The 55,485-nt window shown below is 60.1% G+C and carries 60 protein-coding genes and 1 pseudogene (2 of these 61 only partly in view); 22 read left to right on the top strand and 39 right to left on the bottom strand.

Annotation, left to right across the window (positions count from 1 at the left end):
* Window positions 1–167: the start of a serine hydrolase gene (locus FFI94_RS29655; protein ID WP_138870986.1), read on the bottom strand. 826 nt of this gene lie to the left of the window's left edge; 167 of the gene's 993 nt are visible here — the first part of the coding sequence; it begins with the start codon at window positions 165–167; its stop codon lies off the left edge, out of view.
* A 187-nt stretch (window positions 168–354) separates the two neighbouring features.
* Between FFI94_RS29655 and FFI94_RS29660 the strand changes: the two genes are divergently transcribed.
* Entirely contained in the window at window positions 355–1,071 is a 717-nt protein-coding gene (locus FFI94_RS29660) for a response regulator transcription factor (RefSeq protein WP_138873491.1), read from the top strand.
* The gene (locus FFI94_RS29665; RefSeq protein ID WP_185993346.1) at window positions 1,072–2,571 is read left to right on the top strand and encodes an ATP-binding protein; all 1,500 of its coding nucleotides are present in this window, start codon (window positions 1,072–1,074) and stop codon (window positions 2,569–2,571) included.
* Between the two features lie 43 nt (window positions 2,572–2,614).
* Here the strand turns inward: FFI94_RS29665 and FFI94_RS29670 are convergent, their stop codons facing one another.
* From FFI94_RS29670 to FFI94_RS29690, 5 genes are read right to left on the bottom strand one after another with little or no spacing between them, the layout of a single operon-like run.
* Window positions 2,615–3,574 (bottom strand): Ldh family oxidoreductase, encoded by a 960-nt coding sequence (locus FFI94_RS29670; protein WP_138870987.1) that lies wholly within the window; start codon window positions 3,572–3,574, stop codon window positions 2,615–2,617.
* A 41-nt stretch (window positions 3,575–3,615) separates the two neighbouring features.
* Complete coding sequence (locus tag FFI94_RS29675; protein ID WP_138870988.1) at window positions 3,616–5,295, bottom strand: thiamine pyrophosphate-dependent enzyme; 1,680 nt, start codon at window positions 5,293–5,295, stop codon at window positions 3,616–3,618.
* Window positions 5,292–6,194: an amidohydrolase gene (locus FFI94_RS29680; protein ID WP_138870989.1), complete on the bottom strand. Its 903-nt coding sequence runs from the start codon at window positions 6,192–6,194 to the stop codon at window positions 5,292–5,294. The genes FFI94_RS29675 and FFI94_RS29680 overlap by 4 nt, the downstream gene beginning before the upstream one ends.
* A 16-nt stretch (window positions 6,195–6,210) precedes the next feature.
* On the bottom strand, window positions 6,211–7,431 hold the full coding sequence (gene lhgO, locus FFI94_RS29685) for an L-2-hydroxyglutarate oxidase (RefSeq protein ID WP_138870990.1): 1,221 nt from the start codon (window positions 7,429–7,431) through the stop codon (window positions 6,211–6,213).
* Entirely contained in the window at window positions 7,428–8,900 is a 1,473-nt protein-coding gene (locus tag FFI94_RS29690; RefSeq protein WP_221937773.1) for an aldehyde dehydrogenase, read from the bottom strand. The genes lhgO and FFI94_RS29690 overlap by 4 nt, the downstream gene beginning before the upstream one ends.
* Before the next feature lie 200 nt (window positions 8,901–9,100).
* Here FFI94_RS29690 and FFI94_RS29695 point away from each other — a divergent pair, with 200 nt between their 5' ends.
* Complete coding sequence (locus FFI94_RS29695; RefSeq protein ID WP_138870991.1) at window positions 9,101–9,397, top strand: putative quinol monooxygenase; 297 nt, start codon at window positions 9,101–9,103, stop codon at window positions 9,395–9,397.
* A gap of 65 nt (window positions 9,398–9,462) precedes the next feature.
* On the opposite strand, the gene FFI94_RS29700 is transcribed toward FFI94_RS29695, so the two are convergent.
* The 16 genes from FFI94_RS29700 to FFI94_RS29775 form a co-directional block, all read right to left on the bottom strand.
* Window positions 9,463–9,843 (bottom strand): Rieske 2Fe-2S domain-containing protein, encoded by a 381-nt coding sequence (locus FFI94_RS29700; RefSeq protein WP_138870992.1) that lies wholly within the window; start codon window positions 9,841–9,843, stop codon window positions 9,463–9,465.
* Window positions 9,844–10,034: 191 nt separating this feature from the next.
* Window positions 10,035–10,784 (bottom strand): dienelactone hydrolase family protein, encoded by a 750-nt coding sequence (locus tag FFI94_RS29705; protein WP_138870993.1) that lies wholly within the window; start codon window positions 10,782–10,784, stop codon window positions 10,035–10,037.
* A 14-nt stretch (window positions 10,785–10,798) separates the two neighbouring features.
* A complete protein-coding gene (locus tag FFI94_RS29710; protein WP_138870994.1) occupies window positions 10,799–11,785 on the bottom strand; it encodes a 4,5-dihydroxyphthalate decarboxylase in 987 nt (328 codons plus the stop codon).
* On the bottom strand, window positions 11,785–12,135 hold the full coding sequence (locus FFI94_RS29715) for a VOC family protein (protein ID WP_185993347.1): 351 nt from the start codon (window positions 12,133–12,135) through the stop codon (window positions 11,785–11,787). The genes FFI94_RS29710 and FFI94_RS29715 overlap by 1 nt, the downstream gene beginning before the upstream one ends.
* Window positions 12,136–12,282: 147 nt before the next feature.
* A complete protein-coding gene (locus tag FFI94_RS29720) occupies window positions 12,283–13,437 on the bottom strand; it encodes an FAD-dependent monooxygenase (protein WP_138870996.1) in 1,155 nt (384 codons plus the stop codon).
* A gap of 111 nt (window positions 13,438–13,548) precedes the next feature.
* Window positions 13,549–14,001, bottom strand: a complete 453-nt coding sequence (locus FFI94_RS29725) for a heme-binding protein (RefSeq protein ID WP_138870997.1) — start codon at window positions 13,999–14,001, stop codon at window positions 13,549–13,551.
* Window positions 14,001–14,807, bottom strand: a complete 807-nt coding sequence (locus FFI94_RS29730; RefSeq protein ID WP_138870998.1) for a fumarylacetoacetate hydrolase family protein — start codon at window positions 14,805–14,807, stop codon at window positions 14,001–14,003. The genes FFI94_RS29725 and FFI94_RS29730 overlap by 1 nt, the downstream gene beginning before the upstream one ends.
* Window positions 14,807–16,291 carry an NAD-dependent succinate-semialdehyde dehydrogenase gene (locus FFI94_RS29735; RefSeq protein ID WP_221937774.1) on the bottom strand — a complete coding sequence of 495 codons (1,485 nt, stop codon included), beginning with the start codon at window positions 16,289–16,291 and terminating at the stop codon, window positions 14,807–14,809. Before FFI94_RS29735 ends, FFI94_RS29730 begins: the two co-directional genes overlap by 1 nt.
* Entirely contained in the window at window positions 16,288–17,196 is a 909-nt protein-coding gene (locus FFI94_RS29740) for a VOC family protein (RefSeq protein ID WP_138870999.1), read from the bottom strand. Before FFI94_RS29740 ends, FFI94_RS29735 begins: the two co-directional genes overlap by 4 nt.
* A gap of 155 nt (window positions 17,197–17,351) precedes the next feature.
* Window positions 17,352–18,269, bottom strand: coding sequence for a LysR family transcriptional regulator (locus FFI94_RS29745; protein ID WP_138871000.1), 918 nt, complete (start codon window positions 18,267–18,269; stop codon window positions 17,352–17,354).
* 555 nt (window positions 18,270–18,824) lie between these two features.
* Window positions 18,825–19,835 carry an ABC transporter ATP-binding protein gene (locus tag FFI94_RS29750; protein WP_138871001.1) on the bottom strand — a complete coding sequence of 337 codons (1,011 nt, stop codon included), beginning with the start codon at window positions 19,833–19,835 and terminating at the stop codon, window positions 18,825–18,827.
* Entirely contained in the window at window positions 19,825–20,838 is a 1,014-nt protein-coding gene (locus tag FFI94_RS29755) for an ABC transporter ATP-binding protein (protein WP_138871002.1), read from the bottom strand. The genes FFI94_RS29750 and FFI94_RS29755 overlap by 11 nt, the downstream gene beginning before the upstream one ends.
* A gap of 45 nt (window positions 20,839–20,883) precedes the next feature.
* The gene (locus tag FFI94_RS29760) at window positions 20,884–21,798 is read right to left on the bottom strand and encodes an ABC transporter permease (RefSeq protein ID WP_138871003.1); all 915 of its coding nucleotides are present in this window, start codon (window positions 21,796–21,798) and stop codon (window positions 20,884–20,886) included.
* Entirely contained in the window at window positions 21,795–22,745 is a 951-nt protein-coding gene (locus FFI94_RS29765; RefSeq protein WP_138871004.1) for an ABC transporter permease, read from the bottom strand. The genes FFI94_RS29760 and FFI94_RS29765 overlap by 4 nt, the downstream gene beginning before the upstream one ends.
* 256 nt (window positions 22,746–23,001) lie before the next feature.
* On the bottom strand, window positions 23,002–23,595 hold the full coding sequence (locus FFI94_RS29770) for a carboxymuconolactone decarboxylase family protein (protein ID WP_138871005.1): 594 nt from the start codon (window positions 23,593–23,595) through the stop codon (window positions 23,002–23,004).
* A 345-nt stretch (window positions 23,596–23,940) separates the two neighbouring features.
* Entirely contained in the window at window positions 23,941–25,512 is a 1,572-nt protein-coding gene (locus FFI94_RS29775) for an ABC transporter substrate-binding protein (RefSeq protein WP_138871006.1), read from the bottom strand.
* A 555-nt stretch (window positions 25,513–26,067) separates the two neighbouring features.
* On the opposite strand from FFI94_RS29775, the gene FFI94_RS29780 reads away from it, so the two are divergent.
* Window positions 26,068–26,964 (top strand): amidohydrolase, encoded by an 897-nt coding sequence (locus FFI94_RS29780; protein WP_144298302.1) that lies wholly within the window; start codon window positions 26,068–26,070, stop codon window positions 26,962–26,964.
* Between the two features lie 51 nt (window positions 26,965–27,015).
* Window positions 27,016–28,074 carry an Ldh family oxidoreductase gene (locus FFI94_RS29785; RefSeq protein ID WP_138871008.1) on the top strand — a complete coding sequence of 353 codons (1,059 nt, stop codon included), beginning with the start codon at window positions 27,016–27,018 and terminating at the stop codon, window positions 28,072–28,074.
* 91 nt (window positions 28,075–28,165) lie between these two features.
* Here the strand turns inward: FFI94_RS29785 and FFI94_RS29790 are convergent, their stop codons facing one another.
* Window positions 28,166–28,573: a cupin domain-containing protein gene (locus FFI94_RS29790; RefSeq protein ID WP_138871009.1), complete on the bottom strand. Its 408-nt coding sequence runs from the start codon at window positions 28,571–28,573 to the stop codon at window positions 28,166–28,168.
* A gap of 208 nt (window positions 28,574–28,781) precedes the next feature.
* On the opposite strand from FFI94_RS29790, the gene FFI94_RS29795 reads away from it, so the two are divergent.
* Both FFI94_RS29795 and FFI94_RS29800 read left to right on the top strand, forming a co-directional pair.
* On the top strand, window positions 28,782–29,663 hold the full coding sequence (locus tag FFI94_RS29795; RefSeq protein ID WP_138871010.1) for an aldo/keto reductase: 882 nt from the start codon (window positions 28,782–28,784) through the stop codon (window positions 29,661–29,663).
* A 169-nt stretch (window positions 29,664–29,832) separates the two neighbouring features.
* Window positions 29,833–30,387, top strand: a complete 555-nt coding sequence (locus FFI94_RS29800) for a type 1 glutamine amidotransferase domain-containing protein (protein WP_138871011.1) — start codon at window positions 29,833–29,835, stop codon at window positions 30,385–30,387.
* A gap of 9 nt (window positions 30,388–30,396) precedes the next feature.
* Here the strand turns inward: FFI94_RS29800 and FFI94_RS29805 are convergent, their stop codons facing one another.
* Together FFI94_RS29805 and FFI94_RS34660 are read right to left on the bottom strand one after the other, a co-directional pair.
* Window positions 30,397–30,636 carry a hypothetical protein gene (locus tag FFI94_RS29805; RefSeq protein ID WP_138871012.1) on the bottom strand — a complete coding sequence of 80 codons (240 nt, stop codon included), beginning with the start codon at window positions 30,634–30,636 and terminating at the stop codon, window positions 30,397–30,399.
* A gap of 232 nt (window positions 30,637–30,868) precedes the next feature.
* Window positions 30,869–30,985, bottom strand: a pseudogene (locus FFI94_RS34660) (DUF4383 domain-containing protein); the annotation flags it as partial.
* A 100-nt stretch (window positions 30,986–31,085) separates the two neighbouring features.
* Here FFI94_RS34660 and FFI94_RS29815 point away from each other — a divergent pair.
* Genes FFI94_RS29815 through FFI94_RS29825 form a run of 3 tightly spaced genes read left to right on the top strand, consistent with a single transcriptional unit; the run spans window position 31,086 to window position 32,698 of the window.
* Window positions 31,086–31,679 carry a nucleotidyltransferase gene (locus FFI94_RS29815; RefSeq protein ID WP_138871013.1) on the top strand — a complete coding sequence of 198 codons (594 nt, stop codon included), beginning with the start codon at window positions 31,086–31,088 and terminating at the stop codon, window positions 31,677–31,679.
* 39 nt (window positions 31,680–31,718) lie between these two features.
* On the top strand, window positions 31,719–31,982 hold the full coding sequence (locus tag FFI94_RS29820) for a BON domain-containing protein (RefSeq protein WP_138871014.1): 264 nt from the start codon (window positions 31,719–31,721) through the stop codon (window positions 31,980–31,982).
* On the top strand, window positions 31,979–32,698 hold the full coding sequence (locus FFI94_RS29825) for a metallophosphoesterase (RefSeq protein WP_221937775.1): 720 nt from the start codon (window positions 31,979–31,981) through the stop codon (window positions 32,696–32,698). The genes FFI94_RS29820 and FFI94_RS29825 overlap by 4 nt, the downstream gene beginning before the upstream one ends.
* Window positions 32,699–32,713: 15 nt before the next feature.
* Here FFI94_RS29825 and FFI94_RS29830 read toward each other — a convergent pair whose 3' ends face one another.
* Complete coding sequence (locus tag FFI94_RS29830; protein WP_138871015.1) at window positions 32,714–33,583, bottom strand: haloalkane dehalogenase; 870 nt, start codon at window positions 33,581–33,583, stop codon at window positions 32,714–32,716.
* Between the two features lie 62 nt (window positions 33,584–33,645).
* On the opposite strand from FFI94_RS29830, the gene FFI94_RS29835 reads away from it, so the two are divergent.
* Both FFI94_RS29835 and FFI94_RS29840 read left to right on the top strand, forming a co-directional pair.
* Window positions 33,646–34,104, top strand: a complete 459-nt coding sequence (locus FFI94_RS29835) for a MarR family winged helix-turn-helix transcriptional regulator (protein ID WP_138871016.1) — start codon at window positions 33,646–33,648, stop codon at window positions 34,102–34,104.
* A gap of 72 nt (window positions 34,105–34,176) precedes the next feature.
* Entirely contained in the window at window positions 34,177–34,620 is a 444-nt protein-coding gene (locus tag FFI94_RS29840) for a hypothetical protein (protein WP_260684429.1), read from the top strand.
* 76 nt (window positions 34,621–34,696) lie between these two features.
* On the opposite strand, the gene FFI94_RS29845 is transcribed toward FFI94_RS29840, so the two are convergent.
* Window positions 34,697–35,182, bottom strand: coding sequence for a DUF6461 domain-containing protein (locus tag FFI94_RS29845; RefSeq protein ID WP_138871018.1), 486 nt, complete (start codon window positions 35,180–35,182; stop codon window positions 34,697–34,699).
* A 43-nt stretch (window positions 35,183–35,225) separates the two neighbouring features.
* Window positions 35,226–36,263: a restriction endonuclease gene (locus FFI94_RS29850; protein ID WP_138871019.1), complete on the bottom strand. Its 1,038-nt coding sequence runs from the start codon at window positions 36,261–36,263 to the stop codon at window positions 35,226–35,228.
* A 44-nt stretch (window positions 36,264–36,307) separates the two neighbouring features.
* On the opposite strand from FFI94_RS29850, the gene FFI94_RS29855 reads away from it, so the two are divergent.
* Window positions 36,308–37,390, top strand: a complete 1,083-nt coding sequence (locus FFI94_RS29855) for a hypothetical protein (protein ID WP_138871020.1) — start codon at window positions 36,308–36,310, stop codon at window positions 37,388–37,390.
* Here FFI94_RS29855 and FFI94_RS29860 read toward each other — a convergent pair.
* A complete protein-coding gene (locus FFI94_RS29860) occupies window positions 37,381–37,974 on the bottom strand; it encodes a TetR/AcrR family transcriptional regulator (RefSeq protein WP_138871021.1) in 594 nt (197 codons plus the stop codon). The two genes, FFI94_RS29855 and FFI94_RS29860, sit on opposite strands and share 10 nt — an antisense overlap.
* Before the next feature lie 209 nt (window positions 37,975–38,183).
* Between FFI94_RS29860 and FFI94_RS29865 the strand changes: the two genes are divergently transcribed.
* On the top strand, window positions 38,184–38,462 hold the full coding sequence (locus FFI94_RS29865; protein WP_138871022.1) for a hypothetical protein: 279 nt from the start codon (window positions 38,184–38,186) through the stop codon (window positions 38,460–38,462).
* The gene (locus tag FFI94_RS29870) at window positions 38,459–39,601 is read left to right on the top strand and encodes a Rieske 2Fe-2S domain-containing protein (RefSeq protein ID WP_138871023.1); all 1,143 of its coding nucleotides are present in this window, start codon (window positions 38,459–38,461) and stop codon (window positions 39,599–39,601) included. The genes FFI94_RS29865 and FFI94_RS29870 overlap by 4 nt, the downstream gene beginning before the upstream one ends.
* A 53-nt stretch (window positions 39,602–39,654) precedes the next feature.
* Here FFI94_RS29870 and FFI94_RS29875 read toward each other — a convergent pair whose 3' ends face one another.
* A complete protein-coding gene (locus FFI94_RS29875; protein WP_138871024.1) occupies window positions 39,655–40,389 on the bottom strand; it encodes an IclR family transcriptional regulator in 735 nt (244 codons plus the stop codon).
* A gap of 213 nt (window positions 40,390–40,602) precedes the next feature.
* Between FFI94_RS29875 and FFI94_RS29880 the strand changes: the two genes are divergently transcribed.
* The gene (locus tag FFI94_RS29880) at window positions 40,603–41,508 is read left to right on the top strand and encodes an IclR family transcriptional regulator (protein WP_138871025.1); all 906 of its coding nucleotides are present in this window, start codon (window positions 40,603–40,605) and stop codon (window positions 41,506–41,508) included.
* A gap of 27 nt (window positions 41,509–41,535) precedes the next feature.
* On the opposite strand, the gene FFI94_RS29885 is transcribed toward FFI94_RS29880, so the two are convergent.
* Window positions 41,536–42,453: a LysR substrate-binding domain-containing protein gene (locus FFI94_RS29885; RefSeq protein ID WP_138871026.1), complete on the bottom strand. Its 918-nt coding sequence runs from the start codon at window positions 42,451–42,453 to the stop codon at window positions 41,536–41,538.
* Between the two features lie 130 nt (window positions 42,454–42,583).
* On the opposite strand from FFI94_RS29885, the gene pcaH reads away from it, so the two are divergent.
* On the top strand, window positions 42,584–43,312 hold the full coding sequence (pcaH, locus tag FFI94_RS29890) for a protocatechuate 3,4-dioxygenase subunit beta (protein WP_138871027.1): 729 nt from the start codon (window positions 42,584–42,586) through the stop codon (window positions 43,310–43,312).
* Window positions 43,309–43,971, top strand: coding sequence for a protocatechuate 3,4-dioxygenase subunit alpha (gene pcaG, locus FFI94_RS29895; protein WP_138871028.1), 663 nt, complete (start codon window positions 43,309–43,311; stop codon window positions 43,969–43,971). The genes pcaH and pcaG overlap by 4 nt, the downstream gene beginning before the upstream one ends.
* A gap of 26 nt (window positions 43,972–43,997) precedes the next feature.
* Here the strand turns inward: pcaG and idi are convergent, their stop codons facing one another.
* The 6 genes from idi to FFI94_RS29925 form a co-directional block, all read right to left on the bottom strand.
* A complete protein-coding gene (gene idi, locus FFI94_RS29900) occupies window positions 43,998–44,600 on the bottom strand; it encodes an isopentenyl-diphosphate Delta-isomerase (RefSeq protein WP_138871029.1) in 603 nt (200 codons plus the stop codon).
* A 25-nt stretch (window positions 44,601–44,625) separates the two neighbouring features.
* Window positions 44,626–45,642, bottom strand: coding sequence for a phytoene/squalene synthase family protein (locus tag FFI94_RS29905; RefSeq protein WP_138871030.1), 1,017 nt, complete (start codon window positions 45,640–45,642; stop codon window positions 44,626–44,628).
* Window positions 45,635–47,254: a phytoene desaturase family protein gene (gene crtI, locus FFI94_RS29910; protein WP_138871031.1), complete on the bottom strand. Its 1,620-nt coding sequence runs from the start codon at window positions 47,252–47,254 to the stop codon at window positions 45,635–45,637. The genes FFI94_RS29905 and crtI overlap by 8 nt, the downstream gene beginning before the upstream one ends.
* Window positions 47,255–47,303: 49 nt before the next feature.
* Window positions 47,304–48,524, bottom strand: coding sequence for a glycosyltransferase family 2 protein (locus tag FFI94_RS29915; protein WP_260684431.1), 1,221 nt, complete (start codon window positions 48,522–48,524; stop codon window positions 47,304–47,306).
* Window positions 48,521–49,366, bottom strand: coding sequence for a carotenoid biosynthesis protein (locus FFI94_RS29920; RefSeq protein WP_138871032.1), 846 nt, complete (start codon window positions 49,364–49,366; stop codon window positions 48,521–48,523). Before FFI94_RS29920 ends, FFI94_RS29915 begins: the two co-directional genes overlap by 4 nt.
* Before the next feature lie 428 nt (window positions 49,367–49,794).
* Window positions 49,795–50,391, bottom strand: coding sequence for a TetR/AcrR family transcriptional regulator (locus FFI94_RS29925; RefSeq protein ID WP_221937776.1), 597 nt, complete (start codon window positions 50,389–50,391; stop codon window positions 49,795–49,797).
* Window positions 50,392–50,462: 71 nt separating this feature from the next.
* Between FFI94_RS29925 and FFI94_RS29930 the strand changes: the two genes are divergently transcribed.
* From FFI94_RS29930 to FFI94_RS29945, 4 genes are all read left to right on the top strand, one after another.
* Window positions 50,463–51,149 carry an SDR family oxidoreductase gene (locus FFI94_RS29930; RefSeq protein ID WP_138871033.1) on the top strand — a complete coding sequence of 229 codons (687 nt, stop codon included), beginning with the start codon at window positions 50,463–50,465 and terminating at the stop codon, window positions 51,147–51,149.
* A gap of 136 nt (window positions 51,150–51,285) precedes the next feature.
* On the top strand, window positions 51,286–53,121 hold the full coding sequence (locus FFI94_RS29935; protein WP_138871034.1) for an acyl-CoA dehydrogenase: 1,836 nt from the start codon (window positions 51,286–51,288) through the stop codon (window positions 53,119–53,121).
* Window positions 53,122–53,164: 43 nt separating this feature from the next.
* On the top strand, window positions 53,165–53,539 hold the full coding sequence (locus FFI94_RS29940) for a VOC family protein (RefSeq protein WP_138873498.1): 375 nt from the start codon (window positions 53,165–53,167) through the stop codon (window positions 53,537–53,539).
* A gap of 42 nt (window positions 53,540–53,581) precedes the next feature.
* Complete coding sequence (locus FFI94_RS29945; protein WP_138871035.1) at window positions 53,582–54,061, top strand: hypothetical protein; 480 nt, start codon at window positions 53,582–53,584, stop codon at window positions 54,059–54,061.
* Between the two features lie 355 nt (window positions 54,062–54,416).
* Here the strand turns inward: FFI94_RS29945 and FFI94_RS34430 are convergent, their stop codons facing one another.
* Together FFI94_RS34430 and FFI94_RS29955 are read right to left on the bottom strand one after the other, a co-directional pair.
* Window positions 54,417–54,764 (bottom strand): hypothetical protein, encoded by a 348-nt coding sequence (locus tag FFI94_RS34430; RefSeq protein WP_260684432.1) that lies wholly within the window; start codon window positions 54,762–54,764, stop codon window positions 54,417–54,419.
* Between the two features lie 45 nt (window positions 54,765–54,809).
* Window positions 54,810–55,485, bottom strand: the 3' portion of a protein-coding gene (locus FFI94_RS29955; protein WP_138871036.1) for a TetR/AcrR family transcriptional regulator C-terminal domain-containing protein. The gene runs 8 nt beyond the window's last position; 676 of the gene's 684 nt are visible here — the last part of the coding sequence; its start codon lies beyond the right edge, outside the window — the gene reads right to left on this strand; the stop codon is at window positions 54,810–54,812.

Here is a 55,485-nt window from a genome sequence, read left to right on the forward strand (position 1 = left end):
AGTGGTTCGGGTATTGCCGAACCACTCGACTTGGCTGCAGCCGCGCAGGAGCCGTGTGCGCAGGACATCGACGCTGTCACTGCAATCAGAACCGTGATGACTGCCAAGGCCGTGCGCGACCCGTAGCGTCGCGTCGCTGGCTTGAAATGTCTCGCTGGCCGTTGCATGTTGCGCGAGAATAGACGGTGTTTCGGTGGATTTGATGTGGGAACATGTGAAGTTTCTGTGCGCTGACTTCTAGCATCACTATCGAGCGTGCTCGTAAGGAATAATGGTGCAGTGTCGAGATCTGCTCCGGGTGCCGCGTCCTCCGACTCTGGCCGACGACGCGCAGTGCTTGCGCGACTCCCCCGGATGTACCGTTCCGACGGATCCCCGATTCGGGTGTTGGTTGTGGACGACGAGCCGGCGATCACCGATTTGGTCAGCCTGGCGCTTGGATACGAGGGATGGATAGTCTCCGTCGCACACGACGGAAGAACTGCCCTGGAACTGCAGCAGGAGCAACTGTTCGACTTGGTGGTCCTGGACATCATGCTGCCCGATATCGACGGAATCAGCATGCTCGAACGTCTGCGAATTCTGGGTCGCGGGACGCCCGTCCTCTTCCTCACGGCTCTCGATTCGATCAACGACCGCGTACTCGGCTTGACTGCCGGCGGCGACGATTACATGACCAAACCGTTCAGCCTCGAAGAGCTTGTGGCGCGGTTGAGGGGTTTGCTCCGACGGACCGCCGATTCGATGTCCGAGCATGACACCGTGCTCGTCGTCGGCGATCTGTCCCTTGACGGAAGTTCGTACGAAGTCAAGCGCGGTGGCGAGACAATTCCTTTGACTACAACAGAATTCGAGCTACTTCGCTACATGATGCAAAATTCCAAGCAAGCACTCACCCGAGCCCAGATCCTCGACCGAGTATGGAATTACGACTTCGCGGGCAAGTCGAACATCGTGGACCTCTATGTCTCCTACCTACGACGCAAGATCGATGCCGGCCGCGATCCGATGATTCACACTGTTCGCGGAATCGGATACATACTGCGGCCCACTGAATCTCAGGACCGCTGAATGCCAACCCTCGCCGGAGTGCTTCGCCGTCGGCCGTGGGGACTGCAAAAACGCCTCGTCATCGCCATGACAGGGGTGATCGCGGTAATTCTCCTCGTCGTTGCCGTCGCAAGCATCATCTCGCTGCGCACATCGGTCACGAGGCTGGTCGATTCGCAGTTGACCGGATCGATGGCCTCGTTCAGCCATTTGATCGACAAGTACCTCGGCGACCCTGGAACCGATCCTTCCACGGGTGCAATGAGGGGCAGAAAACCACTGACCGACTACGCCGGCCAGGCTCCCGGGACGGTCATTCTCCTCCTCGACAACGGCACCGTAGTCGATTCCGCGGTGTTCTCGGACTCCGAATCCGTTCCGCTGAATGCCGAAGCTGTTACCCAAGTCCAGAACCATGACTGGGCGGACGGCGAACGGCAAGACCTCACGCTGGCAGGCGTCGGCGATATGCGAATGGAAAGTATTGCTCACAAAGGAAATTCATCGCTGATTGTCGGAATTTCACTTGCAGCCGCCAACGACGCCGTTGTACATGAAACGCGCGTGCTGTCTGTTCTCGCCCTTCTCGCCCTGGCAACTACTGTCATCAGTACTGTGCTCGTCGTCCGGCACGCCCTGAAGCCGCTCGCCCGGGTAGTTGCGACCGCAAAGAAGGTGACCGAGCTTCCGCTCAGCGTCGGCGAAGTCTCCTTGGACGTACGCGTCGAGGAATCGGACACCGACCCTCGCACCGAATTGGGGCAGGTCGGCGAGGCTCTCAACCATCTTCTCCATCATGTCGACGAGGCGCTGTCGGTTCGGATAGCCGCGGACAAAAGCGTCAAGCAATTCGTCACGGATGCAAGCCATGAGCTTCGGACCCCGCTTGCATCCATCCAGGGATACGCGGAACTCACCCGCCAAGACAGCGACCGACTACCCGACATGACGGAGTACTCACTCCAACGGATCGAGTCCGAAGCCAGGCGCATGGGTGCGCTGGTCGAAGACTTGCTGTTGCTCACGCGACTGGACGAAGGCCAGAGCCTGCAAACCTCGGATGTCGATCTTGCGGAACTGGTCGTCAACGCCGTGAACGACGTACGCGTCGCCGCTCCCCTGCACAAATGGGTGATCGACGTACCCGAATCCGCAGTGATGGTGAACGGAGACAACGAGCGTCTCTACCAATTGGTGGCGAATCTGCTGTCGAACGCACGGGTCCACACGCCGCCGGACACCACCGTGACCGTCGCCCTGCGTGTGACAGACGACAGTCCTGATCATGGGTCGGTCGAATTGACCGTCACCGACAACGGTCCCGGTGTCGCCCCGGATATTCTCCCCCAACTGTTCGAGCGGTTCGTTCGAGGAGACAGGGGACGTTCACGAAAGACCGACAGCACGGGACTCGGTCTGGCGATAGCGGCCTCGATCGTCGAGGCACATCACGGCACTGTGACGGTGCAGTCCCGCCCCGGTCTTACAACATTCTGCGTCTGCCTACCGCGCTCGGAATGAACGACAACCGAGCCGAGCATCGACTCGATTGCCGCCCGCATCGCTAACGGAAGTCCGACGGGACGCCCGCACTCAGTTTCTCGGCCGCAGTCTCGAGCTCGTCCAAAAGCTGAACATCGAGGGGGATGCCGTCCACACGACGTTCGTGAAGTGTCTTGACTCCCTGCTCCCCCGGGTACGACAGGTCGACTGTCGAATTGGTTGCCGGCAATCTGTTGATGGCCTCGATCGTGTCGTCGACCGTCCCCATGAATTCTTCCGGAGCAACAAACGCCGAGATGTCGACTGCCATCAGTACTGCATTCTCCCGGTGGCGGCGTCCCTCCGGCTTGTCCGAGTGAAGGCGGCTGACGATCGGATTCGAGGCCAACCCGCTGGCAAGAAGCTCGAGAATCAGTGACATTCCTGCCCCCTCCCCACCGCTGGACGGCAATCCGCCTGGCGGGCACAACTTCGGTGTCGCCGTGTCGAGCAGAACCATCTGACGCCTCCCGGCGGGCAACGCCACGGACAATGGGTTCGTGGCCACTGCCGCCCCACCGCGTCCGGGGTGGGCCGGCGTGGGCATACCCGCGACAATCCCCAAACCCGCCATCCCGTAGTCGGCGGCCCGCGCCGTGTAGTACCCGAGAGCGCCCGTATGGACGGTGCCCCTGACGCTCACCCAGGCAATACCGACTGTGCGCGCCAGGCTCATTGCGTGATCCATGGCGGTGGACAATGCAATCGGACCCGGCGCCGAATCGGCATCGACGATGGCAACCGCTGACCGCGTCTGGTCCACGGTGATATCCGGAGCCGGGTTGGCATCCCCGCTGTCGAACAATTCGAGGTAGCGCGGAATCCGCGACACTCCATGAGCGTCGACCCCACGCAGATTCGCCCATACGAGGGCATCTGCGATGAGATCGGCGTGTTCCGCAGAACATCCCGCGGCGACGAAGATGTTGCCGGCGAGCACGCGCAACGTCTGCTCCTGGACGCGAACACGAGTAGTAGACATGACAGTGCCTTCCTGGATCCAAGCGGACTGGAACGCGCCGATCAGCGCGCTACGTGAACATCTACGAGTGCTGTCGTTCCGCCGCGCACGCTGGCCAGCGCACGACTCAGCGCTGGGCCGAGTTCGTCGGGTCGTGTCACGGTCAGACCGAGCATCCCGAAGGGTTCGACCAGGGAAGCAGCCGAAGGTTGGTCGTGGAGATTGACCCCGCGGAAGTTCTGGTCGGTCTGCGCAGCGCCGTCGGGATAGAAGCGCAAGTGGTTGAGCTTCATCGACAGATACTGGTGGTTGTTGATCACGACGATCAGGATGGGTAGATTCAGCGACTTCGACGCCGCCAACGCCTGCACGATCGGGTTGTACAGGAACGACCCGTCACCGATCGTCAGTGCCACCTCGCGAGACGGTTCGGCGAGCTTGACGCCGAGTGCCACACCGATTCCCTGTCCGAGTCCACCTTGAACGTACTGGTATCGGCCGGGCTTGTCCGCTTGAAGTCGGTCGGCGACGACGCGGCTGTGCGTAATCGTCTCGTCGACGACAGATGCCTCCGGGTCCAGCGCTTCGCGGAGCGCGTCTACCAGATCTGCAGCGGTGATCGCATCCGTCGACGGCGTCGATGCCGCTGCGGGACGGGCTGCGGCGGAACGCGATTCGCGGCGCTGCGCTACTAGCCACTCGTCCGGCCCGATCGACTTGACGGTCGCGCTCAGCGCTCGCAGCGTTGGACCGACTTCACCCTCGAGGTACTGATCGGCGCCGAGGATCTGATAGTCGATGTACTGACGATGCGGCACCTCGTCGATGACCAAGACGTCTGCCGCTGCCGGGCGGTCACTCGGCGGATACCACGGCGCACGGCAGCAGACCAGAATGATCAGATCTGCGTCACGAATAAGCTCCGAACCGGCTGCGCCGGCATGTAACTCGTGGTTGCGCGGGAAATTGGTGGACACCGCGGCCGGCGGTTCGATCACCGGCACCGACAACAGCTCGGCGAATTCGAGCAACGCGTCGAAACCGTCCGGGTGTCTGCCGGCGGACTCCGTGATGATGACGGGTCGCTGCGCAGCCAGGAGACGGCGAGCTGCGTCGTCGATTTCCGACGCGAGACTGATACGCCGACCGGGAGCCGGCGCCGGCCGTACTGCAGCACGATCCGCATCCCACGGTTCGAGAAGCACCTCGACCGGTACGTTCAAGTAAACCGGTCCCGCTGGACCGCGTCGCGCGATATCCGCTGCACGAACAACAGATCCGTACAGTGTCTCGACACTGCCGACTTGGGTCGACCACTTCGTGAACGGGGCAGCAACGTTCTGCGGACCACCGACAATGGAGAGATTGCGGTACCACTGTTGCCCCGGGTCCACGTCGGTCTCACCGTACGTGATCGATTCGGAGCTGCAGACGACCATTCCGACCTGAGCAAGGAGGGCACCGTGAATTCCACATGCACCTTGCAGGAGCCCCGGCACGGCATGCAGGAGAACCATCTGCGGCCGACGAGTGACGATCCCGTAGCCCGTTGCCATTGCGACAGCAAGTGTTTCGTGCATCAAGTCGATGTAGCGCGGTCCGTCGACGCCGTCGCGCTCCTGGTGCGCAAGCGCTTCCCACATCGGCGCCCATTCAGACCCGGGAGAGGAGAAGATGATGTCGATTCCGATGCTGCGGCACGCTGCGAGGATGGCTTCGCCGCCATCGATCCTGTCGTTCACGACTGCCCCTGCGCTTGCGCCAGTACGGGTCGATCTGTTTCAGACAAGATGGGCCAGTCGAGGCACTCGGCGATACCGCGACCCATGATCCACTCGAGTTCCTGCTCGGTGAAATCGAAATGCTCCGTGAACTGCTCGACCGTATCCGTCCACGTCAACCCGTGACCGAGCAGACGCGTGATATCGGTACCGAAGAAACAACGCTCCGGACCCATCGCATCAACCATCTCCCGCACATACTTCGCGATATTGAGATTCGGGAACGGCTCCGTCGAATACCCCGGAATAGCAGAAACCTTCACAAAAATATTCGGATGAACATGCAGATCCGCCGTCTCCTTCACCCAATACCCGATCGCATCGTCGACACACCGCGCCATGATCCCCATATGGTCGATGATGATCTTGAGCTCCGGATGCTTACCCGCGATCTCACCGAGCTCCGCCTTCCACACCGGAGCATGCACCATCGTCTTGATACCCAACTCCTCCGCCAGAGGCCAGTACCAGTCATTGGTGCCGTCGATCATCCAATTCCGGTCCTGCGGACGATGGAACGTCAACCGCGTCCCCTTCACATGCGGATTCTGCGCAAAATCCTTCATCATCGCCGCACCCTCGACCGGCTTGTTCTGCGGAATACGCGCCATGATCCCGAAACGATCCGGATGCGCCTCACACGCCTCCAACGCGTAATCGATCCGATCACCCTCCCACGACGGCGGCAGAATCAACGCCCGATCCACCCCCGCCTCATCCATCAACCCGAGAGCCTCCTCGTAACTGAACGACTCCTCCCGATGACCGTTCAACCGGATACGCTCACGCGCCCCCGGAAGCCACGGACGATCCGGAGCCTCGTCCTTCCAGATATGGATTTGCGAATCGACAATGAACATGGATCCTCTATTCTCGTTAATTAGTATTTGCGCCGGAATCAGGTGTAAACATCTGCGCTACAACGTATTCACCGATGGCCAGAGATGACGTCGCGGCCGGCGACGGAGCGTTGCGGACAGCCGTCACCGCGCCGAGCCTGCTGATCCGGAAATCGTCGACCAGAGTCCCATCGGCGTCGACGGCTTGGGCCCGCACGCCGGCCGGGGCCCGCACGACATCCTGAACGGTCAAGGCAGGGACGTATTCTCGCGCGGCCTTGACGTAGGCGCCCGTCGAAAACGACCCTCGCATCTCGTGGATTCCTGTTTTCCAATGCTGGCGGAAGAGCTTTCGCGACCCTGGCCACCGCAAGAGTTCGAAAAACTCGCGTATGTTCACGTCACGACGGCGATACCCCTCGCGGGCGGTCGCAAGAAGTGCATTCGGTCCGATATCCACGGCGCCGTCGACACGCGGGGTGAAATGGACACCGAGGAAGGGATAGGCGGGATCCGGGACCGGATACACCAAGCCGTTCACCAAGCCGTTTCGCGCCGGCACGAGCCTCAAGTACTCACCGCGAAAAGGGATGATTGCCGGTCCGGCTACATCGCCGGCAGCTCTTGCCACAGTGTCGGATTGGAGTCCGGCACACAGAACTACATGGTCGAACTCGTACGAGTCTTCCGCGTCTGTGACAATTGATGCCGTTGCGCCGTTCATCTGAATATCGCGAATCTTGGTGCGCAGCTTGATCTGCCCACCGGTGGCAACGATGTCCGCTGCCATTGCATGCGCCACGGCCGGGTAGTCGACGATCGCTGTTGTCGGAGAATGGAGCGCTGCGATACCCGCGACATTCGGCTCGATTTCGCGAAGTTCCTCCGGCCCGAGCCAACGAACATCGGGAACACCGTTGAGCCGTGCGCGTTCCTGCAAATCTCGCAGAGGCGCAATCTCGTCTTCGTTTCGCGCCACGATAACCTTGCCGATTTCGCGGTAGGTCAGTGTGTGTTCCGCACAGAACTGCTTGAGGAGGTCAACACCGCGTCGGCACAGCGTGGCTTTGAGAGACCCTGGGGTGTAATAGATTCCCGAGTGAACCACTCCCGAATTGTGGCCCGACTGGTGCGCACTCAGAACCGCTTCTTTTTCGAAGACCGTCACGTCGAAACCGTCGAGAGCGAGTTGTCGCCCGACTGCAAGGCCGACCAGCCCTCCGCCGACGATGCCGGCGCGCCGCGATCCCTCGGTCATCGCTCCACGTCCGTCCGAATCGCCACCGTCTTGACCCGCGTGTAGAAGCGTGGCCCCTCGAGTCCCTGTTCCTTGAACGCCGAGCCGGATTCTCCGAAGCCCCCGAACGGCATGTGCACGTCCCACCCGGTCGTCGGATGGTTCACCGAAACCTGGCCGGCTTCGAGTCGATCCGCGAAGAAATGTGCATTCTTCATCGACGACGTGAACACCGATGCAGCCAATCCGTAGGTCGTGTCGTTAGCCGCCGCCACTGCGGCGTCAATGCCGTCGACCACCGCGATTGCCACTACCGGACCGAATACCTCGTCGGTCCAGATCGGCATGGAGCGTTCGACATTGGTGACAACCGTGGGCGCAACCCAGCAACCGTGCTCGGCGATCTCGGCGGACAGTCCGTGCCCACCGACGACAACCTCGGCCCCACTCTCTCGGGCACGCTCGATATGCGCCAGAACATCGGCCTGGGCCCTCTTGCTCACCAGTGGACCCATTGCCGTCGCCGGGGCATCGCCGGGTCCCAGTCGAACTGCCGCAGCAGCCGCAATGATTCCACTGATCACCTCTGTTGCCACAGCCGCGTCCACCACGACACGACTCGTTGCGGTGCATCGCTGACCGGCCTGCCCGAAGGAAGCCGCGGCGATAGCGGCGACAGCCAGATCCACATCGGCGTCAGCAAGGACAACCGCGGCGTTCTTTCCACCCATCTCCGTTTGCAGTCGAACGTCACGACCAGCGAGACGTCGTTGAATCGACCGACCCACCGACGTGCTTCCGGTAAAGCTCACCGCATTGATTCGTGGATCGTCGAGAAGCGCGTCGCCGATCTCGGCGATTTTTCCGCTCGCCAGTCCGAGAACACCCGCCGGCAGTCCGGCATCATGTAGCGCCTGAGCGAGGTGCATGCTGACAACGGGAGTTTCGCTGGCTGCCTTGAGAACAACGGCATTTCCCGTATACAGCGCGGGGGCAAGCTTTCTGGCCGGTGTCAGGAGTGGGTCGTTCCAGGGCGTGACCAGGCACACGATGCCAACGGGCTCCGTGCGCACACTCGTCACGGTATTCGGGCGCGCATCGGCAAGTATCTGGCCCTGTGGCAATCGCGCCAGGCCGGCGTAATAGTCGAAGAAATCTGCCGCTTTTCCGACCTCTACAGCAGCCTCACCGGACGTCTTGCCCATTTCGGCGACCAGGTCGCTTGTGATCTCTGCGGCACGGGCACGCAAGTAATCGGCAGCCTTGGTCATGATCTGAGCCCGCTCCAGCACGGGGGTGTTCCGCCACACGTCGGCACCCACCGCGGCGGCGTCGTACAACTGGGTCACCTCTGCGGCCGTCATGGCCGCGACGCGCGCGACGGTGATACGGACGTCCACTGGATTGACGACCTCGAATGTGCGGTCCTCATCCGGACGGCGCCATTCACCGGCGACAAGACTGGGCAGAAGCCTGGGTTGAATCGTCAAACCGATCGTCCTCTCAACTAGGTCCCGAACATAGTTTCGGGACTTACAGAAATGGATGCTACGGCCACCGAATAGCAAAGAGGAGCACTGAATTCGCAAGCTAAGAATCACCACTCACGACGCGTTGCGTGCTCGCGCTACCCCGGCGGACAGGTCAATCTGTAGACGAACAACTTGACGGACATTCGAGGAGAACACCTATGACATTCGTATTGATCGCTCACTACCGCGCTCGCGAGTCGGCTATCGACACGGTAACGGAATCCCTGCGCAACATGGTCGAACCCAGCCGGGCTGAGCCGGGGAATATCGTCTACCGCGTCAACGGCTCATCTGTCGATCCCGCCGAGTTTCTCATTTTCGAGGAGTACGTGGACGAGTCTGCATTCGAAGCACATCTCGCGTCGCCCCACTTCGAGCGCCATCTTCGGGGCGGTGTGTTGCCGAACTTGGAAAGCCGTGTGCGACATGATCTTGTTCCACTCGAGCCACACTGACCACGGACATGAGCATCCCCTCTCCGACAACTATCGGGGAGGGGATGATTGTGCTGCACAGCAGATTACAGGTTTCGATCGGAAAGAATGCGCCGCATGCCGTCCACATACGCGTCATCACCGACCTGGACGACTCGGTATGTCGCAATGGGTTTTCTGCATGGCCTTCTCGTGGCCTCACCGGTCTCGAGGCTGAATCGGCCCTGATGTAAAAGACACTCGATCTCGACGGATTCTTCGACAAGCGGACCTTGGGCCAGTCGAAACGGTAGATGGGTGCATCGATTACCGACCGCATAGATCGTCTCACCGACCGCGAGAACCAAAATTTCTTCTCCGCCGACGGTCGTGACCACGCGTTCATTTCTCTCGACGAACTGAGCGATCGTGCCGACGCGAACCAGCCGTCCGGCTACGTGTTCTCCGTCAGTTTCAGGCACACTCATCCCAGGCTCCTCACAACTGTCGTCAGCCCCGACCGAGGCCGGCGACTACAGACACCACAACCGAACGATGAGGCAGCGGGTACGGTGTGCACCGCCCGATCGTGGTGTCCGGGTCGGCATGGATGGACCGAGAACCTGTCGGTATTCAGTTCATACATGCACGTCTGAATTCGTGTGGACGCGACTCACGCCTACACGAGGTGACGCTGGAAGTGCTCGATCGTCCGCTTCCACGTCTTTGCACCGGTGTCTTCAGGATCGTCCAGCTGGGAATGGCCCAGGAACGCGTGGCCCACGCCGGCAACGATCTCGTAGGAGAACTCGGAATTGACTTTCTCCGCGCGCGTTGCGTACCTGACAGGAACCTCGACCCCGATTCCATGGTCATCCTCGCCCCAGAAAGCCAGGACCGGTCCACTGAGGTCGTCGACCAGATCCAGAGGGCGCGGCGGGGGCATCACCAGAGTCGCCTGCGGTTCCGGGAATCCGTAGTACGACACCGTCACCAGATCGTCACGCAGAGACGCTAGATCGAGCGAATACGTTCCGCCCATGCAGAATCCGAGCGAGCCGACGCGATCGCCACCGATCTTGTCCTTCAACCACGTCGTCGCGGCGTCTAGATCACGAACAGTCTGGGCCTCGTCCAAGCTCTTACGCCGCGCGAACGCACTCTCCAGATCGGGACCCGCAGCGGGCCCCTGACGGAAGAAGAAGTCCGGCAACAGAACCGAGAATCCGGCAACAGCCAACCGCGACGCCAGGCAGATGTAGAACGGGCTCGGACCATGGATATCGGTATTGAGCACGATACCGGGACCGCCGCTGTCGACACTGAAGAGCGTCGCCGGCATGTCCACGTTCTCGCCGATCGAGATCGCGATGTCCTGGCGATCGACATTCGGTGTTACCTGACCTTCAGGAACCTCCGCATGACACATTTTGTTCTCCTTAATCAGGCGTGAATCGAAGTCGACCGTTCTCGATCGAACAGTTCGCTGGTGGTCAACCTTCGTGGCGTGATCGACTGAGCAGCACAGTATTCCAGGAACACATCCAGACTTCGCTGGTTGGCCTCGATCCCGTACGGCCAGAAGTCGGCGCCCAACAATCCCTTTGCCCGCTGCGCATGCGCCCCGCTCCACGGGAACGGATAGCTCGGTACGGTGAGACTCATCGACCGCTCGATAGAGCGGTTCTTCGCCTCGGTGAAGGCATTGATCAGTCCGTCGGCGATCTCCGGGTTTGCCTCGTATACGGATCGACGGAGAACCAACGTGTGCATGATCGGGAAGATCCCGGTCTTCTCCGCGTAAGCCATCTCGTCGAACGTGTACTTGGGAAAGAGCCGCTTGACCCGACGATCCCTATTTACAACGCATTCCGGAGGACGCGCACTGATCACGGCGTCCACCTTGCCGTCGATCAGCAATTGATCGAGCGAGGACTCGGGGGCAGCGGTGATATCGAAATCACTCGTGTCGAGGTCGACGGGCTCGGTGCGTCCCGGTTCGTTGACACCCGCCTGAACCCACCTGATCGACTTCAAGTCGACGCCGTAATCCGATGCCAGCAGACCGCGGACATACACACCAGCTGTCTGGCCCCACACCGGAATTCCGATTCGCCGACCGCTCAGATCCGCGGGTACCTGCGGACCATCGGCTCTGACGTAGATCGAACCGTGCCGGTAGGCCCTCGCCGGGAACACCGGCAGAACCACGAGCGAGTCATAGCCCTTGCCGCGGAGTGCCGTCGACACGGCCAACGACATCTCGGCGGCGTCCCACTCCCCTGCGAGGAAGCGAGAGAAGATCTCCTCCGGTGCGGCGAGCGTCGTACATTCGAGTTCGCACTCGGGTACGACAACACCACCGGTCCACAAATCGCGATTATGGTCGTAGTCGCCGAATCCGACACGGACCACAGGTTTTCCGCTCATCACCAGGTGCGATCGGGATGCCAGGTGAATTCGACGCGGTGGCCGTCGGGATCGACGAGGCTGCCGGTCTGGGACAAGTCGTGACCGCGGTACGGCTCCACGATGTATTCCTCTCCCACCTTGTCCAGGTGAACGAGGAATTCGTCCCAGTCGTCGACCTCGATCGCGAAGTGAATGAGACCCGTCTGCTCCTGGCCCTTCTCGACCGGCCGGAAGTGCAGATCGAAGTTACCGCGGGTCAGCAGCATGGTGCCCTTAGGCGGCGGCTTAACGGGGTGGACGCGGGTCATTTCGAAAACCCTGCCGTACCATTCCTCGGTCACCTCGAGGTCACTCGTGGGAAAGTTCACGTGATGAAGGCTGTGGGATACCGATTTCGTTGCCATGATTTCCTACCTCTTCTTCTGATGAGAAATGAGCAATGCCGAAAGCGCCTGTCGCGCTTTACCTAACGTTCAACTGATTTCTGGAGCGCGTGGCCCGGCGAAACGCCCGCATTACAGCGGAGCGACCATCGCCTCCATGACGCGCTGTGTCAGGCCCGGCTGATCCGCGTCCGGAGTGGGATGCTGCTGCCACTCGCCGATCTGGACACACGACTCGACAACCAGCTTGCAGCGATCGAAACGGCGACCGACGTAAGCCTCGAACGCCTTCTCGACGTCTGCGCCGTTTGCCTCGAGCTCCTCTGCCAGAACCACACCATCCTCGATCGCTTGAGCCGCGCCCTGCCCCAAGTGCGGCGTCACCGTATGTACGGCATCACCGATGAGAACGATGCGACCCTTGTGCCATGGCGCCGGAGCGATCAGGTACTCCTCCGGGCGCAGCACGATTTGTGCAGGATCGTTGAGGTGGTTGTCGCGAACCCATGCGGTCAACCCGCCGTAATCCTTGAGAAGATCGCGCAGGACGACGTGAAGTTGATCCGCCGGCGGACGGTACCCCTGCGGGCACGCGTAGTTAAGCCAGAAGTATGCAAGATCCGGGGCAATCGGAACGAATCCCGCGACGCCCGAAGGGCCACGTTGGAGAATGATGCGATCGATCTCGGGAATACGAGGCAAGTTGACGCGCCACGCCGACTGCCCGTTGTACCGGGGCTCCACACCCTCGGGAAGAACGTAAGGGCGCACTTCCGAACGTACACCGTCAGCGCCGACAACCAGTTCGTAGTTGTCCTGTTGACCATCGGTGAACACGGCCTCGACGTAATCGTCACCGGGTAGCAACTTTTCGATCGACTTGCTGTATTCGATGCGGATACCATCCGCCAAAGCGCGCCGGGTCAGGATCTGGTGCAGCTTAGGCCGGCCGATCCCGTTCATTGCCGGGTAGTTCTCGATCTTGGCACCCGCCATCTCCACCAGCGCATTGCCCTGCACATCGCACATGGTGCCCCAGACGGGACTGCTCTGGCCGGCCGCAAGGCAATCGTCGAGTAGACCGATAGCGTCCAACGCACGCAGGGCATTTGCGGGCTGGATAATGCCGACGCCGAAGACGGACGAATGCATATCCGGCTTCAGCTCGACCACATGGACGTCATATCCGACGCCGCGCAGTGCTATTGCCGTGGACAGACCGCCGATACCGGCACCAACAACCAGGATGTGCCCGCGCCCGTCGCCGGGACGATTCTCTTGAGTCACGTTCGCCTACCTTCCTTTGCCCTTTGGATTCTCTTCAGCCTAGAGCGCGCGTACCCCACTCCGCCCTACCTGATTTCGAATGATTAGCTTTCGCGCACAGTCGAATACAGGTCAGCGCTCGGCGACTGGCGCGCCACCCCAGGCAGCGAACTCCAGCGAAAATCCCGCAGCAGATACAACCGCCCTGCAAATCTCTTCGTCCTCATCTGCGGTTCCACCGGAGATGCCGATTCCGCCGACGATCTCGCCGTCGCGCTTGAGAGCGTATCCACCCTTCGTGGCCACGATCGGATGGTGACCCATCCGGCCGACTTGAGAGAAGAAGACCGGGTCGGATTCACTCCAGCCCTTCAGCATGAAGGTCGGCCGCTGCATAACTGCAGCCGAATACGCTTTCGACAGAGCGATACTCGGCGTCATCGGGCGTGCACCGTCCATTCGCTCTACCAGCACGGCAAATCCGCCGTAGTCGACCACTGCAATACTCAATGCCTTGCCCACACCAGCCGCGTGCTCACGCGCCTGATCGACCATCACTCGCGCCTCGGCGAATTCGAGCCTCATTACTGCTCCTTCCGTGCCGCCGTCGGCGACACTTCACTGACAATCGGATTGCTCAATGTGCCGATGCCGGAGATCGAGATATCGACCGTGTCTCCCGGCGACATCCCGACCATGGCGTCGGTTCCCATCCACAGCACGTCCCCGGGGGCGACGGTAACGTATTTCGAAAGCTCAACCAGATAGTCATATGGATCGAAGATCATTGCACCTGTATCGAATTCAGCATGAACTTCGTCGTTGACCCGCACCTCGGTGCGTGAGTGCATCGGATCGACGTCCGTTGCAATCCAGGGCCCCATCGGCTTGAACGTGTCACTGTTCTTGGCCCGCCAGAACGACCGGTCAGCGTGCTGCCAATTTCTGGCACTCACATCATTTCCGATTGTCCAGCCGAACACACTGTCAATCGCTTCGTCACGCGTGCACCGTCGCAAACTGCGACCGATCACAGCGACAAGTTCACCCTCGCTTTCGAAGCGTCCCTCGCAGTCCGACGGTTTGACGATCGGCTGTCGGTGCCCGATCAGCGCACTGGAGGCCCGATAGTTAACCTCGGGTCGCGTCGGAATCTCGGTGGCGGACATTCCGTGCAGCTGTGCATGTTTGATGTGACTGGTGTAGTTCATTCCGACGCAGAGAAACGACGACGGAATAACCGGCGGCGCAAATACTGCGCGTTCGAGCGATACGACCTGACCGGTCGACCGATATACCCCGAACGGCGAACCCTCGACGATTTCGATGACGTCGTCCGAGACGAAACCGTGACGCGTCGTTCCCTCGAGTTCGATTCGGCACCAACGCATCAGATCGCCATCCGGTGGGAAATGCGTTTGGTGACGAGGTAGCCGTCGAGCCCTTCCGACCCGCCCTCTCGACCGAATCCGCTCTCTTTGAATCCACCCGACGGTGCCTGAGGCACCGAACCACCGGCATGGTTGACGGACAGGATTCCGGCTTGAAGTCCGCGGGTCAGGACGTCGACCGTGTCGGCCCGGTGTGTGAAGGCGTACGCGGCCAACCCGAATGGTAGCGAGTTCGCCAGGCGCAGAGCATCATCAAGGTCCGCGTACGGAATGATCGGAACAATCGGCCCGAACGGCTCTTCCGTCATCACTGCGGCATCCATCGGGACCTCGGTCAAAACCGTGGGTGCATAGAAGAAACCGGGCCCCGGTAGTCGATTGCCTCCGGTGAGAACCTTCGCGCCACGTCGACGAGCATCCTCGACAAGGTTGTGGACTGACGACAGTCGTCGTTCGTTGACAAGCGGACCCATCTGCACCCCGGTGGTCAAACCGTTGCCCACCGTAATCTGCTCTGCTGCGAGAACAAAGGCGTCGACAAAGCTCTCGAAGAGGCTCTCGTGCACGAAGAACCTGCTCGGGGAAGTGCACACCTGACCGGCGTTGGCGAACTTCGCCCGCGCACTGGAGCGCGCCGCAGCAACTGGATCGACATCCGGGCAGACAATGACCGGAGCGTGCCCGCCAAGTTCCATCATCGACGGTTTCATGGCCGCCCCGGCCATGGCCGCGAGCGACTTGCCAACCGGCACAGATCCGGTGAAGGCGACGAGGCGGACGATCGGCGACGGGATCAGGTGCTCGGAAACTTCAGCCGGCACACCGAAAACTAGATTCAGGACAGACCCGGGCAGCCCTGCGTCTTCGAAGCATCGCACGAGCTCACACGCGGTGGCCGGTGTCTCCTCCGACGCCTTGATCACGATCGAGCAGCCCGCAGACAACGACGCCGCGATCTTGCGCATCGGGCTCCCGGCTGGGAAGTTCCAGGGCGTGAACGCCGCAACCGGACCAACCGGCTCACGCACGACGCTCAGCGTTTCACCAGGGCCGCGAGGGATGATCCGGCCATGCGCTCGCAACCCCTCTTCACAATTCCAGTCCAAAGTAGTTGCAACCCCGGCGAGTTCTCCTCGAGCTTCGGGGAGGGCCTTACCCTGCTCCATAGTCATGATGCGCGCGATCTCCGCTGACCGCTCGCGCAGAAGAGTGGCAGCTCGGTGCAAGATGTGTGCCCGTTTGTCGAGCGGCATGTCTCGCCACACCACAAAACCTCGCTCGGCCGCCGCCAGAGCGGCATCGAGGTCCGACTTCTCGGCCAGGGGCACGTAACCGAGGATCTCTTCGGTGGCGGGATTGACGATCGGCTCACGGCGCGAACCGCTCCCGTCGGTCCAGCGTCCATCGATGTACATCGCAATTTCGGGGTAGATACTCTCGACTGTCTCGGGTTCTCGAGCAGTCGGGGAAAGGCTTTGACTCATGACTCGCCATCCTTGTTCGTCAACATTGTCCAGCGGTGATGTGGAGGGGTGACCTCGTGAACGCGGGTTGTGTAGGTCTCGTCGACACGGTCCATGTCCGCGGCATACTCGGCGCGGCCCCCGCAGGGTGCATGGACGAATCGAAATACGTTGGACCCGACGGTATGACGTCCCAGACGCCTGGCCTCGCGCCAGCCGCGTTCGATCATCTGGTTCCCGCCGAGGATCACTTCGTCGAAGTTGCGAACCTCGTAGGAAATGTGGTTGATACCGGCCCGGTCGGGTCGGTGGCATAACAGCAAGTTGTGCTGATCGTCGTCACCTTCACACTGCATGAAGGTACCCATCGGCAGTACGTCATCGGTGATTCGGAAACCCAGCCGGTCCACGTAGAAGGCAACAGCCTCGCGGTGCCCGTCCTTGGGTATGTTCCACGCAACGTGACACATCCGCAGCGGGAACACCTGATCTGTCGGGGACGTCGGTACATTCCAACGCTTCACTGCACCATAGCGATTGGTTTCGTCCGTGGTCACGGGAGGCTCGACAATGTCGGCCACCGCCAAGCCCAGCCCGAAGCCGGTCTCGTCGTGAGTGTGCGCCACACCGTCGGCGTCTACCTCGACTACGCGGTCACGTCGCAGGTCCTCGATCACGTTGTCCAGACTCTGCTGAGTATCGATGCCCCACACAAGCTCACGTAACGTCGACCCAGACTCCACTGCCGGTGGAAGTGTGGGGTCATCCTCGCGCCGCAATTCCACTACTTGACCGACGCGAGTGACCAGTTCGGCGCCGATCCGATCCGCGGCCCGCAAGGTGAGACCGAAGTCTTCGAAGAACCGTACGCATGTTTCGAGGTCTTGAACCCCGTAGCGTGCACGCTCGATACGAAGGATTGCCACAGATTCGCGCTCCTTACTCCACGCCGGTCCCGGCACGGATTCTTGCCGCAAAGCAATTGCGCTTACACGGATTACGGTGAACGGTATTGCGCTCGAACCGCAACTTCAATGCCCTGTGCGTGCAGTTTGCGCATACTAATCGTTCGAAGAAAGACTCATACCGAGGCGTGTTGCGGCATCGGGTTCTTGGCAAACCAAGCTGAAATGTAGTCAAGGAAGACCCGCACCTTGCGCAATGTATGAACACCCGGCGAGTGAACGGCATACAGTGCCCGCGTGGGGGCGCTGTAACTCGGCAAAACTTGTTGCAGTACAGAACTTTCCAAATCTTCGGCCACCGTCCTGACGGGGAGCAGCGCCAACCCACGCCCGCGAACAGCAGCCTTGCGCAAAGTGAGGTAACTGTTCGACGAATACACCGGGGACTGTGGGCGCACGTGAGACTCGCGCCCTTCCGAGTCGAGTAGATGCCAAACGGGGTCGTTGGGATGAAGGAGACAGTCATGCTCACCCAGATCCTGATTGGTCAGTAGCGGACTGTGCGAGGCCAGGTATCCTGGCGAACCGCAGAGAACGAAGCGGATGTCCGCCACCTTCCGAATGAGCATCGTCGAGTCACGTAGATCCCGAGTGTGAAAGGCGACGTCATATCCTTGATCCAGAAAGTCGAAGGCCCGGTTCGACATCCCGCCGACTTCGAACCGGACTTGTATCTTGGGATGATCCACCGCAAAGTCTGCGATAGCTTCACCTAGATCCAGATTGCCGATCCACTTAGGACAGATGACCGCCAGCGGCCCCTCCGCCAGATCACGTAGTCCACGAATCGCAGCTTCCTCGGCGTCGAGTTCCCGGAGCATTCGCTGCGCGAAGTCGTAGTAGCGTCGACCAGCGGACGTCAGGCTCACTGCGCGCGCCGTGCGGTTCACCACGCGAACACCCAGTTCTTTTTCCAACTCGGAAACATGCCGCGACACAAGCGAACCCGAAATTCCCAGCTGTCGGGCGGCCCGACTGAATCCACCCTGCTCACCAACGCCTACAAAACTTCGCATAACTGTGATGCGGTCCATATTTTCTCCTCTACGTGTCGCAGACCATAGTAGGGAGATCTTCCCGAGGCACAATCCAGTCTCACTGAGATCCCACTGCGTAAACGCCCGGTACACAGATTTCGGATGACGGCGTTCAGAGCCTCCAACGCACGTCGTTGCGCCCGCAGAAGACTCGGCGCGGACTCGATCCGATTCGAGTGTTTTCCACCGACGCCTCGCGGCCACACGACGCCCCGAACTCAATTGCCTAATTCATATCGAAAACGCAGATCGGCGACGAATTATATTGTTATCAATTGGATTTAGAACTTCCGAGTCAGCCGTGAGAGGTTTGCGCAGAAGGCTGGAATCCCGATTGTGGCGGCACCTCGCCGACAAGGGTCCGGGACCTTCACCGCCTAATCCAGGCCCTCCCCGAGACCACACAATGAAGACTCGACGTGAGATCGAGGCACCTTCGCTCATACGCTCCACCGCGACGACAATCCGTCGCGGTGGACGGTCGCACACAGAAACCTCACACCAGATACACAGAAAGGTCGGCATCCTCCATCCCAGGGCTATGCCGCACGGTCAACTGGCGACGAGTGGACGTGCATCCGTTTCGTCAAGCGGATAGTGGCACGCCGCGAACTGGCCTGGGCGAACCTCACGCATCTGTGGTTCTTCACTCTCACAGCGCAACTGCACCTTGGGGCACCGCGTCTGGAACCTGCAGCCTGGCGGTGGCGCAAGTGGCGAGGGCACATCACCTTCGAGCGCAGGGCCGGCAAACGCACGATCGGGATCGGTCAGGGGAACCGAGTCGAGGAGAGCCCTCGTGTACGGATGGGCCGGATTATCGTAGAGCTCAATGGAATCCCCGAACTCGCACACCTTACCCAGGTACATCACCATTACTTTATCGCTGAAGGAACGGACCACTCCGAGATCGTGGGCGATGAAGACGACGGTAAGGTCGTATTTTCTCTTCAACTCCTCTAACAAGTTGAGGATTTGTGCTTGAACGGATACGTCTAGTGCCGAGACCGGCTCGTCGCAGATCAGTAGGCGAGGATGCAAAGCCAATGCCCGTGCGATCGCCACGCGCTGGGCCTGTCCGCCGGACAGCTGGCGAGGAAGCATGTCCGCGAATCGTTCGCTTCCCAACCCAACCTGGTTCAGTAGCCCCTCCGCGGCCGTTGACTTCTCGTCAGAATTCGATCCAGCAATGGAGAGTCCCTCGACTACAACCTCTTTGACCGGCCGACGAGGATTCAGCGACGCTACGGGGTCCTGGAAGATCATCTGCATGTCGCGACGCAGTTCACGCAGTTGTTTCTTGCCCACTCGCTCGATCCGATGTTCGCCGAAGCGGATCTGTCCGGAACTGATGTGGTCCAATCGCAGCACGGCGCGACCGGTTGTCGACTTACCGCATCCCGACTCTCCGACAATTCCCAACGTCTCGCCCGGCAGCACATCGAAGCTCACCGTCGACACCGCCTGAACGGTACCGGAATTCGTGTGGTACTCGACCACCAAATCCGTGACACTCAACAGCGCGTCATCCCCGCGCAGATGCGCTGTACCGCTACCTGCCAACGAACTCACCTCCTGAAAATTCCGGCACCACAGTGGTAACCGGGTGAAAGCACGACACCTCGTGCTCCAGAGCCACCGGCGTCATGATCGGTCCTGAGGCCCGGCAGTCCTCGGTTGCATACGCGCAACGGGGGGCGAAACGACACCCTGCAGCCACAGCGGTGGGGTCCGGAAGCGAACCCGAAATGAGCTGAAACGGGGTGTGCCGCTCGTGTCCGATCGTGGGTGTGGCAGCGAGCAGTGCGTGCGTGTACCTGTGCCTGGGCGCCTCGAATACCTTTCGAGTCGAGCCGATCTCGGCCAGTCTCCCGGCATACATCACCGCGACCCGATCGGTACGGCCCGCCACCACGGCTAGATCGTGGCTGATCAAGATCATCGACATGCCACGTTCACGTTGAACACCGCGCAGCAGGTCGAGTATCTGACGCTGCACCGTGACATCCAGTGCCGTGGTCGGCTCGTCCGCGATCAGCAGATCCGGTTCGGCCGACAGAGCAATCGCGATCATGACCCTCTGGCGCATACCACCGGACATCTCGTGTGGGTAGTTCCGCAGACGCCGCTCCGGGTCGGGCACTCCTACTTCTTGGAGCAACCCCAACGCCCGGCCTTTAGCTTCCGACCGACTGACACCGAGGTGCTTGCGCATACCCTCGGTCAACTGTCGTTCCACCCGGACAACCGGATTCAGAGAACGACCGGGGTCCTGGAAAACCATGGAAATGTGCTTACCCCAGACCTCACGCTGTTCGCTCTGCGGCAACGACAGCAGGTCACGACCCTGGAAGTACACCTCACCGGAGCGCGCCGACCGTCCGGGCATGAGGCCCATGACCGCCCGTGCCATCACTGATTTTCCGGACCCGGACTCACCGACAACCCCCAGCGACTGAGCGGGGTCGACGTCCAACGTCACATCGTCGACTGCTCGAACGATTCCCCGTGACGTACCGATGTACGCGCGCAGGTTCCTCACTGCGAGAAGTGGATCAGTACTCATTAGCGGTTCAACCTCTCAGATGAAATACCGGACATGACGCTTCGATCAGCTCTGCATGGATCGGTCGAAGCGATGCCGCAGGTAGTCGCCGATCTGATTCAATGCGAAGACGGTAAAGAAGATCACCGTGGCGGGGATGAAAACCAAGTGCGGATTGTCTGCGATGGAATCCTTGCCGTCGTTGATCATTCCGCCCCACGACGGCGTCGGCGGCGGAATGCCCAAGCCCAGGAAGCTGAGTGAGCCCTCTGCCACGATCATCGTTGCCATCACGATCGGCAGGTACGCCGCGAGGGGTGGCAGGACGTTGGGCAGAATCTCCTTGAACAGGATGCGGCCGTTGCCGGCGCCCATATTCAGGGCTGCCCGGACGAACTCCCTCGCCGACCACGTCAGCGTGTTCGCCCGCGCGAGACGAAGGAACGTCGGGATGCCCGTAATTCCAAGACCGATAATCAGAATCGTGACGCTGGGCGTCATGATCGTCGTCAGAGCCAGCAGGAGAATCAGACCGGGGAAAGCCAACATCACGTCGGCCAGCAGGGTGACAATGGCGTCGCTCCACTTGCCGAAGTAGCCGGCCAGGAGCCCGATCAAACCGCCGACGACAAAACTCAGCAATCCAGCGATGGTCGCGACAAGCAACGATACTTGGGCGCCGTGAATAACTCTCGACAGCATGGACCGGCCCAGGGCGTCAGTACCGAGCAGAGTATCCAGCGACGCGAAGTCGATACTTTGCCGCGGAAGACCTATCGGCTGCTCGTACGACGCGATCGGCAGGATTCCCGCGAACACGGCCAGGAGCAGGATCAGCCCAATCCAGAAGAACGACAACCAGACCAGTATCGAACGCGACTTTTTCGCTTCCGGTACCTGAGGAAGATTCCGACTGCTTTCCTCGGGGGCTTCGACTGGGTTCTCGACCGGAATTACGTGCACCGGATTCGTGACGATCATACTTTGACTCCTCTTCGCACCCGTGGATCGATCACTCCGTAGCTGAGATCGACCAAGGTATTGACAAGCACGTAGACAACGGCGATGAAGGCCACCACGCCTTGCACCATGATCACGTCACGCGAGATCATCGACGACGCTGCGAGTTGACCCAGCCCTGGGAGCGAAAAGAGCGTCTCCACAACAACTGTGCCTCCGATCAGCCTTCCCAGATTGATACCGAGAACGGTGATCAGAGAGAACGACGACGGGCGCAGTGCATGGCGGAACATCACATACTTGGCACTCATTCCTCTGGCGCGCGCCGCAGCGATGAAATCCTCGGACAAAGTGCTGATCAAGTCGGAGCGCAGCAAACGATGGAACGCGGCAATTTCGGTGAGGGCGATGGCCATTGCCGGCAAGAACGCGGACCTCAGGTTGGCCCCGAGTCCCTCACTGATCGGCGTCCACCCCATGACGGGAAACAAGCCGAGCTGGATCGCAAAGAAGAAGATCAACACCGGGCCGGCAATGAATGCGGGTACCGAGAGGAAAACGGACGACAACGCATTCAGACCGCGATCAAGTCCGCTTCCGGGAAATGACGCGCAGAGCACGGCAAACAAAACCGATACAACAAGCGCTATCCCCAACCCCAGCGCCGCCAACTCCAGTGTGACCGGCAGCCTGTCGATAATTGCCGAACTAACCGACTGACCGGTGAGAGGTGACGTGCCTAGATTCCCGTGGAGCGCATCTCCCAACCAGTTCAAGTACTGCTGCCAGAGAGGCACATCGAGGCCGAGCTTGCTGTTCAGCGAGGCGATCGCGTCGGGCGTGGCATTCTCGCCCAGGATCACCTGCGCCACAGAACCGGGCGTGACGCCCATGACCGCAACCACAGCCATCGTGACGAGAAGCATCACGAGCAGACTCCGGCCGATCCTTTTTGCCAAGAGCATCATTGGATTTCTCTCCTTACCAACCTGCGACGAACTACCCGGACGTTGGACTCTCGGGATGTCCGCGATGTCATTTCGTGAGCCATAGCTCGTCCGTCCGCCGAGAGCTGGTCTCGCTCGAGCCAGTCATAAGGGCGCCATCGATCCTCTGTTTCGAATCATCATTGACCTTCCGGACTTCGTATCGGGGGGCGGCGGGAGCACCCAGTAGTCGACGAAGGTGCCCCCGTTGCTTTCCTTCCCGAGGAGGTCGCCGGGGTTAGGCCGAGCCTGCGCTCGCGGCCGCTTTCACCTGAACACGGCGGTAGCCTTCGATGTCCGGGTAGGGTGCGGTACGGTCAGGCTGCAGGTCAACCTCGAAGGTGTTGAGAAGCATCGCCAACATGGAAAAGTTTCCGAGGCTGCCGATGATATCGACAAGTCCGTTGTCGCCGAAGGCATTCAGCGCTTCCGCGAAGACTTCGTCGGAGACAAAATGGTTGCCGAGAATCTCCTGAGAGAATCGGTACAGAATCTGCTCGTCCGCGGCCTCGAATGCCGGCTCCTCGTTACGGGCGAGTCGTTCGATGCTCTCACGCGAGACACCGGACTCAACTGCCTTGTCCACGTGAGCATTCCATGAGTACTGCGCATCGAAGAAGCGTGCAGCGATCAGCAAGCTCAGTTCGCGCAAGCGCAAGGGCAGGCTCGACTCGAACCGGCAGTACGCACCCAACGCCTCTACCTTCTCGCACAGCTCGGGGCTGCGGAGCCAGATGAGGAACGGACCTCGAACAGCGCCACGGCGACCTGCGATCCGCGCACTGATCTCGGCCTGACGTTCGTTGAGATCGGTAAGTGGCGTGAGACGCATGGAAAACCTCCTGGGTAATAACGTTCATCGATATGACGTCGAATACGTCGATGTGATGTGGATTACGTCAGTAGACGCAAATACACTTTGGCATCCGCCGCGCCGCCGAACCAGCCCTATTCCACTCAACTAAAGCGTTCGAAATCGGTCGTCTTCCATCACGCGCCCGAGCACGCACGGTGGCGTCGTAAATACCTGTTTCACATCGATATTCGGACCTCGAGCAGTCGATCTATTCGAGCAGAGCACTAGTTCGCCAAAAGACGGGACGCATCGCCCCTCAGCAACAATGCGCCCCGTCGCTCGTGGATGTTCACGTGCGGTACAACCCGGAAAACAGGCAGGCTACTGATCAGCGAGCCACAACCCCGCTGTCAGCAGGGACCCTTCTCCGTACATCTGGATTCCGCCGACCTTCTCGGATGCGATCGCAGTCTGCGAAGTGCGCAGGTAGAAGACGGCCGGCGAGATCTCGGCGAGACGCTCGGATACTGCTTCGTAGGCCGCCTTGCGATCCTCCGCCGACGCGCCGGTGCGTCCAGCGACGAGCGCCGCATCGAGCTGATCATCCTTGATGCCCGACGAGTTTCGAGGCGACGTGCTGTAGAAGGACCGGAACAATGACGGCTCGGGATCGATGAAGTTCGATGCCGCCACCATCATGTCGTAGCCCTTCTCTCCGTAGATTCGTCCCGACTCGGCCCAGTCGACGCGGTTGACCGAAACCTCGACGTTGTCGTACTGACTGAGCTGAGCCTGAACCGCCTGGGCAACCAATTCCTGCCCCGGAAACGCTGTGAATGTGAATGTCAGGGGATGGCCTTCCGCAGCGAACTGATCAAAGAGGTCCTGTGCCTTGGCCTTGTCGTAGGTATGCAAGGGCGTGTCCGTGTAGAACTGGTTTTCCTCCGGGAACAACGTGTCGGCAACAACGCCCGAGCCCTTCCCCACAGCGAGTTCCAGTCCCTCCAGATCGATTGCCGCACTGATTGCCTGACGCATCCGAACATCGTCGAACGGAGCTCGTGTCGTGTTCAGCGCGAGGAATGTCCCGCCGGCCATCGGCATCGACTGAACTTGGAACCCAGCAGTCGACGCTTTCTTCACAACCGACCAATCAGCGGCCTGGACCAGATCGGCGCCACTGCTCACCACCGAATTCAGTCGCTGCTCTTCGTCCGCCGACGAGGTGAGTGTGATTCCGTCCAGATACGGCCGCGGAGCGTCCCAGTATCCCGGGTTCTTGACCAGTTCGATCTTGCCCGCACGTGTCCAATTCTCCAAGGTGAACGGTCCGGCACCGATCGGATTGGCATCGAACGCTTGCGCCCCCTGTGCCAGTGCCGCCGGGGAGGCAATCCAGTTCATCGCTGTCCGCGAAACCTGATTTGCATAAGCCGGAGTCGGCTGCGTCAAAGTAACTTTCAGCGTCGTCGCGTCGACAACCTCGGTCGACTCGACCAGCGCGGCGTCAGGGGTGGAGTTGGAACCGAGCGACTTGTCCTTGAGTCGATCCCAGTTGTACTTGACTGCATCCGAACCAAGCGGGGTGCCGTCGGAGAACTGAAGTCCGTCACGAAGTTCGAGTACGAAGGTCTTGCCGGCGTCGTCCGTCGAGAACTTCTCTGCCATCGAGAACATTGTCTCGTCGGTCTGCTCGTCGCCGTACATCAGCGTTCCGTACAACGAGTTGCCGAGCATGCCTTGCCCCTGCAGGTTGTTCTGAAGAATCGCGGGGTCGAGGTTGCGAGGCTCGCTCAGCATCACCGCGCGAACGGTACCGCCGGCAACGGGATCGCCTGAAGGTCCTGAGTTCGCCTCCGACGAGGAACCGGCAGCGCCACCTCCGCATGCCGACAGTGCCAGAGCGATGGAACACACCACCCCGAGCGTCGCGAGACTTCTCTTTCGGAACATCATGGTCCTTTCTAGATCTAACTCGGTGGTTATGAATTTGTCAGGGCCGCACCGAATCTCGAGCCGACAGACTCGTCGTATACGTCCTCGACACAGCACATCTCGTGCACGGAAACCGCGCCGGTCCATCACCTCGCCAACGAAGTGGGTAACGCAATGTCCATCCGAAATAGCTGACCGAAAGCCGATGTGGGGCAGGCTAAGAAGAGTTGCAGCCGCCTCGCCCCAACCCATCTCCGTCAAACTAGTCGTCCAGGATCGCCCGGGTCCACAGCCGATTGCGAAACCTTTGTATGCACAAAAGTGACGGCCGTCATAGTCTGCCGGGTAATCGTCGGTACGTCCGGCGACACCAACGAAATTCGTTCAGCTAATGATGCGTCCGTACCACTGGATTGAAGGTACCGGCGAAAGATAACGTCACGACACAGATTCCGGCTACTACCCGTGGCACGCCTCACGGTTCGCCGTCACGACCCGGTCTCTGCACAGTCGCCCAATCCTATCTGCGGCGACGTTTCACAGGCACCCGCACGTCGGGAGAATAGAGGATCCATGTTCATTGTCGATTCGCAAATCCATATCTGGAAGGACGAGGCTCCGGATCGTCCGTGGCTTCCGGGGGCGCGTGAGCGTATCCGATTGAACGGTCATCGGGAGGAGTCGTTCAGTTACGAGGAGGCTCTCGGGTTGATGGATGAGGCGGGGGTGGATCGGGCGTTGATTCTGCCGCCGTCGTGGGAGGGTGATCGGATCGATTACGCGTTGGAGGCGTGTGAGGCGCATCCGGATCGTTTCGGGATCATGGCGCGTATTCCGCAGAACAAGCCGGTCGAGGGTGCGGCGATGATGAAGGATTTTGCGCAGAATCCGCATGTGAAGGGGACGCGGTTGACGTTCCATCGTCCGCAGGACCGGAATTGGATGATCGACGGCACCAATGACTGGTACTGGCCTCTGGCGGAGGAGTTGGGTATCAAGACGATGGTGCATGCTCCGGTGTGGAAGGCGGAGCTCGGTGAGATCGCGGGTAAGCATCCGGAGCTCAAGATCATCATCGACCATATGGGGATCATGGCGCGGTGTGTCGACGATGCGATCGGGTATTGGGTGAAGGAGACGGCGGATCTGCATGTTCATCCGAATATTTTTGTGAAGGTTTCTGCTATTCCGGGGTATTCGACGGAGCCGTTCCCGAATCTCAATATCGCGAAGTATGTGCGGGAGATGGTTGATGCGATGGGTCCGGAGCGTTGTTTCTTCGGTACCGATATCACGCGTCTGCTCGGTCACGGGTTGACGTGGACGGATACGGTCGAGCAGTTCACGGAGCATTTCGATTTCACCGAGCAGGAGCTCGAGTGGATCATGGGTCGCGGTATCGCCGAGTGCCTCGACTGGCCCATCTCCGAGGCAGCCTCTCAGGGATCGCTGCAGGCTTCTGGCAAGTAGCAGTAAAGCAACTGCAGTACAACAGAACAACTCCGTGAAGAAAGGCCAGACATGCCAAGCCCGATCAAGATCGATCCCGCGGAACTCCGGGACTACGTCCGAGACCTTTTCCAATCGCGTGGAGTCTCGGCTGACGACGCCGGCACCATCGCCGAGGTACTGGTCTGGGCAAATCTGAGGGGTGTGGATTCCCACGGAATCGCACGTGTTCCTCGCTACCTCGAATTGTTCGGGACCGGGGAGGCGAACGCCGAGCCGAAGATTGTCGTCCACAACGAAAAGGGCGCTCTGGCAGTGGTTGACGCCGATCGGGCAGCTGGCCCTGTTGCGCTCACACGCGCAGCCGACATAGCGATTGCTCAGGCTGCTCAATTCGGCGTCGGATGGGTAAACGTGCGTCGAACGGTCCACACCGGCGCACTTGGCTACTACACGAACCGAATTGCCGAAAGCGGTCTGATCGGCATGGGTCTCGTTGCGGGCATGCCCAACATGGGATACGAAGGCGCGGCGGGGGCGTCCGTCGCGACAAGTCCGCTGTCGATCGCAGTGCCGGGCACCGGCCAGTATCCGACGGTAGTGCTCGACATGGCCACTGCCGTCATCGCACTCGGCAAGATCGCTCAGTTCAAGAAAGCCGGTAAAGATCTCCCTGCCGGCGCCGCAACCACCGCTGACGGAGTTCCCACAACCGACCCTGCGTTGGCCAAGATTCCCCTTCCCGTAGGCGGAGCCAAGGGTTCCGGGATGTCGTTGATGTTCGAATTGTTGACCAGCGTGCTCGTCGGCGAGCCCATCTTGCCCAATTTCCATTCCGGCGTTTCCGGCGGCAAGAAGCACCGGCAGAATGCCGCAATTATCGCGATCGATCCCAGCGCGGCCGTGGCGGTAAACACCTTCACCTCCGACGTCGACGCGACCATCGAGACCATCCGATCTCTGCCCGTAGCAGAGGGTTACGAGCGTGTCATCCTTCCCGGCCAACGCGGGGCCGAGACGTTTGCCGACCGGAGCCGAAACGGAATTCCAGTGCCTGAACCCCTGTGGAACGAGCTGAAGACGGCCGCGGAGACGTACAGCATCACTTCTCCCACCGTTGGGGCCCGCTGACGCGTCCCAGCTACGAAACAGGAAGTCCGGCAGTGTGTAACAGACTGCCGGACTTCCTGTTTGCGCTGTGGACTGGCGAAACAGCCAGAACTCACGTCCCCATTTGATCTTCGGCAGAGAGATGCTCGACTTCGATCCCCGTATCGAAAAATGTGCGAGTCACACGAGATGCGGTGTATACCCAGAGGATTCGCATGGGAATCTCCCCCGTATTACGAAACGCATGCACTTTCGGACTCGGAATGTACGTCGTGTCGTAAGGAACCAGCGGAGTAACAACGCCGTCGACCTCAACTTCACCGCGCCCCTCCAGAAGCGTCACTTGCTCGTCGCAGTTATGCGAGTGCTTCGGGGCGCCGCCACCCACCGGATAGACGCTCATACCCGACGTGATCAGCGCCTCCCCGTCGCTGGAAGTCTTGGTGACCAGTGGCACGGTCTTCACCGATCCTCCTCGGTCCATAACCTCGACATCTTCCACTTTCACAATCGTCGTCATGGCAACTCCTTGCGTTCGTCTGTACTGCATCGTCTGACGCACTTCTCCTATCTAAGCGTGTGCCAACACATTTCAACGTGACGATTCCTGCAGCCTAATATTGACTCTCCTGCGCAAGTGAATCCTTCAACGGATCTGCGACTCCTCTTCTGGAAGGGGTTAACGACAGTACCTGTCATCGGCGCCCGAACATACCTACTGTGAAAGCATGACTGAAAATACGATCACTCTGAACAACGGCGTGGAAATGCCGGCCATCGGGCTTGGCGTTTTCCAGACCCCACCGGACGTCACAGTTTCCGCAGTCGAGTCGGCTCTGCGTACCGGCTACCGCCACATCGATACTGCCGCCGCATACTTCAACGAACGCGAGGTCGGTGAAGGTATCAAGCGTTCCGATGTGAACTCAGACGAGGTGTTCATCGAAACCAAGGTCTGGATCAGCGACTACGGTTTCGACACCACGTTGCACGCGTTCGACAAGGCGACAGGCAAGCTCGGCGTCGACCAACTCGACCTCCTGATCTTGCACCAGCCCCTGCCCAGCCGTTTCGATCTCACACTCGACGCCTACCGAGCACTCGAGAAGCTTCTGACCGATGGCAAGGTTCGTGCTATCGGAGTCAGCAACTTCATGCCCGAGCACCTTGACCGGCTCTTGGCCGAGACCACCGTCGTACCCGCCGTGAACCAGATCGAACTGCACCCGTACTTTCAGCAGAAAGAACTGCAGCGTCTACATGCCGAGCACGGCATCGTGACGCAGGCGTGGTCGCCGATCGGCGGCATCACTTCTTACGGCGGCGGGGAGAAGAGCACTTTCGACGACCCGGCATTGCTCGATATCGCTGCACAGCATGATAAGTCGGCTGCACAGGTAATGCTGCGGTGGCATCTGCAGCAAGGCCGTTCCGCTATCCCGAAGTCGACCAAGCCGGCCCGTATCGCCGAGAATTTCGACGTCTTCGACTTCGACCTCACTGCCGACCAGCTTGCTGCGATCGACGCCCTCGACACCGGCGTACGCGGCGGGCCCGATCCCGACAGCATCACTCTCGAAAACTACGGCCGAGAGATCCCTGAGGCTTGATCTTCTGCGCCTCAACCACATTGAATAGTGATTAGACAAGCCGAACTACGGGAAGTCATACATAGAGGCTCGGATGGCACATGGTCGCTGCCGAGGAAACGAATGGTTTTCCTCGGCAGCGACGGTACCTCCGGTTGAACACGAAGAAGCGACAAGGGAAGTGCGAGCGATGAGTGAATTACTGAAAGGAAAGCGTGTTGCATTCCTGGCGGCCACTGAAGGTGTCGAGCAAATCGAACTGACAGATCCCTGGGATGCGGTCCGTTCGGAACACGCTGAACCGTCACTTGTTTCACTCGAGCTAGGAACAATCCAGGCATTCAACCATCTGGACAGAGGCGATGTTTTTGATGTCGACGACACAGTCGAATCGGCGTCGTCATCGGACTACGATGCCCTCGTTCTTCCCGGAGGAGTCGCTAATCCGGACCTCCTCCGCATGAACAAAGCCGCTGTGGCATTTGTCCGAGGTTTCTTCGACGAGGGAAAACCTGTCGCGGTGATCTGCCACGGGCCGTGGACGCTCGTCGAGGCTGATGTGGTGAGTGGTCGAACGCTCACGTCATGGCCGAGCTTGCGCACCGACATCACGAATGCCGGCGGCAGTTGGGTCGACCACAACGTAGTTGTATGTACGAACGGACCGAACACCCTCGTGTCCAGTCGGAAACCCGACGATCTCCCCGCATTTTCCTCGAAACTGATCGAAACTCTCTCCGACTAACTCGCCAATTCAGGCACCGACTCGATCTGCCGCCTCGAGGTGGCCCTCTTGACGAGCACAGTGTGCGCAGCAGTACATGGTGTCTTCCGCTTCGATGCCGTGGCCGAGAATGCGACACCCACAGTGCGCGCATTGTGGCGCCATTGCCTGGGCAGCGCATTCGAAGCTGTCGAAAGTGGCAGTGCGTTCACCACGCGTGACTGTAAACGTCTTGTCGTAGTCGTTACCGCACGTTTCGCAGGTAGCCATGAACGTCTCCTTCACCAGAGGCCGCCACTGCTCTCGACGGCATGTCTGATCGATGTACCCAGTGATGCCGGACGCAATCGAGTAGTCGTGTTCACACCGCCGATCGAGAATTCGAGCGAGTGCGCGTGGTCAGAATTCCGAGGACAACCATCGCCACTCCCAGTGCGAGGTGGAGCCAATTGTCGGATGATGCCGCCGCCGATCAGGTGAAAGTTTCGCCTCGGAGTGATCTCGCAAATGTGAGCATGCCGTAATCGGTGGTGACTCCGGGAATGAAACCCGGAATGCCCACGAGCAGGAACACAAGTCCGACCCCGGCCGCCGCCTGTTGGACCACGGAATCGTCCACTGATAGCGCATTGCCGTCCGGATTCGATCCGGCCGGTCGATTTCGACGGTGATCTCGGGCCCGCACGATTCACCGTAGAAAGATCGGGTACCTCCTGTGGATGACGACCAAACCATCCCAGCATCCCGTTTCCGCGCACGACGGGTCCAGCATGGACGATCTGTTGCAGACCATGACGCGAGCAGTAAACACTCTGGCGCGCGCCGGAATTCGATTTGCGGTAGCGGGCGGTTGTGCTGTGTATGCACGCGGCGGTCCACCGTCGGGGCATGACGTCGACATCTTCCTACGCAAGCAAGACGCGGCGCCTGCGTTACGTGCACTCCGAGAGATCGGAATGAAACCGGTTAACCCGCCCGAGGATTGGCTGACAAAGGTGTACGACGGCGATGTACTCGTCGATCTGATTTTTTCGGCCTCGGGGCGCGAGATCACTGACGAGTTCCTCGACCGGGCAACGTCTATGCGGGTAGGTTCCGCGGTGGCACCCGTAGTCGGCGCGACGGACTTGATGATCGATAAACTGAACGTCCTCGATGCTCACCGTTGCGACTTCGTTCCCATGCTCGCGATCGCGCGCGATTTACGTGAACAAGTCGACTGGCCGGAGGTTGTCGACAAGACGCGAACTTCGCCCTATGCACGAGCTTTTCTCGGGCTGCTCGACGATCTCGAGATTGCGTCGACGAAATAGTCTGGACTTGACGGGCAAGCGACGTTGGAGGTGTTGAGGATGAAAGCAGGAGAACAACTTCCGCAGTACTTGGTGGCACACATCAGACGAGCTTTTGCCGAGGATCCACGGACGTCGGAACTCGGTGTGCGAGTAACGATTCGGGGATCGAAAATCTATCTCAGCGGCGAAGTGACCAGTCTCGCTCGAAAGAGGGAACTCGAATCGGTTGTCACGGAACTTGCCCCCGATATTTCCGTGTGCAACGACATCCACGTCGTGAGTTCAGCTGAACCACAAGCCGATTACGAGGACCTACAGTGATCCGGGTCGCTGCGGTTGGCGATGTGCATCTCGGCGCGGATTCACGCGGTGAGTTGCGGCCTGCACTCGACATGGTATCCGCCCACGCGGATGTCTTGTTGCTGGCCGGCGATCTCACCCGACACGGGGGTCGAGACGAAGCGAAGGTTGTTGCCGACGAGTTCGCAGATCTGGGAATCCCGGTTATCGCCGTACTCGGAAATCATGACTACCACAGCAATGCAGTCTCGGACGTTACGGATGCGCTTACTGCGCAAGGGATTTCTGTACTGGAAGGCGAATCTGTCACCATCGATGTTGCCGGGCAAACGTTAGGGATTGCGGGCACCAAGGGATTTGGTGGTGGATTCGCGGGCAAATGCGCCAGCGTGTTCGGAGAACCACAGATGAAGGAGTTCGCCGGCCATACCGTCGATGTCGCCGAGCGCTTTCGGACAGCGGTATCGTCCCTCCAGGCAGACATCCGAGTGGCACTGCTGCATTACTCGCCGATCAGCGACACCCTGCACGGCGAACCCCCCGAGATCTACCCCTTCCTCGGGTCGTATCTGCTCGGCGAACCTATCGACGAGTTTCAACTCGATCTGGCACTTCACGGTCATGCTCACGCCGGAACCGAGCGTGGCACAACCCCTGGCGGCGTGAGAGTGCGAAATGTTGCACAACCAGTTATCCGAGCAGCGTATGCCGTGTACGGTCTCGGGTCGACGGACTGACGGCCTGTTTCGTCCTCAGCAATCCAAGTGATGGCGTCGACTCCACTCCACGATCGCGGAGGCAATAGCGTCTGGCTGATCCTCGGGTGCGAGGTGGCCGGCGGGACCACATTCCACGACATCGAGATGGGCTATGTTCGCTCGGCTCCACTCGATCTCGTCATGGCCGATCATGAGGAGTTCGGATGGGCCGCTGAACGTCATCAGGAGCTTCGGTATGTCGACGCTTCCCGCTAGCCATTCGCCGTATGCCATCACGCGCGCGTGCACATCCGCCGGAGCGCCTTCGATGGGGAATGCGCGCGGCCAGGCAAGCAGTGGCCGACGGCTCTCCGGCGTGGGGTACGGACCACGATACGAGGCCGCATCGCCGTCCGAGAGCCCGCTGAGGACTGTCTTGCCCAGTGCGACATCGAGAAAGAAGTTCTGCTCGAGCACTTTTGCCTCGCCCACCCCGGGAGTCCGCAATGCCTCGACCCGTGCCCTGGCGTCGCCCGGAAAATGTTCGGCCCACGTCATCGGACGGAGGATCGTCTCGAGAAAGGCAACTCCCCGGACGCGACCGGGATGCCGGGCAGCCCAGTCGAATGCAAGTGCTCCGCCCCAGTCGTGCCCGACGAGCACAACATCGTCGAGACCCAATGCATCGAACCAGTCGTCGAGATAGCGGGCGGTGTCGACGAAGCCGTAATCGATAGTCGGTGTACCGGACTCCCCCATCCCGATGAGATCGGGAGCAATGGCGCGACCGAGTGCCCCAACTGTCGGCAGAATCTTTCGCCACAAGTACGACGACGTGGGATTACCGTGCAGCAGCACGAACGGCTTACCGTCGCCCGCCTCCTGGTGGGCCATGTTCGAGTCGAGCACAGACGTGATGGGCATGGCGCTCCTCAAATAGTTTCCATGTACTCTATTTTTGAATAGTAGCCATGTACTCTATTTTCATGCAAGACCGCGAATCATGGACAACGGGATCACTCGTCTGGCACCTCAGCCTGCGCTGGCGCGCGGGAATCGACCGAGCGCTCACCCCTCTTGGCCTCACACACGCTCAATACTCGGTGCTCGCACCCCTTCACACTCTTGTCCGCGCGGGCGATAGGCCCAGCCAACGTGAACTCGCCGAACAGACTGGGCTACAACCGATTTACATTTCCAAGCTGGTCCGCGCACTGGAGCGGGGCGGCTTCGTATCGAGCGAACGCGACCCGCGTGACGCGCGCGCAGTTCGCCTCGATCTCACCGAACAGGGTCACCGAATCGCGCTACGGGCCAAAGATATTGTCCAGCAACTGGACCATGAGAACACGCGCGCACTCAGGGGCAAGGGCGACCACGAACTCGTAGAACTCCATCGCGCCCTCAGCGCACTACTCGACGCGACCGATGCAGCTGACGAATAGGCCGTTCATCGATCATCGCGCGAAGTTCGAAGATCGCTCCGCTGAAGGGCAATAGCGGACATACTGAACTCCATGAAAATTCGATCTGCAATCCTCTACGCGACAATCGGCAAGGCAAGTGGGTTTCGCAGCGCAGTCGGAATCACCACGTTCCTGTTGCTCAGATTCCAGGGCACACGATACGAACGGCTCTCGATCGGCGGATCCGCCATTGCAATCGGTGGCGAGTTCGTCATGGACAAACTCCCGACGACGCCATCTCGGCTCGCACCTCCGTCCTTGACCGCACGTGCTGCGGCAGGCGGTGCCGCCGCTTATGCGATTGCTCGAACCCAGAGTGAACCCGTCGCTCCGGCGATCGCAATCGGCGCAGCATCCGCAGTGGCAGCGTCATACGCAGGTCACGCGTACCGAGGGTGGGCGTCGAAGCGAGTGCCGGCTCTGGCAGCAGCCCTCGTCGAGGATGCGGTGGCCCTCGGAATGGGAGCGGTAGTGCTGGGCCAAGTAGCCGAGTAAGCCACCTCCGCGCCGACGCTGATCAGTCGGTACAGCCCACCGGAAACGTCGTCGCGGAGAAGAACTCAGGCGTAATCTACGCGCCGGCGTAATTCGCTGCCATTGCGAACGATGCCTCCAACACGTGGAATCGACCATCTGGCAGCGGACCCTCGGCCTTGGGATCGAGTCCGAAGCCACATCGCAACAGCGGATCGAAGTACACGACGCACTCCCCGTTCTTCCATACGTTGAACGAGGAGACGGCTTCGACGACTCGAGCCTGGGTTACCACTTCCCTCCCAACGGACAGAGGCAACATCAACTCTTCGGAGACACCCACCAGGGACATGGGCGCAACCGCAACCGTCCAGGCCCCCAGCTGCGCGGCCCCGACAATCGAGAGCTCCTCCCAGCCACGTTCGTTGACGCCACTCAATCCAATTGCCTTGCCGAGAAATTCATCTGTCATTGCCGCGATAACCGTCGTCGGATCCGCGTCACGCACGTACGTCACGACGAGACCGTTCTCGACCCACGGATAGTCGCGAATCACCCGTTCAAAATCGTTGTAGGTCTTCATCTTCGAAACTGTATCCTTCCGAGGTTCGGGTGGATACGATTGTTCAATCGAGTCCGATTTCTCGGTCAACAACAAATACTTTCCGCAGTGGCAGCCTGCTGCGCCAGTGGGCGGGTAGCAGATCGTAGTGATCGAGAATCCATTCCACGATCTCGCTGCGGCCGATCAACCGCAAGTCGCCACGAGTCCGATCCAGGGCCTGCGCGTCGGCGCTGTACGAACCCAGCGACACGAACAAACCCACCTCCCCGGTGGACAAAGTGCCGATAAGTTGCTGCACTTCGGGACGTCCCATGGTTCTGTCGGTGTGCTTGCATTGCACCTTGATCAGAGGCGGCTCCAACCCCAGCGGGTCGCGGTGCGCCACAATATCTATTCCACCGTCTCGTGAGTACGGGAGAACGCGAGTGCGATAACCCATCGCCGTCAGCAGATCAGCGACAAAAAGTTCGAAACCGCGGTGGCTGACGTCAATTTTCAACATGTTGATGATGAAGTCAGCAGTCGATTCCATCAACCGTGATGGGCTCGGTTCTTCGGTTGCGCTATCGACGGCAACATCCATATCGTCAACATTCGCCGCGGCTTCGACGACCGCGGTAGCTGTATCCGCGCTGCCGGTCTCGAGATAAGTCCGAAATTCCCCGTAATGCCGCTTAACCCGAAATAGAGTTACTGCCGACCCGATTTCGTACAGCGCCGACGTGGTGAACTCCGACCGTGGAATCCCGATACGCTGCCACCGTACAGGCCGACGGTGGCGGTGCGTCGGCGCATCTGGATCGAAATAGTAATCACCGTCGATGACGCCGATGTTGATCGTCGAATCGGATTTGTGGGGCGCAATGATGATGTCGCCGACCTCCATGTCGAAAGCGAATCGCACCAGTACCCCAGCCTGCACTGGGTACGAACCGGTTTTCCCGGCCGGATATTGTTCCGAAAGCAAAGTCTTGATGGTGCCGCGATCAGCGCCGATCTGCTTCAGATTCCCGACCCTGTCCCAACCGATACTGATAAATTTCCCAGCAATCAGATCAACGCTGGGCTCGTCGTTGTGGATACCCCACATTGCGCTCATGACGGACACGCTATCGGTTGCCAACAGACAGGAATAGGCCGACTATGACTACACACCCCTCAATGTTTCTTCAACGTCTCCTGCGTTCCGAGGTAAATGTCGGTGCATTCATCGGATATTTAGTGGAACGCGACGCGACGCCGCTGCAGAATGCACTCGGACTCGATGACAACGTCGTCAGTGCCCGAGTAGAAGTTCCTCATGGGAAAGGCCGCATGGATGTGGTGCTGTACGGCGCCACAGGTCCTATCGCGATTCTTGAATTGAAGGTTTCGGCAACTGAGCACGGTGATCAACTCGACAGATACGCAGAATTCGCACATACACACGATGCCCGCAAGTTTCTAGTGGACTTGGAGGTCGATGGTTCAACGGTTCCAGAAGGGTGGACCCACATCGAACTCGCCAACCTATTCGGTTACTGGTCGTCATCTACAAACTCGACAGTTCGCGGCCTCGCCGCCGAGGCATCATCTGTTTTCGCTGCATGGAAGTCGCAACTGAATGGCCGGTTCGGCCAGATGGATTCAGCAATCCTGACCGTCGCGCTGCGAGCAGTTTCACAGGGGTTGGCTGGCCGCACCCCGTTCGACATGTACACAAGTTCAACCTCTGGCGGGCAGCCATCCATCACTGCGTACCTACCGCATCCCTCAGGAACCGACGACGCGTACTTCTGCATCGACATCCGTTGCAACGACAAGAGCAATCCTCACCTCCCGTGGATCGCCCGACTCGGTGTGCACGTCGACCGTGGTGAAGATCTGGCTGCGGCCAGGCGAACTGCTCACCTTTTGGCCATGCCACTAGTGCCAGCCCTTACTGTTTCGAAAGTTCAATCCGCATGCGCAAATTCTGGAACTGGCACGTTGGCAACAACATTGTCATCCGATAAGCCACTGAAGGAACCGCGAGCACGAGAAACCAGTATCGAAAAATGGCTAGCAGCCGTGGATATCGCAGGAGACGGCAAAATCTCGGCCCACCCAGTCTTCTTCCACGACTGGGGCCGCCGCCTCGCCGCCCAGTTCTCACTCGATCTCACTGATATGACGCGCAATGAACTTGAACAGCTGATCGTGATTCTCATGGATCATCTCACCGAATACTCAGAACCTCACGGCTGAACGTTCTGGGCGCGTAACAAACCTCCGAGGATTACCTTGACCACTTCGTGGGCGAGCCAGTCCACAGATTTGTCCTCGGTGGGTGTATGCCACTCACTCGACGACCAGATTGCATATCGAAGCATGTGATCGACGACGTCGAGATCAACGTCGTCGCGGAAAATGCCCTGCGCGACGCCGACGGCCAACGTGTTCGACCACTCCCTCTCAAACTGGCCGAACAGCTCCCCGATGTTTCCTTGCTCGAGAATTGTTGCGTGGATGTAGTCGCCCTCACGACGCCAGATGGACGTCGCGTGAAGGTATTTGTGCGAACAGCGCAGAGCGATTTCGGCGAGCGCCTCGATACGTTCCGTAGGCTCCACGGCAGTGACTGCATGCACGTTGTCCACAAGGTCCTGGAGATAGATTCTGACGATCTCTGCGACTATCGCGTCTTTCGAGGGGAAGTAGTGGTAGAGCGCACCGGAGCGCACACCCACGGCATCGCCGATTTCCCGGATCGTCGTGGCGGCTACCCCTTTTGCTGCGAATATCTCGCCGGCGCGATCGAGGATTTGCTGTCGCCGCTCCTGCGGTTCCATATCGTCTGTTCTCCTGATGCTCTTTCGCGTATTCGACTGTCGAATTCGACCGCTCATCGAAACGAGCGAATGACCCCTACAGTATCGACCCGCGTTCAACGCCAGCACCACAGCTGGCTCCCAGCACGTTTTCAGCTCAATGGAATTGGCCTGTCAGCTGACAGTAGCTCTTTACTACGTTCGAGAGAGAACGATAGGAAGGAAGCACCATGGCGCCTGTCGACTGCGCATCTTGCGGCCAGCGAGTTCTCGTCGAGAAATACAGCTCGATCCACACCGGCATTCAATGGCCGCCTACAGAGAAGGTGCGCTGCCCGTACCGCAACGTCGAGGTCAACACCCTGCCACCTGCATCACTCGTGCAGTCGTGCAGCGGATTGACCGCCGCCGTGCAGGCAGCGGTTGAGAATGGCGAACTTCGCGAATCTCTTCGCCCTGAGGGCCTTTCACACGTATCACTTCATCGCTGGAAACTGGAGGATTCATGAGTGGGACATTCGCCGAACCCGAGGTTCGGGTCATCGAGGCAGGAAAGAACCCGACACGGTTTGCACGAGGTTGGCACTGCCTCGGTCTGGCCGACACGTTTCGGGACGGAAAGCCGCACCAAATAAAGGCTTTCGGTACCGACTTGGTGGTGTTCGCGGACTCCGAGAACAAGTTGCACGTCCTTGACGCATACTGCCGACACATGGGCGGCAACCTCGCGATGGGGCAGATCAAGGGCGACTCGATCGCGTGCCCGTTCCATGATTGGCGATGGGGCGGGAACGGACGCTGCACCGGCATTCCCTACGCGCGGCGCGTACCTCCACTCGCACGCACGCGGTCGTGGAATGTTCTCGAACGCAACGGAATGCTCTTTACGTGGCACGATCCGGAGGGTAACAAACCACCGGAGGACGTGACGATCCCGGAGATCGAGGGGTGGGGCACGGACCGGTGGAGCGAGTGGTCTTGGCGCACATTCCATGTCGAAGGTTCACATTGTCGCGAGATCGTCGACAATGTTGTCGACATGGCTCACTTCTTCTATGTTCACTTTCAGATGCCGGGCTACTTCAAGAATGTGTTCGAAGGTCAGGTCGCTGCCCAGTACATGCGCTCGGTAGGACGGGACGACATCAAAACCGGTGTACAGATGGATCTTCCAGACGCCGAGACAGTGTCGGAAGCTGCATACTACGGTCCGTCCTTCATGCTCGATACGGTGTGGACGATTTCCGGTGACACCACGGTTGAGGCAAAGGTCATCAACTGCCACTACCCTGTCACCGACAATTCGTTTGTCCTGCAGTACGGCACCTGCGTCGAACGCACGCCGGGCAACTCGGACGAGCAAGCCGAAGCCACCGCACAGATGTTCACCGAGGGGCTCGAGACACAGTTCCTCCAGGACATCGAGATCTGGAAACACAAGAGCCGCATAGAAAATCCGCTACTTACCGAAGAAGACGGACCCGTCTACCAACTACGCCGCTGGTACCAGCAGTTCTATGTGGACGTCGAAGACGTCACCGACGAAATGACCGCACGCTACGAATACGAGGTGGACACCACTCGCGCTCTGGAGAACTGGTCCACAGAGGTGCAGGAGAATCTCGCTCGCGTCTCCGCAGATACGTAAGATTCCCTCTGGTTTGCAGTTGCCGCGCCCTGCCCCCGCAGTGCGCGGCAACATCAATTTCCAGACAGTCGATTCCGAATCGTTGCTACCGCGAGGCGGACTGGCGCTGCGGCAGCCATCGAGTCGAATGTACCGGTAGGCCCGGTCACAGAGATCGCACCAATCGGTTTGCAGCCCTGCATGATAGCGGCGCCCACACACGATACGCCGAGCAATGTCTCGTTCCGGTCGTGGGCAATTCCGCGGCTCCGAATGTCGGCATACTCCCTCCTCAGTCGAACCGGGTCCACAATCGTGTTCGACGTTGCACGAGGAGGTGGCGCCTGCTCCGCAGTCGGATCCAGTTCCGCCATAAGAGTTTTGCCGATTGCGGTTGACGCCGCAGGTAGGCGCCCGCCGGCGCGGGTGGGCAGCCGAACAGCAAATGAGCCACCGACCTTGTCGAGATAGAGGACGTCAGCTCCGACGGGGACGGCGAGGTGAACCACCAGCCCCGTAGTCGCGTGCAGTTGATAGAGGATGGGCTGCGCCACGCGATGAAGCCGATCATGATGCAATGCAAGCGAACCGAGTTCGAGCATCCTACGGCCCAACCGATACGTGTGCCCCTCCCGTTGAAGCCATGTCAGACGTACGAGTTGCCCGAGCATACGGTGGGCCGACGATGCGGGCAGCCCCGTCCGTCTCGACAAGTCCGACAACGTCAGTCGCTCGTCCTCGTCGAACGCGTCGAGCAGTATCGAGGCGCGATCGAGCACCGCTACCGGCGAATTTTCATCACAGGGCATGGGGCATCTCCGTGGGTGGGCAGCGCACGGCGTGCACGCTGCGTGAATGACCCCTTCGATTTTAAGGGCCATATGCAGGTTGTTTGATCGCTTGATCAATGTACAATCGGACTATAACAGTGATAGTGACAGGGGTCACCACCTGATGGACACGCCAGATGCCCACGGCATCAGAGCGACACTCGGGAAAGCCCCGGGAAAGGATAGGCGTCCATGACCGTCGTCGACATGAACGACAGGGAGTCCCCTGTTCCACCGACCGGTGCTCGCGCCGCTGCGGACCTACCTCCGTCGATGGTCGAGCGGATGACACTGATTCTCGACGCCTTCGACGGTCGGGCAACGCACCTCAGCCTCGAGGAAACCGCCCGCCGCGCCCGTTTGCCCCGATCGACCGTCCATCGCATTCTCGAACAGCTCGTCAAGCTCGACTGGGTCGCTCACGCGCCGATTGGCTACCGTCTCGGTCGACGCGCACTCGGGTTGGACGGCGGCGCCGGCGACCACAGCCAGATGCGTGCAGCCGCAGCACCTCTCCTGCACGAGCTGCACCTCAAGACCGGACTGGTGGTGCATTTGTCGGTACTCGACGACGGCGAAAGTGTCTACCTCGACAAGGTGGGTGGGCGCTTCGCTACGGCACTACCGTCACGCGTCGGCGGTCGAGCCCTTGCACATTCAACGGCGGGCGGCAAGGCAATGCTGGCGTGCATCGCCCCTGAACGGGTTGACGCCTTGTTCGGTGCGACGCTTCCGCGCTGTACCGAAAGCACCATCACCGACATCGCAGTGCTGCATCAAGAACTGAGCCGCATTCGTCAGCGTCGAGGCTTGGCCTTCGAGTGTGGCGAATCGACACCTGGTGTCGCCTGTGTCGCGTCGGCGATTCGTGGTCACGAGGGTCCGATCGGCAGCATCTCGTTGTGCGGAGACATGCGGACTGCTCAGCTCGAGCGAGTAGCTCCCCTGGTTCTCGACGCAACTCGCGAAGTGTCACGCGCCCTGTACCCCGATCTGGGCGTTCCGCGCCGTGGCCGCAAACCTACGCCGGTTCCCACGAGCACATTCTCTGCAGCGACCATGGATCGCCTCATGGCTTCCACCGAGCACTGGCTCTGAAGCCGCCGGATTCGCGCGTGGGAGATTTCACCCGGCAGCTAGCCGCCTGAGGATCCCAGCCAAAGTTTCGACACCGACAGCAGGCTCACTTGCCCGACGGAATAGTCCGACGGGCTCAGCAGTGCCGGGGGCGGACTGCGGCAAGCGCACAAGCGTTCCGTCGTCGAGATCGGTTTGCGGTACCCGCTCGGGTGTGAACCACACCGAGTCCGTGCGGCGGGCCAGAGTGCGCGCGACCGATACATCAAGTGTCTCAACGCAACCGCTCGGCAGAGTCAGCCCGTGGCGTCGCAGAAGCACCTCGGTGTGTCGGCGCGGAACCGTCCCTGCTGTAGCGACGACCACCGGGTATTCGAGCACCCGCGGCATTGACAGCGGCTCCGCACACGTCGTCAGAGGATGTTCGGGACGAACGACAATCGCGAGCGACTCGGTGTAAAGCAGTTCGAATTCGAGTCCCTGCAGAACGTCGGGATCCGTCATTCTGCCCACCACCAGATCGAGTTCGCCGACGCGAATCCCTTCGAGGAGGGCGTCGTTGACCCCGGTGACGACATGTACGCCCAAATCCGGATACGTTTCATGTAGCTGTGAAATCGCCTTCGGAAGTAGAACGCTCGCAACAGTTGGCAGCGCACCGACGCGGATCGGTGCGCTGGGGGCCCCGGGGGCGACCAGCGCCTGCGCCGCGGCCGTCATGGCGTCGACGGCCGCGGATGCGCGTCCCAGAAAATACTCACCAGCCGGAGTGAGACGGGCACCATGACGGCCTCTCTCCACCAGACGCATCCCGGCAAGTTGCTCGAGTTCATTGAGCGTCTTGGTGACGGCGGGCTGCGTCAGATGGAGACGCTGCGCGGCCCGGCCGAGATTGCGCTCCTGAGCAACGGTGACAAAGCAGATCAGGTGCCGAAGCTGGATCCGGCTGCTCGCTACGCCGGTCATGCGATCTGACCACCGGGTACGAATTCGCATTCCATGAACACAGGTTATGAAAGTAGCAAGAAATCGTCAATTTACATGAGTAGGTATCGAAAATAGGGTGAGCTCACATCCCTTCGACAGGAGCACCACCGTGACAATCGGCGAATTTGTTGAGCGCGACGTCAAACTGCATCCTCCCGCCCTGACACCTGGTTACAAGACCAGCATCCTGCGCTCACCTCGTCAGGCTTTGCACTCGCCCCGTAACACGCTGTCCGAAATCACCGGGCCAGTGTTCAACGGAAAAGAGCTGGGAGAGAAAGACAACGACCTGATCCTCAACTTCTCCAAAGCCGGCTTGCCGATCGGCGAAAGGCTGATCGTGCACGGCCATGTACGTGACGAATTCGGTAATCCGGTTTCCGGTGCACTCGTGGAAGTGTGGCAGGCCAACGCCGGTGGGCGCTATCGCCACAAGAATGACCAGTATCTCGCACCGATCGATCCGAATTTCGGCGGTTGCGGCCGGATGCTCACCGACCAAAATGGCTACTACGTCTTCCGCACTATCAAACCGGGACCATATCCGTGGGCAAACAGTGCGAACGCCTGGCGTCCTGCACATATCCATCTGTCTCTCAGCGCGGACGGTTGGGCGCAGCGCCTGATCACCCAACTCTATTTCGAGGGTGACCCCTTGATCGAGCGGTGCCCGATTGCCGCAACGATTCCGTCTATCGAACAGGTACGCAGCCTCATTGCGCATGAGGATCCGGCGAACGACGTACCATTCGACGCTCGAACCTATCGCTTCGATGTCACCCTGCGCGGGCGACGAGCCACCTTCTTCGAGAACAAGATTCCGGGAGCATCACGATGAACGTCGCCCATCAGTTTGCCGCACAGACGATTCCGATGCGATTTCCCGAAACTCCGTCGCAGACCGGCGGCCCGTACGTACACATCGGACTTGCGCCTCAGCAGGCAGGCTTCGAGATTTTCGAGAAGAACTTCGACAACACTCTTGTCTCCGACGACACAGTCGGAGAAAGGATCACGATCAAGGGTCGCGTCTTCGACGGCAGTGGATCGCCGGTTCGCGACGCCTTGCTCGAAATCTGGCAGGCCAACGCGGCCGGTAAGTACGCCCATCACCTCGACCCGCAAGACAAGAGCGTCGATCCGAACTTTGTCGGCTGGGGCCGCACAGGAGCAGATTTCGAAACCGGAGTTTTCGAATTCCATACGATCAAACCCGGACCAGTCGAGCACAACGGCGGCCGCCTGCAGGCTCCCCACATCTGCTTCGTCATCTTCGCCCGAGGTATCAACATCGGACTGCATACCCGCCTGTACTTCGACGACGAAGCCGAACTCAACGCAGCCGACCCGATCCTCTCGGGAATCGAACTCCATACCCGTCGAAGAACTCTTCTTGCCGAACACCGAAGTGAAAATGGAGAATCCGTCTACACCTTCGACATTCGACTACAGGACACCCCAGATGGTGGTGCAGAGACGGTTTTCTTCGATATCTGAACTACGCACCAAGGCAGCCGGTGCCGCTAGCGGGGTAGGCGCCGATCCATACCTTCGCGTGCGGCGGGCGGCAATGCCGCCGCGTCCGCGGTGGGCCACTGGCCGGGATCAAGACCAAGCTGCCGAAGCTGCTGCACCTGTTCACGACACCACGGCGACACATCGCGAGAGCTACTGAGAACAGAATCCGAAAATTCCTGCCAATCAACCCATTCGGCGCTTTCCACTTCCTCCGGATCGGGAAGTGGTTGCGGTCCGTCGTAGATCACCCGAAAGACCGGGCAGATCTCGTTTTCGACGATCCCGGTGTCCATCACTGCGCGGTATCGGAAGAACGGGAGCGCAAGGCTGACATCGTCGACGTCTATTCCGAGTTCTTGATTCAGTCGACGTCGGACGGTGTCCTCGAGCGATTCTTCCGGAGCCGGATGGCCGCAGCAACTGTTCGTCCACACTCCTGGCCACGTCACCTTCTCCAGTGCACGCCGGGTAATCAGGAGGTTTCCCCTCCGATCGAACACGTACGCCGAGAAGGCAAGGTGCAGTGGAGTTTCGGTGGTGTGGACGGTCGCTTTCGGTTCGATCCCGATGGATCGACCTGCGTCGTCGAGCAACACGACGTATTCCATGTGGGTTCCCGTTCTCTTCGTTCGATCAGTGCGTCGGCGTCAGCCGGGTGCGGAGGCTGATCCATCCGGTTTCTGCCAGTCGTGGAGCCGCGATCGACAAACGGCGCCGCTGGGAAACGCGGGCTCGCTTGTGCAGCACGCGGTATCCGCTGTCTTCCACCGCACGCAGGATGTCGCCGTAAAGGACGAACGCCGTGCGCATCGCGGGGCGCACCATCGGATCGAGCATGTCGATCCCCGGTTCAGCCGTCCGGTACACCGCGCGAGTGTGTGCGATCAGATGCGCGAGAGCGCGCTCGAGTCGAACATCGCTGCGGCCGGTATCGCGGCAGTTCCGTAATAGATCTTCGTCGACACCAAAAGCATTCAGTTCATCGGTCGGCAAGTAGATCCGATCGCGATCGAGATCCTCGCCCATATCTCGGATGAAGTTGGTCAGCTGAAAAGCTTCACCCAGGGCCACCGCTGGTCCGGCGGCACTATCGCGATCTGCTTCGGTGCCCAGGATCGGGAGCATTTGCAGGCCGATGACAGCGGCGGATCCGTACATGTACTCGGACAGTTCAGCCATCGTGCGATACCGCGAGCGGAACATCGTGGTTCCCGGTATGTCCATTCGCATCGAGTGCAGGAAGGCGTAGTAGTACTCGTGTGAAATGTCATATCTTGCAGTGGTATCCACGAGAGCTCTGAGTACGAGATCGGCTCTGCTCTCCCCCAGCGGCTGTCCATCGAGCGCATTTCGGATGCGAGACTCGAACAAGTCCAACTTTGCGATTGCCCTACGATCGGCTTCGGTAGGCATCGTGTCGTCGCTGGAGGAAAGCGTTGGCACATAACCTGATTCGCTGTCGCCGGAATCCACGTCGACGATATCGTCGACCATCCGCGCAAACCCGTAAAGTGCATGCACTCCTGCGCGCTTGTCGGCCGGCAGAAGTCGGGTCGCGAGAAAGTACGTTTTGCCATGCTGCTCGTTCAGGTCACGGCACAGTCGATATGCGCCGTGGAGGCCCGGGTCGATCTTGTCGAGTTCACGCATGATCTACACCGACTTCGACGCGGCGAGCGGCAGACGACTGTGTATTGTTCGATCCTGTTATCCGCTCTGCAGCAAGCTTTCCCGAGATGAGAACCGTCGGCACCCCGACGCCGGGAGTGGTCCCTGAACCGGCGAGGACGACGTTACCGAGACCAGGAACAAGATTCTTGCGCCGGAAGGGCCCGGTCTGACGGAATACATGCGCCGACGAGAAGGGACTGCCGTCGAGCATTCCCTTGTCAAGCCAGGTTTGTGGGGTGTCGAGGTGATCGACAGACATCGACGAGGTCAGGTCGTGGTAGCCGCGCCGTTCCAATACTCCTTGAATTTCACGCATGTACGGAACCCCCAGCCGGTCCCAATCAAGCGGAGCGCTGGCAAGATTCGGGCAAGGAGCCAGGATCGAGATGGGTTCACTCCTGACTCCGTCACGAACCAGCTGCAGCGCTGGGTCCGTCACAGCTGGTCGTGTGATCAGGAGAGAGGGATCATCCATCAACTGCCCACGGCCGCGACGCGCGGTGATCCGCGCAAAGGTCTCCGTCCACTGTTCGCCAAAATCGATGGTGTGGTGAGATTTTGACGGCCACGACTGCGTCACATCCACCGGAACCGTGCCGTGAAAGACGACGGCTGACGGTGATACCACCGAATATCCGCGTCGCCGACCGGTAGACGGCGCACCCGCTTGGTCGAGCAACCGATCGACTACCGGTAAGTCCGGAGTCAACACGAGGGCATCGCACGCGAAACTCCGACCATCCGACGTCAAAACCTTTGTGACACGCTTGTTCTCGAGGTTCACCGCAGATACTTCGGCGCCGGTATGGAGCACTCCGCCGTTCCGGGTGAACGCGTCGGCCATCACCTCGGCGATTCTGGCCATGCCGCCCACCGGAAAGTAGACCCCGAGCGAGGTGTCCATGTGCGCAATGGCGCCGTATACGCCCAACGCCTTGGCGGGAGCCATTCCCGCGTACAGCGCTTGGAATGTGAAAATTCGTCGCAGTCGTTCGTCTTTCACAAACGATCCGACCCGCGGCCCCAGCCGACCGAAACCGCCCAGCCGAGCCAGAGTTGCAGTGTCTCGCACTGCCGATGGAGACGACACCAGATCGAGTGGCGAATCGAAATTCGAGTCCATGTACCGGTCGAACTCTGTGTCGAAGATCGACGCCAGCCACCGCCGAAGCTTGCGGTATCCGTCGGACTCGCCTGGACCGCATGTCCTTTCGACCTCTGCCGACATCGCCAGCGGATCCGAGTACACGTTGATGGAACTGCCGTCGGCGTACCGCGTGTGATAGCTGGGTGAAAGCTTCATCAAAGTGAGTGCAGGAGTGACGGAATCAAACGACTCACCTACTGCGGCCAACGCGTCGGCGATCAGATTCGGCATGGTGAGAACACTGGCACCGTTGTCGATGTCGTACAGGAATCGACCCGCGTCATCCTGCACCGGATAGGTACCGACGCGACCACCGACCGCGCTCTCGCGCTCGAGGACCGTGACACGCTTGCCCGCCCCGGTCAGATGGAGCGCAGCGGAGAGTCCGGCGAGACCTGCGCCGACAACAACAACCGAATCTACCTGCCCGCTCACTGATCTCATGATCGATCACCTGTCACAGTCGCTGCGTTCGAGACCGACATCAGGATTCTCATTTCTTCGTCGTGCTACTGAGGGTGGCCACGTCGATGGTCGGGGCGTTCAACGGTCGACTCTTCCATGACAGTTCGTTTCGCGCGAAACGTCGACGCGAATCGAGCACGAGAGTGGCAAAAATCGCAGCCGAAACCGGGTGGGCGCACGCCGCGGCGGCAGTCCGAGCCAGATCTGCGACGTCAGCCCTGCCGGCAGATTCGGATCGCGCGGAACACAGCCGAGCAGTGACCGCGGCAAGATAGCCGACGGTTCCCATCCGGCGTGTGCGGCCCGTTCCCACCAGAGCGGCAGCGGGAGGAAGAAGATATACGACGCTCACCCCCACCAGAGCGAGGGCGGTACCCACTCGTCCACCGAACGAGGACCACAACCACCGTGTGTAGCCCTCCCGGAGTTTGGGCCAACTGCGATACATCCGGCAGCTGACAAAGCCCGCACCCGAAACCAGAATCGTACGTTTGTGGTTGCGGCGAAGAGTTCGGGCTATGTCCAGATCCTCGGTGGAGCTGGACGCCACCGACTCGTGTCCACCGATTTCACGGTATGCGCCGGCATCGAACATCAGAAATTGGCCGCACGCCACCGCAAGCGATGGCCGCCAGGACCGGTTCGCCAACGGCACGGAAAGACTGGACATCCACGAAAAGGCAAGCAACGGCTGAACTAGATGCTCGACAAGGCTGCCCGATTCCTGTTCGGGCCACGGACACATCAAGGCTGCATCGTGCTCGCGGAGTACGGACACCGACGCCGCGATCGCATCGGGCGCCAACCTGACATCTGCATCGACAAAAACGATCACGTCTGGTCGGTCATCGAGACCGATATCGGCAAGGGTTCGACACGCTGCGGCTTTCCCCGTCCAACCAGGACTGGGTGGAGAGCACGTCGATACGACGGTGATGCGCGGATCGCCGTCGGCGGCGCGGCGGGCGGCAGCCAACGTGCCGTCACTCGAACCGTCGTCGAGGACGATCACCCGAAGTTCGCCCCCATAAGTCTGTTCCCGTAGATCCGCAATGAGCAGGGGCACGGTGGATTCCTCGTCGCGGGCGGGGATGCACACCACGACGCGATCGTGTGGCTTACCGGCGCCCGTTCGCCGTAAACGGGGCATGAACAGTGCGTTCCCGATCGACATCATCGCCGATAATCCGGCTAGCACCGTACCCGTCGCAGTCAGGTGATGCAGGATTCGTGAACCCGTAGAGGTCATACCGTCACCGAGTCCTCTCTGGGCTGCCAGGTCCACATCCACGCAAGAGGAATTCCCACAATACCCATCGCACAGAAGCCGTAGATCGCCGAATACTTCAATTCGTCGCCCTCGAGCAGCGCAGCATGGGCAAGTGCCGAGCCGAGCCACGTCCACATGAACAACACCACCGGCGCCGCATCCGACACCCGCGGCCCGTACTTGCTGCGGGTATCAAATCGCTTTCCGACGTACTCGATCACAACTGCCATTATCAGGGCGGTGGCGAACCAGCCCAGATAGTTCGTGAACGGAATCGACGGTATGCCGGGAAGGCCCGAATTGCCGGAGGTCCACGTCCACTGGCCGTCCGTCACCATCTGAGTATCCAGATAGAGATCCCAGCCGACCATCCCAGCAGCGGTGATGACGATTCGCTGGCTCGAGCGCCATTTCGGTGACGTGCGGGTGCGTTCGAGTACGTAACCCACCGCGCACCAGATCGGATAGAACCCGGCCGTCCATGCCAGTGGAACCACCGCCGGGACCCCCAGGATGTCAGGCCCCAACCGATCGGTGGCGTAGAAGTAGCTCCCAAAGGGGAAACCTGTTGCTGTGCCGATCATTTCGGCAGCCAGACCCAACCCTGCCGTGGCGGCGACCAGTACCAGGGTCCACGCCGGTCCCCGGGCGATCACCGCATGAACAATCGACGCGGCGGCCAGTAGAGCGACTACCGCAACCGTGACCCCGTCACGCGAATTTCCGCTGACCAAGGGATAGATGATCTGGGCGATCAGTGCGCACGCGACAAGTCCCCACACGAGAGGGATCCATCGACCCGAAGGCGTGGGAGCACCCATCACGATCGTTCATCGTTGGAAGCGCGCGGTTCCTGAGGTGATGTCTGCGCCACTTCGCGGGATGACCGCGGCTGACGACTCGCATCCATGAACATCTGCAGAAAGCCGACACCCGGATTGCTCGGGCGCGGATTCTCGCCTTCAGGCGAATCGGAAGCAGGGGTACCAGAAGAAGAAATAGACATTTCGGTCAGATTCCTGTGATCGTCGGCCGGAACTTCACGAGAGCTTGACGAACGGACTGTTGATCGACGGAAAATCGGCTTCTACCAGTGCATGCATGACACTCTGCCCTTCCTGTCAACACCGTCTCGACATCGTTGAGCACGGAGACGGTACACACCGTCTGCGTGGCATTCGTAGCCGGAACACACACGGATGGGAACTCGTGGAAAAAAGTTTTCGGCACGCGCCATCGTCTTCCGGAATCACCCGTTGGTTGGTTTCAGCGCAGCTCGCGCTGCAGTGAGAATCTCGTCCGAGACAGGCGAGCCCTTGGTAGCTCGTGAGAGGAGGATCGCTCCGACCATGGTGCATAGTCGCGCAATGCCATCCTGATCCTCGTCGGCCAAACCGTCGGCAAAACTACCGACACCGTGGGCGTAGACCCGACGGGCCTCGGAATCTTCGGGTTCGCGCGCGATGTCGACGGCAAGAGCCGCAGCGGGGCATCCATCTGCCGGGTTATCGCGATGCTCGGCGGACAGATAGGTGTCGATCAAAGACTGCTGGGCGGACTCACGTCGTTCCGCCTGCTGGTCCAACCCGGATTTGTAGGTCTGCGACAGTTCGGCAAATGCATAGGCGGTGGCCTCGTCGATGAGCGCCTCCTTCGATGCAAACTGCTTGTAGAAGCCACCATGGGTCAACCCGGACGCTTTCATCAGGTCGGCGACGCTGAGCTGGGTGCCCTGCTCCCGGAACAGGCGCGCGGCGGTTTTCACGACACGTCGACGGTTCTCTTCCGCTTGCTGTTGCGATACGCGGCCCATCAACCACACTTCCGTTTGGATTTCATTTGACATCTATCTTAGCGTGAATTTAGATTATATTCGTAATCTAAATCGGGAGACGTACCTCAACCCTGGGAGACATCATGGATCTGAACAATGCAGTTGCTGTCGTGACCGGCGCCAACAGGGGGCTCGGACGGCATCTGGCCGCAGGGCTCGTGGAGCGGGGAGCCAAGGTGTACGCAGCGGCGCGAAATCCGGAAACAGTCGATCTGCCCGGCGTCATCCCCTTGCAGCTTGACGTAACCGACCAGGAGTCGATCACGGCTGCCGCCCGCACCGCATCGGATGCGACTCTGCTCGTCAACAACGCAGGCATCTCCACCTCGACGCCGTTGGTTGCCGGCAGCATCGATGAAGTGCGCCGCGAGATGGACGTGAATTTCTACGGCCCACTCGCCGTGACCCGCGCCTTCGCACCTGTCATCGAAAACAACAGCGGGGGAACAGTTCTCAACGTGCTATCCGTACTGTCCTGGCTGCACCCCGCGGCACTCGGATCCTATGCCGCAGCCAAAGCAGCAGCGTGGGCGATGACGGACGCCGTTCGAGAAGAACTGGCGCCGCGTGGGATTGCCGTCTCGGCACTGCACGTTGCGTACATGGACACCGATATGGCGGCAGGTGTACCCGCCGAGCAGAAGATCGACCCAGCTGATGTGGCCGCACAGGCCTTGGACGGCATCGAGAAAGACCTACTCGAGATCCTTGCAGACGACACCACTCGGTATATCAAGCAAAATCTTGCGTTTGCACCGAATTCGGAGTAGCCGTCGCGCGTTATCGTGCAGCAATGCCACTTCCGTCAACTCTCGCATGGTCACATGTTCAACCTACGGTTGCGTACTGAAATCTTTGTGGGGCAGGCTTTCTTGTGTACTGATGACGAGCCGAGGTCGGAGAATCATGGGTCACTACAAGAGCAATGTGCGCGACATCGAGTTCAACTTGTTCGAAGTACTCGGGATCGGTGAACTGCTGGACGGTGGCGCCTACGGCGACCTCGATACCGATACCGTGCGCAACATCCTCGCCGAAGTCGCACGGCTTGCGGAGGGCCCCGTCGCCGCGTCCTTCGCCGATGCGGATCGGCACCCCGTCGAATTCGATGCACCGAACCACGCCGTCGTGGTCCCGGAACCGCTCCGCAAAACCGTCGCGGCCGTGAACGAGGCAGGCTGGTCGAGGCTCGGGCTCCCGGAGGGCATCGGTGGTGTACCTGCTCCGGCGCCGTTGGTCTGGGCAATCGGCGAAATGTTGGTCGCGGCAAACGGATCGGCGAGCTTTTTCAATATGGGCCCGCTGATGGCAAGCGTGCTCTACACCATCGGGAACGACCAGCAAAAGCATTGGGCGAAAGAAGGATTCGAACGCGGCTGGGCCGCCACGATGGTGCTGACCGAACCTGACGCCGGATCTGACGTAGGTGCGGGCCGGACAAAGGCAATCGCGCAGGACGACGGAACCTGGCATATCGAGGGCGTCAAGCGGTTCATCTCCGGCGGCGATGTCGGTGACACCGCCGAAAACCTCTTCCACCTGGTGCTGGCCCGCCCTGAGGGCGCCGGTCCCGGAACCAAGGGCTTGAGTCTGTTCTACGTCCCGAAGTTCCACTTCCAGCCGGAGACACTCGAACTCGGTGACCGCAACGGCGTGTACGTCACCGGCGTCGAGCACAAGATGGGCCTCAAGTCTTCCCCGACGTGCGAGCTCACGTTCGGGGCCACCGACGTACCCGCGGTGGGCTGGCTCGTCGGCGATGTGCACAACGGCATTGCCCAGATGTTCCAGGTGATCGAGAATGCCCGAATGATGGTGGGCACCAAGGCCGCTGGGACGCTCTCTACCGGGTACCTCAACGCCCTCGCCTACGCCAAGGAACGCGTGCAAGGTGCAGACCTCACCGAACTGACAAACAAAACCGCACCTCGCGTGACCATCACCCACCACCCCGACGTGCGACGCAGCCTGGCGATGCAGAAGGCATACGCCGAGGGGCTCAGAGCGGTCTACCTGTACACCGCAGCGCATCAGAATGCCGATGTCGCCGAGTTGGTTTCCGGTGCCGACGCCGAATTGGCGGCGCGAGTGAACGACCTACTGCTGCCGATCGTCAAAGGCGTCGGCTCCGAGAAGGCCTACGAGCTACTCACCGAGAGCCTGCAGACCCTCGGCGGCTCCGGTTATCTGCAGGATTATCCGATCGAACAGTACATCCGCGATGCAAAGATCGACACGCTCTACGAGGGCACGACAGCAATCCAGGCGCAGGACTTCTTCTTTCGGAAGATCGCCCGCGACCGTGGCGTTGCGCTCGCGCATGTAGCCGGTCAGGTGCGTCAGTTCATCGACAGCGGTGCCGGTAACGGCCGACTCAAGGCCGATCGGGTATTGCTCGAAACCGCCCTGAACGACGTCCAGGCGATGGCGGGAACACTGACCAGCTATCTGATGGCTTCCCAGGAGCAGCCGTCCGAGCTGTACAAAGTGGGCCTTGCCTCGGTGCGCTTCCTGTACGCAGTAGGCGACTTGCTGATCGCCTGGCGACTACTCGTCCAGGCAGAGGTGGCGTTGACTGCGTTGGACCATGGAGCGTCGGCAAAAGACCAGTCGTTCTATCGGGGCAAGGTCGTCATCGCGTCGTACTTCGCCAAGAACGTCCTGCCTATCCTGTCCTCGACGAAAGAAATCCTCGGCGCGATCGACAACGAGATCATGGAACTCGATGAGGAGGCGTTCTAGGAGAAAGCGCCGCAGTGTGCAAAACCTCCGTAGTGTGACGGAGATGGTGGAACATCAGATCAGTCTTGGAGCCGTGAACATCGAGGCCGCGAACCCGGGCGAACTGGCCGAATTCTGGTCCCTGGTCATCGGGTCCACGCCTTCCAGAAATGGCGAGAGCATCTACTTGCCGCCATCGAGCACAAGCGGATTCGCGATGTTCTTTCAGCCGTCGACGCGGCCGCGGGAGCACCAGGGTATCCATCTGGACCTCACAGTCCCGTGGGGCTCGCGGCAAGCGGAGGTCGAACGATTGGTAGCCCTCGGCGCAACTCATCGCTGGGACGTGCTCGACGAGGTGCCTCATGTTCAGTGGACAACCTTGGCCGACCCGGAAGGCAATCTCTTCTGCATTGCAGAACACCCGCCAACTGCGTGACGTTGAGCGTTCCTGCTTTCAGGCGTTACACGGGAGTGAAGCATGTACCTGCCCGAAATCGATTACGTCGACGTCTGGAGCTTCCCAATCATGGGACCGGACGCCGTAGACGGCGTCCCTGCGAAATTCGTTGATGCCTGCCAAGCTGTAGGCCGAGATCTGCAGTGCCGCTGGCACGGCCCTTCTACCTACATGCAGAACTGCGTGTGGACGGTGTCGACGCTCGATGACGGCTACTGCCACCTCGCGCTCGACGCCGGCCCGCGGCCACGGCATAAGACCGCGGGAACCAGCCCGCTGAAGGGCTTCAGCTTCGGAGTGCCCCACATCGAACAACCGACGCCGAAGCTGACAGCCCTGATCGCCGGAGAAGTCCAGGATCAGCTGGCCGGCGGACCTTCCTATGTGCAGTGGCCCATTGAAAAAAACCGATTGTTGATGCCGTCATTTCGAGACGGCCGCGCAGTATGGGTGGTTCGCAGCTCCGATCGAGTAGTCACCGAAATCGGCGCACTTGTTTGAGATGAGCACGCTGGCTGCGTGATTCAAACCAGATCGTCAACCGGCGACGGAATCTTGCTGGAACGGTACGAGTTTGCGTTCCGGGTCGGCCGCCAGAGACGCCAGTGTTTCGCGGACAGCCGGAACGGTAGATGGTCTTGTAGGTGACGAGCACCGGGCGACAACCGTTCGTCTGCAGGCAGGTTGAGCCACAGGGACAGTGAAGACGCAGCGTTGCCGAGGGTTGCGCGAATTCCCGATTCCCCCAACAGTCGGCCGTACCCGTCAACGGTGAAGCGACCGAATGCGTCCGGAGTGACATCGGGGTACGGAGCGCTGGCGCTCGGGTCGATAAGGCGAACGGACGTGCTGCAGGTCAGCGCAGCCAGGGAACGTCCGTAAGTTGTGACCGCACCGGTACGACGGCAATGAGCGCATCGAGCGCGTGATTCACGGATTCGGGTGGAACGTTCCATTCCGTCTGGGTCTGCGAACGTAAGCGCGGTCCGCCGAAGAGTTCGGTTGCGAGCGTTGACAACTGCTCCGTCGACGCCGGCGGTCCGCCTGTGTAGATCTCGAACCTCCACGACTGCGACGCCGGTTCGGTGCAGGCCTCGACGAACCTTTGCATGCGCTGAAATGCCTCGTCAGGCCGCTTGGCTCGCAGCGAGTGCGCACCACCTGCAGACCTGGGCAACCCGTCGTACGTCACTACCTCCGGCATTGCACTCCCACGACCGTGAACGCCGCTTTGGGCTCCCATCGTTGTTTACCGCGCCAGACGCGCTTCGAAGGCCGCCACCAACAGAGTCAATCCGTACTCGAACTCACGTTTGTGATCGATGTCGGCAAGATACTGTGCCGCCGCCCGGACATTCGGCAATCCGCCGTTCGCCAGAGCCTCGCTACGCGCGGCCGCGGTCGAGCCACTTCGCGAAGCGAGTGTCATAGCCGAATCAACTTCGCGCAGAAGCGTTCCGGTCATGAATGCCAGCATCGTACGAACTGCGTGGACAGCGTCCTCGGGTGAAGCGCCCGCGTTCATCAGCACCGACAACGCGGCATCGAGTGGCTCGAGCGTGGACAACGCCTCGATTGGTCTGGCAAGAATCAAACTCGCCGCTCGTGGGTGATTCGACAGCGCAGCATGACGAAACTCCCTTGCGATAGCAAGGATGTCATCCCCAAGCACACCCGTCGGCACCGGAACGACCATTCGCGCCAGAACACGCTCGACAACTGCGTCGAGCAGCGCCTCTTTGCCCGGGACATGGTTGTACAGACTCTTGGGATCAACACCGAGCTCGCGCGCAACCGTCCGCATGCTCACTGCTTCCGGACCACCGTCGTCGATCACTGACATCGCGGCATCGACGATGACTGAACGCGACAACCTCTCCCGCCCCGCAGGCGGCCTTCCACGCCGAATCGGCGAAACCGTCGCA

Source organism: Rhodococcus sp. KBS0724, from assembly GCF_005938745.2.
GTDB lineage: Bacteria > Actinomycetota > Actinomycetes > Mycobacteriales > Mycobacteriaceae > Rhodococcus_F.

Excerpts from the sequence above, each read along its gene's own strand:
- FFI94_RS29660 (WP_138873491.1), top strand. The coding sequence starts at position 355 with ATGTACCGTTCCGACGGATCCCCGATTCGGGTGTTGGTTGTGGACGAC.
- FFI94_RS29665 (WP_185993346.1), top strand. The coding sequence starts at position 1,072 with ATGCCAACCCTCGCCGGAGTGCTTCGCCGTCGGCCGTGGGGACTGCAA.
- FFI94_RS29670 (WP_138870987.1), bottom strand. The coding sequence starts at position 3,574 with ATGTCTACTACTCGTGTTCGCGTCCAGGAGCAGACGTTGCGCGTGCTC.
- FFI94_RS29680 (WP_138870989.1), bottom strand. The coding sequence starts at position 6,194 with ATGTTCATTGTCGATTCGCAAATCCATATCTGGAAGGACGAGGCTCCG.
- lhgO (WP_138870990.1), bottom strand. The coding sequence starts at position 7,431 with ATGACCGAGGGATCGCGGCGCGCCGGCATCGTCGGCGGAGGGCTGGTC.
- FFI94_RS29695 (WP_138870991.1), top strand. The coding sequence starts at position 9,101 with ATGACATTCGTATTGATCGCTCACTACCGCGCTCGCGAGTCGGCTATC.
- FFI94_RS29700 (WP_138870992.1), bottom strand. The coding sequence starts at position 9,843 with ATGAGTGTGCCTGAAACTGACGGAGAACACGTAGCCGGACGGCTGGTT.
- FFI94_RS29705 (WP_138870993.1), bottom strand. The coding sequence starts at position 10,784 with ATGTGTCATGCGGAGGTTCCTGAAGGTCAGGTAACACCGAATGTCGAT.
- FFI94_RS29710 (WP_138870994.1), bottom strand. The coding sequence starts at position 11,785 with ATGAGCGGAAAACCTGTGGTCCGTGTCGGATTCGGCGACTACGACCAT.
- FFI94_RS29725 (WP_138870997.1), bottom strand. The coding sequence starts at position 14,001 with ATGAGGCTCGAATTCGCCGAGGCGCGAGTGATGGTCGATCAGGCGCGT.
- FFI94_RS29730 (WP_138870998.1), bottom strand. The coding sequence starts at position 14,807 with ATGCGTTGGTGCCGAATCGAACTCGAGGGAACGACGCGTCACGGTTTC.
- FFI94_RS29735 (WP_221937774.1), bottom strand. The coding sequence starts at position 16,291 with ATGAGTCAAAGCCTTTCCCCGACTGCTCGAGAACCCGAGACAGTCGAG.
- FFI94_RS29745 (WP_138871000.1), bottom strand. The coding sequence starts at position 18,269 with ATGGACCGCATCACAGTTATGCGAAGTTTTGTAGGCGTTGGTGAGCAG.
- FFI94_RS29755 (WP_138871002.1), bottom strand. The coding sequence starts at position 20,838 with ATGAGTACTGATCCACTTCTCGCAGTGAGGAACCTGCGCGCGTACATC.
- FFI94_RS29760 (WP_138871003.1), bottom strand. The coding sequence starts at position 21,798 with ATGATCGTCACGAATCCGGTGCACGTAATTCCGGTCGAGAACCCAGTC.
- FFI94_RS29765 (WP_138871004.1), bottom strand. The coding sequence starts at position 22,745 with ATGATGCTCTTGGCAAAAAGGATCGGCCGGAGTCTGCTCGTGATGCTT.
- FFI94_RS29770 (WP_138871005.1), bottom strand. The coding sequence starts at position 23,595 with ATGCGTCTCACGCCACTTACCGATCTCAACGAACGTCAGGCCGAGATC.
- FFI94_RS29775 (WP_138871006.1), bottom strand. The coding sequence starts at position 25,512 with ATGTTCCGAAAGAGAAGTCTCGCGACGCTCGGGGTGGTGTGTTCCATC.
- FFI94_RS29780 (WP_144298302.1), top strand. The coding sequence starts at position 26,068 with ATGTTCATTGTCGATTCGCAAATCCATATCTGGAAGGACGAGGCTCCG.
- FFI94_RS29785 (WP_138871008.1), top strand. The coding sequence starts at position 27,016 with ATGCCAAGCCCGATCAAGATCGATCCCGCGGAACTCCGGGACTACGTC.
- FFI94_RS29790 (WP_138871009.1), bottom strand. The coding sequence starts at position 28,573 with ATGACGACGATTGTGAAAGTGGAAGATGTCGAGGTTATGGACCGAGGA.
- FFI94_RS29795 (WP_138871010.1), top strand. The coding sequence starts at position 28,782 with ATGACTGAAAATACGATCACTCTGAACAACGGCGTGGAAATGCCGGCC.
- FFI94_RS29800 (WP_138871011.1), top strand. The coding sequence starts at position 29,833 with ATGAGTGAATTACTGAAAGGAAAGCGTGTTGCATTCCTGGCGGCCACT.
- FFI94_RS29805 (WP_138871012.1), bottom strand. The coding sequence starts at position 30,636 with ATGGCTACCTGCGAAACGTGCGGTAACGACTACGACAAGACGTTTACA.
- FFI94_RS29815 (WP_138871013.1), top strand. The coding sequence starts at position 31,086 with ATGACGACCAAACCATCCCAGCATCCCGTTTCCGCGCACGACGGGTCC.
- FFI94_RS29820 (WP_138871014.1), top strand. The coding sequence starts at position 31,719 with ATGAAAGCAGGAGAACAACTTCCGCAGTACTTGGTGGCACACATCAGA.
- FFI94_RS29830 (WP_138871015.1), bottom strand. The coding sequence starts at position 33,583 with ATGCCCATCACGTCTGTGCTCGACTCGAACATGGCCCACCAGGAGGCG.
- FFI94_RS29835 (WP_138871016.1), top strand. The coding sequence starts at position 33,646 with ATGCAAGACCGCGAATCATGGACAACGGGATCACTCGTCTGGCACCTC.
- FFI94_RS29840 (WP_260684429.1), top strand. The coding sequence starts at position 34,177 with ATGAAAATTCGATCTGCAATCCTCTACGCGACAATCGGCAAGGCAAGT.
- FFI94_RS29845 (WP_138871018.1), bottom strand. The coding sequence starts at position 35,182 with ATGAAGACCTACAACGATTTTGAACGGGTGATTCGCGACTATCCGTGG.
- FFI94_RS29850 (WP_138871019.1), bottom strand. The coding sequence starts at position 36,263 with ATGAGCGCAATGTGGGGTATCCACAACGACGAGCCCAGCGTTGATCTG.
- FFI94_RS29855 (WP_138871020.1), top strand. The coding sequence starts at position 36,308 with ATGACTACACACCCCTCAATGTTTCTTCAACGTCTCCTGCGTTCCGAG.
- FFI94_RS29860 (WP_138871021.1), bottom strand. The coding sequence starts at position 37,974 with ATGGAACCGCAGGAGCGGCGACAGCAAATCCTCGATCGCGCCGGCGAG.
- FFI94_RS29865 (WP_138871022.1), top strand. The coding sequence starts at position 38,184 with ATGGCGCCTGTCGACTGCGCATCTTGCGGCCAGCGAGTTCTCGTCGAG.
- FFI94_RS29870 (WP_138871023.1), top strand. The coding sequence starts at position 38,459 with ATGAGTGGGACATTCGCCGAACCCGAGGTTCGGGTCATCGAGGCAGGA.
- FFI94_RS29875 (WP_138871024.1), bottom strand. The coding sequence starts at position 40,389 with ATGCCCTGTGATGAAAATTCGCCGGTAGCGGTGCTCGATCGCGCCTCG.
- FFI94_RS29880 (WP_138871025.1), top strand. The coding sequence starts at position 40,603 with ATGACCGTCGTCGACATGAACGACAGGGAGTCCCCTGTTCCACCGACC.
- FFI94_RS29885 (WP_138871026.1), bottom strand. The coding sequence starts at position 42,453 with ATGACCGGCGTAGCGAGCAGCCGGATCCAGCTTCGGCACCTGATCTGC.
- pcaG (WP_138871028.1), top strand. The coding sequence starts at position 43,309 with ATGAACGTCGCCCATCAGTTTGCCGCACAGACGATTCCGATGCGATTT.
- idi (WP_138871029.1), bottom strand. The coding sequence starts at position 44,600 with ATGGAATACGTCGTGTTGCTCGACGACGCAGGTCGATCCATCGGGATC.
- FFI94_RS29905 (WP_138871030.1), bottom strand. The coding sequence starts at position 45,642 with ATGCGTGAACTCGACAAGATCGACCCGGGCCTCCACGGCGCATATCGA.
- crtI (WP_138871031.1), bottom strand. The coding sequence starts at position 47,254 with ATGAGATCAGTGAGCGGGCAGGTAGATTCGGTTGTTGTTGTCGGCGCA.
- FFI94_RS29915 (WP_260684431.1), bottom strand. The coding sequence starts at position 48,524 with ATGACCTCTACGGGTTCACGAATCCTGCATCACCTGACTGCGACGGGT.
- FFI94_RS29920 (WP_138871032.1), bottom strand. The coding sequence starts at position 49,366 with ATGGGTGCTCCCACGCCTTCGGGTCGATGGATCCCTCTCGTGTGGGGA.
- FFI94_RS29925 (WP_221937776.1), bottom strand. The coding sequence starts at position 50,391 with ATGTCAAATGAAATCCAAACGGAAGTGTGGTTGATGGGCCGCGTATCG.
- FFI94_RS29930 (WP_138871033.1), top strand. The coding sequence starts at position 50,463 with ATGGATCTGAACAATGCAGTTGCTGTCGTGACCGGCGCCAACAGGGGG.
- FFI94_RS29935 (WP_138871034.1), top strand. The coding sequence starts at position 51,286 with ATGGGTCACTACAAGAGCAATGTGCGCGACATCGAGTTCAACTTGTTC.
- FFI94_RS29940 (WP_138873498.1), top strand. The coding sequence starts at position 53,165 with ATGGTGGAACATCAGATCAGTCTTGGAGCCGTGAACATCGAGGCCGCG.
- FFI94_RS29945 (WP_138871035.1), top strand. The coding sequence starts at position 53,582 with ATGTACCTGCCCGAAATCGATTACGTCGACGTCTGGAGCTTCCCAATC.
- FFI94_RS34430 (WP_260684432.1), bottom strand. The coding sequence starts at position 54,764 with ATGCCGGAGGTAGTGACGTACGACGGGTTGCCCAGGTCTGCAGGTGGT.